The organism is Mucilaginibacter koreensis, from assembly GCF_054783355.1.
In genome coordinates, this window is the sequence record NZ_BAAGQS010000002.1 from 229,983 (window position 1) to 276,692 (window position 46,710).

A 46,710-nucleotide genomic window follows, 5' to 3' on the forward strand; every position below is an offset into this window, starting at 1 on the left:
ATTTGCACTACCGCTATGGATGCCTTGTCATTCTTACAAAGCGGTAACCTGCCCGATTTGGTAATTACCGATTTAAATACCCCCAAACTGAGCGGGCTCGATTTGGTTACACAAATGCAGGTGAGTGATTTTTTCCGGTCTATCCCGGTGATTATACTTTCGGGCGAGGATAGCTCTGAAAAGCGTATTCAGTGTTTAGATACCGGTGCTGATGATTTTATTGTAAAACCTTTCAACCCTGCCGAATTAGAAGCGCGTGTACGTGCGGTATTAAGGAGAATAGGTAAATTAAGCCAAAAAGAAATATGAGTGCAGATACTGCCAATGTAACAACTTCGCAGGTAATTGCTTTAATTAATGTTGATGCCGAAACTACCCGGCTGATTGGTGCTTGTAACCTGGAGGGGCGCCAACTGGTGTCTTTTAAAAACGGGATACAGCTGGTAAATGCCTGGGAAGACGATAAACTTGATATTGCGGCCATTATATCAAAAGATGAAGTATTAGCTTCTTCGGGTATTACCTTGCTGGATACATTGCAGAAGAAAGGATTGAAATCAGTTCCTTTTTTCTTGATTGTAAACCATATGAACCGCGACCTGCGCCGTATGGCTCTCGATGCAGGGGTTGCCGATGTGTTTTTGCAACCGGTATCAGGCAAAAATATTGAAACCCGTGTGAATTTTATGATTCAGCACTGGACGGCTTTAACCGAAGACAAGCACGAAGAAGCAGGGCAGGCCTATAAAATACCGGCCAGCAAGCGTGCTTTTGATATTTTCTTTTCCGGCTTGGCTTTGTTGTTTCTGTCGCCGGTATTTTTGATTATCTATTTGCTGATTAAGCTGGAGTCAAAAGGTCCAGCCTTTTACTATTCGCTGCGGGTGGGTACCGGTTACAAGGTGTTTCGCTTTTACAAATTCCGCTCTATGTATGTGAATGCAGATAAGCGTTTAAAAGATTTGAAGCACCTTAACCAATATGATGTTGACGCAGCTTCAGGCCAGGCAGAGCCAGTAGTAGAAAATAAGCCTTTATTGTGCGACCAGTGTATAGGTCGGGGTCAATGCCAGTTTCCGGTATATGCTGATAACATCAGTTGGTGCGAGAAGGATTATATGTTTAATAAAAAGAATAAAGCAGGTTCAGCCTTCTTTAAAATTAAAAACGATCCGCGCATTACTAAAATTGGCAACTTTATCCGCAACACCAGTATTGATGAACTGCCGCAGTTGTGGAATGTGTTTACCGGCGATATGAGCATTGTAGGTAACCGCCCCTTGCCGCTATACGAAGCAGAAAAACTTACCACTGATAAATACGCGCTGCGCTTTCATGCCCCGGCTGGTATAACCGGCTTGTGGCAGGTTGAAAAGCGTGGTAAAGGCGACATGAGTGAAGAGGAACGCCTAATGCTGGATAACGTATATGCCAAAAATCATAGCCTCAAAAACGATATTAAACTTATTCTAAAGACTATCCCGGCGCTGTTGCAAAAGGAAAATGTGTAATGTTCCTGCAATGCTAAAAAACTAATTCGCGGTTAGTTAAAGGATAAAGGTACACGGTTTTCCACCTTTATCTGTAGCTTTTTGCCAGCTATGCAATAGCTGCTGTCTTTTATGGTGTGAGTATTCCTACAGGCTTGCCAGTTTTAAAAGCTGTTTGCTCGGTGTTGAACTGAACTAATTCTGCAGTAGTTAAAGGTTTTTCAATAAGTTTATTCAAATCGGGCTGGCCGGCATCTACCCAAGCCGAATACCAAAAACTGCCTACCCATAGTACAGCCATCCGCATGCGGCGTTCCACCATGTTATTCAACGAATTTTGATACGCCTTACTATACGCTGCTGAATAATCCTGCACTTTGCGACTGCCATGCTTTACCGTTTCATATCTCTTTTCGGTAGGGTATGTTGCAGCCAAACGGCGCTCGAATCGTAATACAGAATCCACACCTTTGTAAGAGCTACGGCAAATGATAAACGCCTGCCACAATGGGTTTTCAATATAACGGGCCTTTCCGCTATACAAACGGTAGCGCTGGCCAAATAGCTCGGGCAGGCGGCTTTCCCACAGGGCATGAATACCGGTTTGCCCGGTTTGCTGGCCGTTATAATTAGAAGTAGTATGCAAGGGCACACAAGCATCAGCCACATAATGGCCTAAATAAGCCGAAGTGCTCAATATAGCGGTGGTGTCGTGCCGTTTAAAGGCTCCCACCAGCCGGTAGTAGTTTTCCTGAATTACCCAGGGCAGGGTGCCGTACTTCAATAGGGTATCAACCGAATACTTATGCGCGGCATCTTCCCATTTTTGCGGTACGGTATGGAAAGGGTCTTTGCCATAATGGTCGGCATCAAAGTAATGCCTTGGTATCTCGGCCGAGTCTACATACCGGCGTTTATCAGGTGAAACCGCATGCTCAGTAATATAATTAATATTAGCTTTGTAAAAACCGCTCATGGCAGGTGGCAGAATGAACACCGCTAAATGATTGATGCGGTAATGGGCATAAAAACCCCATGAAGCAGTAACCAATATACATAAAATGGCAGTAAACCAGCGCAGCACAAATTTCATGAGAATGAGTGCTTAAACTTAGCGAATAATTGCCTGCTGCTCAATAAAATAAAACAATTTTAAAAACCCGTTTGACATTAAAAAAAACCTTCTTATATTTGCAGTCCGAAAATAAATAAGAATACTTAGCTAAAATGGCAAATCATAAATCATCAATTAAAAGAATCAGAGCTAACGCTGCGAAGCGCTTACGCAACAGATATCAGGCAAAAACCACTCGTAACGCAATTAAGAAGTTAAGAAACACTACTTCTAAAACCGAAGCTACTCCGCTTTTAGCCAAAGTGATTTCAATGCTTGACCGTTTAGCTAAAAAGAACGTGATTCACAAAAACAAAGCTTCAAACAATAAGTCGAAACTGACCAAGTTTGTAAACGGCTTACAATAAGCTTTATTTTAAAATAATAAGAAAGGGATTTTGCTGTATAGCATCATCCCTTTTTTTGTTATGTGCCGATTTTTAAATAGTTTCATCGCATGGAAGCTTATGAAACCAAAATCAGCATTAAAGCCTGGGCTGAGGAAGACCGCCCGCGCGAAAAACTAAATGCCCAGGGCAGGCGCGCCCTGAGCGATGCTGAACTGATTGCCATCCTCATTGGCTCAGGCAGCCGCACCGAGTCGGCTGTGGAACTGAGCAAGCGCATACTGCACCATTATGATAATGACCTGAACAAACTGGGCATGGTATCGGTAGCAGAGCTTTCTAAATTCAAAGGCATCGGCGAAGCCAAAGCTATATCCATTATTGCCGCTTTAGAGTTAGGCCGCCGGCGCGATGAAACAGAAGCCAAAGCGCCCGAAATTATACAGGGCAGCCGCAGTGCCTACCAATGCCTGCGCCGCCATCTGGTAGATTTAAACCATGAAGAGTTTTGGATTTTACTGTTGGGGCGCAACTGTAAGGTGTTGTCCAAAGAACTAATCAGCAAAGGCGGCTTATCAGGTACCGTAGCCGACCCTAAAGTGATTTTCGGCGTGGCGCTGCAGCATCAGGCTTCCTCCATCATATTAGCACACAATCACCCTTCGGGTAACCTGAAACCCAGTCAGCAGGATATTGACTTAACCAAGAAGATATTTAACGCTGGCCGTATACTGGATATTGGGGTGCTGGATCATATCATCATTGCCGGGCAGAGTTATTTTAGCTTTGGCGATGAGGGATTACTGTGAAAAAAATAATTAGTGTCATTGCGAGGTACGAAGCAATCTCGTAGCTGTGCCTCTTCGCCCTATAAACGACGAGCTTGCATCGTTACTCGTAATGACAGGTAAGGCATTTTAATATTCTGCCAATACAATCACTTTATCTGATAACGGCTCGATTCGTTCCCTTCCATTCAAGAAGCCTAAGCCAACTACAAAAGAAAATCCGGCCACTTTGCCGCCCATTTCTTCGATGAGCTCGCTGGTGGCGGTTACAGTACCGCCGGTAGCCAGTAAGTCATCGTGAATGAGAATATGGCTGCCCGGTTCAAAGGCATCGGTATGCAATTCAATGGTGGCCGAACCATATTCCAGTTCATACACCTTTTGTTTAACGGTGTGCGGCAGCTTCCCTGCCTTGCGCACCGGTACAAAGGGCACGCCCAGCTTACCGGCTAAAGAAAGGCCGAATAAAAAGCCCCGGCTTTCTACGCCGGCCACGGCATCAATGCGTATACCTTGTAGTTGCTGTACAAAGGCATCCAATATGTTTTCGCACAAGGCAGGCTCTTTCAGTATAGGGGTAATATCTTTAAATACAATTCCGGGTTTTGGAAAGTCAGGAATATCGCGTATGGCGGCTTTAATTTGTTCGGCTATCATTTAACAGTCAAATATGGTGCAAGTTTACGCAAAATACCGGCATCCAAAATGGCAATATTTTTCAATTCATCTACCGAATCATAATTGCCATGCTCTTTCCGGTACATTACAATAGCATTAGCCTGTTTAAAATTGAGATAGGGGTTATTCTTCAAATCGTCGAAAGTAACGGTATTCACATTGAGCTTTTTGATGCGGCGATTTTTGAGCATGAACTGATTTTTTATTTCTTTATACATGCCATCATCAATGCCAAATACTTCTTTTAATTGATCTTTACGGTGAAAGCCGCCCAAACGCTCACGGTAATGGAGTATCCGCATGGCAAATGCAGGTCCTATACCCCGTATTTTAACGAGTTGAGCAGAATCAGTAGTATTTAAATCCAATATTGTCAATGGCTTATTAGCCGCTCCGGCTGCGCTGTCGGGTAACTGGATGTAAGGTCCAAGCCGGGCATAATCATCGGCCGATAAGGCATACATTTTCTTTACATCCTGCTTGGTTCTAAAGGTGCCCCCTTTGGCCTCATAATGCTGTATGGCAGTAATTTGGTGTGAGGTTAATCCTAACTTTTCCCACTGTGCCGCACTTAAATGATTGGGGTTGAAATGAAATGGGGGAGGTGCTGTGTTATTATCTTCGTCGTCTAAATCATCATCAATTTTGCCATGCTTAAAATTGTTCAATTGGGCTATGGCTTGCTGGTATTGCTTTTCGTCAATTACCTCTTCGGTATGCTGCCATTTATACAGGTATGGCGCGGCTATGGTAATGGCAATTAATACAACCAGTACCACCATACCGTTCCACTGCGATTTGGTGATAGAAAAGTAATTTTTGAATTGTGATTTGATTGAGCCGGGCATCCTGGCTTTAAATATAAAGAAATACTTAATTTTAAGGTCTCTAATTATACCGATACGAATGAAGATTATCACCACTGATGAGTTTGCCAAAGCCACTAAACTGGATAAGCTGCGCATGCCCGGCCTGGCCGCTTTGCTGATGGAGGTAATGAAAATTAACGACGTTAATAAATTATTTGAACAGGCCGAAACCAACCAGGGGATGGATTTTGTGGATGCCATTCTAAAAGGCATCGGTGTTGAAATTGAGTTTGATGAAAGCGAACTGAAAAACCTGCCGGTTAATGGTAGCTTTATTGCCATTGCCAATCATCCGTATGGTGGGGTTGAAGGTTTGGTATTGCTCAAAATATTATGCATGGTAAGGCCTGAAGCTAAACTGATGGCTAACTTCATCCTGAAAAAGATCCCCAACCTGAGTGATTATTTTGTAGCGGTTAACCCGTTCGAAAATATTGAACACTCTTCCAGCATCAGCGGTATCAAAACTACTATGGAGCTGCTGGCTTCAGGTACCCCAATAGGTATTTTTCCGGCCGGTGAGGTATCCACCTACCAGCTGGATAAACAGCAGGTAACTGATCGTATGTGGCACCCTGTTGTAGGTAAACTTATTGCCAAAGCCAAAGTGCCGGTAGTACCTATTTATTTTCACGGGAATAATGGCATTTTGTTTAACCTGCTTAGCCTTATTCATCCCACATTACGCACGGCCAAATTGCCTTCAGAGTTATTTAATAAGCAAGGCCATACCATCAAACTGCGTATAGGGAAGCCCATACAAGTGAAGGATTTGCCCGATGCGAGCAATACCACCAAACTGCTTAATTTTTTGCGTACTAAAACTTACGCCTTAGGCGCAGGGCTTGAAAATCATAAACGGATATTTAACCCGCGTAACCTGTTCCAGATACGTAAAAGCCCCAAAGCGATTGCGCCTGAAACGCCTGCGGTAATATTAGAGCGGGAAATTGCCTCGCTGGAGCCAGGTTATAAAATATGGACGGAGAAGAACTATGAGGTGTATATTACCCCGGCCTCTGTGATCCCGCATACCATTAATGAGATTGGCCGCCTGCGCGAAATTACATTCAGGGAGGTAGGCGAGGGTACCAATAAGCCACTTGATTTGGATGAATATGATATCTATTACCATCACCTGTTTATTTGGGACCACCAAGCCAAAATGATTGTGGGCGCTTACCGCCTGGGGCTGGGCGACGAGATTTTTTACAGCATGGGTAAAAGCGGCTTTTACACCGCGCAGCTGTTCAAAATAAAATCGCAGTTTACCGAAGTATTAAAGACCAGTATCGAACTGGGCCGCTCATGGATACGCAAAGAGTATCAGCAAAAGCCTCTGCCTTTATTCCTGCTATGGAAAGGTATTTTGAAGTATTTGCTGGATCATCCGCGCTATCGCTACCTTATCGGGCCGGTGAGCATCAGCAATACGTTTTCTAATTTCTCCAAATCATTGATTGTAGATTACATTACCCGTCATCATTTCGACCATGAAATGGCGGAGTATGTAAAGCCGCGTAAAGATTTTAAAGTTGATTTCAGCAGTATAGATACCGACCTGCTAATGGCGGGAGAGGATAGCCTGAAAGGATTAGATAACCTGATATCTGAAATTGAAACCCGTAACATAAAATTGCCGGTACTGCTGCGCCAGTACATTGCCCTCAATGCCAAAATCATCTGCTTTAACATTGATCCTAAGTTTGCCGATTGTTTAGACGGCTTTCTGGTACTTGACTTACAGAAAGTGCCCAAGGATATGCTGGAGAAATTAGGTAAAAACTTGTAAAGGCTTTCCATTTCAATGTCTAAAATAACAAACGCTGTAAATGAACAATTTACGGCGTTTGTTATTTTACTTTATAGGAGTATGATCACCAAGTTAACTCTAAACATAAATATTAATTAACAGATAAGGCACTACCAGTAGCTTGTATAACTGAGCACAGATGTTATAGCGCATGTGAGCATTATATATTTGATGCTGATTGGCTGTTCAATATGATATGAGTAAAAGTAATGAGCTTGGCTTTGTTCAACTGCTGCCGAAAGGTTAGAGCAATAGTTCTTTCTGTAAGATTTATTAATTTATGATTAACATCGCTAAAAGTAATAATTAATTATCTTCGTTTTTTTAGGTATATGATTCAGCCCGACGAGCAAAACAATTCTGCAACAGCGATATCAGTTGCTGCCAATGAAAAGCGCCTGCGGGCACTGGTGACGGCAAGCTCGGATGTAATTTATACCTTAAGTGCAGATTGGGATGTGATGTACAAACTGGATGGCCGTGGTTTTTTGAAAAATACCGATAAGCCCATGACGGGTTGGCGTTCGCAGAATGTTTATGCAGGTGATATGGATAGGGTGAATGCAGCTATCGATGAGGCTATCAGGGAGAAAAAAATATTCGAGCTGGAGCATCGGGTTAACCGTGCCGATGGTACACCCGGGTGGACGGTGTCGCGCGCCGTTCCTATATTAGATGATGAAGGAAATATTATTGAATGGTTTGGCACTGCCAGTGATATTACCGCCCGAAAGTTAGCAGAAGAAAAATTGGCTGCCTTCAACGAACAGTTGTTAACAGCGAATGAAGAATTGGCTAAAGCCAATGCCAAAATTGCGCTGGCTGAAGAAAGTTTGCGTATTGCAACTGAGTCAGGCGAATTGGGAACCTGGTACTATGAAAAATCGACTGGCCGCTTTGAAAGCTCAAACAGGTTCAACCAGATATTTGGTTTACCAATTGACACGCAATGTACTTACGAGATAGCATTTAGCCGTATCAGGAAGGATTACCAGGATGATGTTGTAGTTGCAATAGAGGCATCTTTTACTTACGGCACAAACTTCAGCATAGAGTACCCGGTTATTGCTGCGGATGGTAAAGAGACATGGGTGAGATCAGTCGGGAAGATAGTTACGAACGGAGGGGGTAATGCTTACTTAACCGGAGTGTTAGCTGATATAACACAACAGAAGATTGATGATCAGCGTAAAAATGCCTTTATCAGCATGGTAAGTCATGAGCTTAAAACCCCACTAACTTCTACAGTGAGCTATGTACAGGTGGCACAAAAGAAAGCCTTGGGTAGTAACGATACACTTATAGCCGGCATGATGGAGCGGGCTGGAAAGCAGTTAGGAAAGATGACCCGCATGATTAATGGTTTTCTTAATGTTTCGCGTTTAGAGTCTGGCAAAATCCCTATCGATCGTCAGCGCTTTGACTTGGCGCAATTGCTGAAAGAAACTGAGGAAGAATCGATAGCTGCCATCGATACACATCAGGTAGTGTTTGTTCCTGCACAAGAAACCTGGATAGATGCCGATAGGGATAAGATTGGGCAGGTAATTAATAATTTGTTAAGTAATTCTATTAAATACTCGCCCCTTAACTCTACTATCACTATATCCTGTGTAACTATAAGTGACAGGGCTCAGGTTAGTGTGCAGGACGAAGGCATGGGCATGAATAATGACGAGTTACCCAAATTATTTGACCGTTACTACCGCACCAAAGACACCGAAAGGCACCATATTGCCGGCTTTGGTATCGGCCTTTATTTATGCAGCGAGATTATTAAACAGCATGAGGGTAAAATTTGGGCAGAAAGCGAACTACAAAAAGGCAGTACCTTACATTTTACTTTACCTATAGTCAAGTAAAAGGCGTTCCCTAAGAATGAGAATGGAGTATTAACTCCATAAATATCAAATCAAGCCAGCGGTCAAATTTGTAACCTACCTCTTTAAAGTAACCAGCCTGCTCAAAGCCGAAACGGCGGTGCAAATGCAAACTGATCTCGTTCTCGCTGTCAATGCCTGCAATCAGTGCATGCATCCCAGCTTGTTTAGCCAACTCAATAAGTTGTTGAAGCAATAATTTGCTGATACCTAAGCCCCGGCTTTCTTTGTGCACATAAATAGAGTGCTCTACGGTATATCGGTAGCAGGGCCAGGCCCTGAAGCTGCCATAAGTGGCAAAGCCGACCACCCTGCCTGTATGTTCTGCTACCATTAACGGAAAGCCAGCTGCTTTGCGCTCGTTGTACCAGGCAGTGCGCATCTCCAGGGTATGAGGCTGCTCGCTATAAACAGCAGTGGTGGTCAATATAATATCATTATAAATGTCCAGTACTTCAGGTAAGTCATCGGTGGTCATCTCTCTGATGAAAACCTCGGCAGCGCTCATAAATTGTGATTTTGATGTATGAAGCCAAAGGTAAATAAAAAAAGGCCCTGTACTTGTACAGGGCCTTCTCATTGTTATAAAGTGTTCGAGTCTTAGAAGCTGTAACGTAAACCGAACTGCATTTGCCAGCGTGATGCAAAATAGTCAACCGAGTAAGGCAAGCCGGGGTTATTGAAGGTATACTTTGGATAAGTGGTAGACGCGTTGGCAAAAGAAGGTGTTACCGAAGGCGTTAAACCAATGCTTGAAGTAGAGTTGTAAGTGTTAGGAGAGAAGTAATACTGTCCCCATTTCTTATTCAGCAAATTGGTTAAGTTCACAATATCATATGTAAAAGTAATCACCTGTTTGTGTTTCTCACCAAATTTAAAATCTTGGGTAAAGCGGAAATCCAGGTTATTGTTCCATGGGGTATGGGCTGCATTACGTTCAGTAAACTGACCGCGGCGGCTGCTCAGGTATTTATCGGCATCAATAAAGCTATCAAAAGCAGCGGCTTGCTGGGCTGCAGTAGCACCCCCTGTTATGTTATTGAAAAAGTTAACCGTTTCTCCCACTTTCGGGATGTAAGCTAAACTTACCTGCTGGCCCGTTCCATCAATGGCATTAGGGTAGAAGCCGTAAGTAAACGGATTGCCTGATGCCGCACTGAAGAAGAAGGTAAAGTTAGCGGTATATTTTTTGGCTGCATCCCAATTGTGCATGTAATTTACGGTAGCCACAATGCGGTTGCGGATGTCAAAGTTAGAGTTAGCTAATCCCGGGTTATTGGGGTTTAATGCCTGGTTCAACTGCCAGTTGGACTCCATTGAATTACGGATACCGTTGGTTACATCTTTTGAATGACCATAGGTATACGCTACCGATGCATTCAGGCCGCCGGAGTTCATCGGAACGTATTTAGCAATTTGTGCTGTTGCACTGTAACGGTAACCTAAGCTGGTGTTAGACAATAAGTAAGCATTGGTATAAGTAGGATTTACACCTTTGTTTACAAATATAGGTTGTTGTTGCTGTGTATCGTACGGATAATAATTTACCTGGTCGGTAGTATTTACTTGCTGAAATTTAAGATCATGGATGGTTTTTGTGTAGATACCTTCCACCGTAAACTTCCACTGGTCAGGAGTGGTATAATCCAGCGCCAGGCTGCTTCTCCATACCTGTGGCATTTTAAAGTTGTTATCAATCAAATCCACTTGTGTTTTGCCGGCAGCGCTGGTATTAAAGTTTTGCTGGTTTACAAAGTTTAAACCGCCATTGGCCGGCGCCTGTACCGGGTTGGTGCCAGGTACAAACGCTGTAGTTGATGAGCGGTTATCATACGCTCCGTAAGTTACCCCATTGTTGTAGAAGGCGTAACCAAACCAGGCAAAAGGTACACGGCCGGTAAACAAACCACTACCACCACGCAGTACCAAGCTTTGGTCGCCATAAATGTCATAATTGAATGATACACGTGGGTTGAACTCAATATTGTTCAGGTACTTGTTTTTGATGTTTCGGGGCTGTGTATAAGTGAATGTATTGCCATAAAACTGATCAACGGTGGCGTTGGTAGTTTTGTCGCTCAGCGGTTGCTTGTTGGGCACATCTGCATAATCCAAGCGCAAGGCATAAGTTAGCTTAAAGTTATCTGTAAGCTGGAAATCATCCTGTGCATATAAACTCAGCAGGTTTACATTGAACTTTGCCGACGGATTGTTCAATATATAATCGCGGGTGTTGTTGGTATAGTTAAAGTTGGCACGAACGCGGTTAGGGTTGTTGGCAATAAAGTTTTCAATGCTGCTGTAAGCCACACGGCCGTTCCAGGCGTTTACAAAGTTGTAGGTAATGTCATAAAACTCATTGTGTGTACCGAATGTGAAGGTATGCTTGCCTTTTACCCAGGTCAGGTTATCCGTAAATTCGGTAGTTTTCTGGCGCATATCAAAAATGGCAGCTTCGCGGTCAGTACCCATAAAGATGGTGGTACCTGGCGTGCGGCCAGTAATTTCTATCTGGGGCAGGGCAGGGTTTGAATTTGGGTTACGGTAATCATGCACGTTTGAGTAACCAAGCAGCAGGTTATTGCTTAATGAGTTTGAAAAGCGTGTTTTCAACTCGGCTATGGTAGAGCTCGAATTATTATGAGAAGTATAATCAATACCAGCAAAACGGAAGTTGCTTTGATCGCGCTCCAGGTTGGTGGCATCTGATGAAATAGTATTATTGCGGATGGTTAGCTGGTTTTTATCGTTAATGTTCCAGTCTAAACGGTTAAAAAATTTGTTTGAGTTAGAGTGGATGGTGGTATTGTCATAAGTACCCGGATCCAAACCACCTGTGAAGCCTCTGAAAGCGGTAGTTAGGTTAGCAGCATCGGTAGCGCTTAATATTTTGGCCGAGCCAGAAGTGCCTGCTGCGGCAATTACAGGGTCAACACGGCGGTTAAATTCTTCGTTGGTAAAAAAGAATAATTTATTTTTAATGATAGGGAAGCCTACACGTGCACCTACCTGATAGTCATGGAAAGCGCTGGGCTCTTTTGAACCATCGCCACCGGCGGCAGCCGTGGCATTGTTGGGGCCTACCAGGAATGCGCCGCGGCCAAAGCCATAAACAGAGCCTGTTACATCATTGGTACCACTGCGGGTAACAGCATTGATACTGCCGCCCAATACGTTGCCTATTTTAATATCATAAGGCGCTACATATACCTGCACATCCTGTATCGCATCCAGTGATACAGGGCTGGTACGGGTACTGGCACCTACCTGGCCTGAGCTGTTGGTTTGGCCACCTAACGAAGGGCTGAAACCAATCGCATCGTTATTAATAGCGCCATCAAGCGTTACGTTATTGTAACGGAAGTTGGTACCTTGAAAAGAGTTGTTATTACTTTGCGGGGTAACGCGGGTTAAATCCTGCAGGCTGCGGTTGATATTAGGCAGCGTGCGTACCTGCGCCTGGCTGATACGTGTACTGGCACCAGTACGGGTACCACCCGGCGTAGCGCGTACAGTTACTTCTTTAAGCGCGGTAGATTCATCAGTTAATACGAAATTATAAGTAGCATTGCCCAAGCTTAAGGTAAGGCCGGTAAGATCATTGCGTTTATAACCTACAAACGTAGCGCTGATAGTATAAGGGCCACCGGCAGATACGTTGACTATAGTATAGCGGCCTTCAGCATTGGTTTGTGTGCCGTAGCGGGTTCCGGTTCCGGTATTTACTACGCTGATGGTTACACCTGGCATGGTAACGCCTTTATTGTCAGTCACTCTACCTGTTATAGTAGCAGTGGTAATTTGTGCATTGGCGACATAGCCAAGCGAGGTAAGTGCAAAAAGTAATAGGAGAAAGTAGAGCTTTTTCATTTGTGATCTATTTGACCACAAAGGTTCAGCTATAATATTAAGGCAATGTTAACACAAGATTATCTTTAGTGACGTGAGTTAACACGGATTGGCACTCAATTAAACATGAGGTTTTCGCCTGATAAGTGTATACGCTTCCCAGAGTGGACCAGCAAGAATCAGCCGGGTTTTGTTCAGGCTGTTAGGCCGGTTGCCGCTAAATACTAAGGCTACAGTAGAGACAATAAATAAAACCGCACAAACCAGCCATAACTTGGGGCCGCCCAGAGTTTGCCACGCGAGCAATTGTACTACGCCGTAGGCACAAACCAACAAAAAAAACAAAATAAGATAAGATACCATGGGCGACATGCGCAGGTAATAATAAATCATGAACGCCAGCAGGAATGATGCCCAGTTAATATAGCCATTATAAACGCCCATGAAATTGAGGTGCGGAAAGGGAATGGCCCATAATAACCCGAACAAGCTAAATAACATTACTGGAATAGCCAGCAAATGCACCAGGCGTGCGGGTTGCTGCAAAACGGTTTGGTTATATAAAGTATAATAGCTATCTGCTTTAACTTGATGACTGTCTGTTGATTTAGAAGGCGTATTTTGCGATTTTTGAGCGGGCATTGCTATGTTTACGTACGGTAGAAGATATAGACTTAGAAAGTTACCATTGGTTTAATGATAACAATAATGGAACAAAGGTACACTCTTAAAAGTAAAAAGCCCTCTTACTTTTTGGCAAGAGGGCTTACAAATTTACGTTTGTTTACTATTTTGCGAAAGCTACCGAACGGGTTTCGCGGATAACGGTAACTTTAATCTGGCCCGGATAGGTCATTTCGGTTTGGATGCGGTTAGAAATATCAGCCGCTAACACTTCTGATTGAGCATCACTGATTTTCTCACTTTCTACTACTACGCGCAGCTCGCGGCCAGCTTGAATAGCAAAAGTTTTCTCTACACCAGGGTAAGAAAGGGCTAATTCTTCCAGTTCTTTCAAACGCTTGATGTAGCTTTCCACCACCTCGCGGCGTGCACCAGGGCGGGCGCCCGAAATGGCATCACAGGCTTGCACGATAGGGGAGATCATTGAGGTCATCTCTATTTCATCGTGGTGGGCGCCAATGGCGTTACATACCTCTGGGTTCTCTTTATATTTTTCGGCCAGCTGCATACCCAAAATTGCGTGTGGCAGCTCAGGGTTGTCATCAGGTACTTTACCAATATCGTGCAGTAAGCCGGCACGTTTAGCCAGTTTCACGTTCAGGCCCAATTCAGCCGCCATAGTGGCGCAGAAGTTAGCCACTTCGCGTGAGTGCTGCAGCAGGTTTTGTCCGTAAGATGAACGGTAGCGCATACGGCCCACCATCCGGATCAGTTCCGGGTGTAAACCATGTATACCTAAGTCAATTACAGTGCGCTCGCCAATTTCTACAATTTCTTCTTCAATTTGCTTGCGGGTTTTGGCTACCACTTCCTCAATACGAGCCGGGTGAATACGGCCGTCGGTTACCAGGCGGTGCATGGCAAGGCGGGCAATCTCACGTCGAACCGGGTCAAAGCCTGATAAGATGATAGCTTCTGGTGTATCATCCACAATAATCTCAATACCGGTAGCGGCTTCCAGTGCACGGATGTTACGGCCTTCACGACCAATAATACGGCCTTTGATTTCGTCGTTCTCTATGTTAAAGATAGATACCGTGTTCTCGATAGCGCTCTCTGTAGCGGTACGCTGAATGGTTTGGATCACCACCTTTTTAGCTTCTTTGGTAGCAGTAAGCTTGGCTTCGTCCACAATGTCTTTAATCTGCATCATGGCTTTGGTGCGGGCTTCTTCGCGCAGGCTATCAATCAGCTGGTTTTTAGCTTCTTCGGCGCTCAGGCCGGCAATAGCTTCCAGTTGTTGTATGTGTTGTTGTTTTATCTGCTCTACTTCTTCCTGCTTTTTATCGGCTTCTTCTTGCTTTTTAATGGCCAGTTCGGTTTGGCGCTCCAGATTTTTGCGGGTGTTCTCCAGTTCGTTGTCTTTACGGTTTGCGTTTTCCAGCTTGGAATTTAAAGATTGTTCTTTTTGCTTCAGGCTGTTTTCGCGCTGGCTGATGGCGTTGTTACGGGCGTTTACTTCCTGCTCGTGCTCGGCTTTGAGTTGTAAGAAACGTTCTTTGGCTTCTAACGCTTTGTTTTTCTTTAAAATCTCGGCGTTGTTCTCCGCATCTTTTAATATCTTTTTTACTTTGGTTTGTGCTGCTGCTTCTTGCTCTTTAAAAAGCTTGCGCAGTAAGAAGCGGCCGATAACGATGCCTATAATGGCACCTATCAGCAGCCCGATAATGATGTACAATAATGTGGTCATAAATTGGTTATATATAAAAAAACCGCTAACTAAATTTTAAGTGCCTGTATTGTAAAACTGCTGAACAGCGTTACGCCACAGCGCTATGGTTTTGCTATACCCTGCAAGCCAAACAGCATTGTGATGCACTGCTGCATTAAAGCATCAGTTTTTAAATAGTGAAACTTAAAATTTGGCCGCGGCTAAATTTTAATTGCTCTTTTAATTGATAAAGAACGATCCGTTACTTTGAAAAAAACTCCGACAGCAAATCATCCAACTGATATACTTTCTCTGCTATCTCGGTGTCTTCGGCAGTTACCTTACGCTCGTTTTTTAACGAGGTGGTGGCATAATGCAGTACACACATAGATAGGAGATCCTGCTTATCTTTAACCGCATAGTTCTCTTGATATTCCTTAATGCGGTCATTAATGAGCTTGGCTGCCCTGCGTATAATTTCTTCCTCTTCCGTGCTTACTTTTAAAGGGTAAACACGGTCGGCTATGTTTATTTTTATTGAGATTTCTCCCATTTGAGCTTATTCACTTATTTGTATTACTTTTTTAGCAATACAATACACTTGTCAATTTCCCGCACAAATTCGTTAATCTTTTGCTTAATGTCAAGGCTTTTTTCATTTGTTTCTGAAAACGACTTGGCTACTTTCAATACACGAAGCTTTTCTTCCAGCTCTGTGCTCTTATTTTTACTGGCATCCAGCGCCACCATCAATGATTGATTTTCCAGTTTCAGCAGGTCGTTTTCTTCCTGCAGTAAATGGTACATGGCAATCAGCCTTTCGGCTTTGTCGGTTACTTTAGCTAATTGTTCGGCTACTGATGGCATTTTTAAAAGTAAAAATTAAAAAGTCAAAATTCAAAAAACTTGCCCGTTGGTATTCAATCCCTTATTTCCTGATTTCTGCTCCTGCTTCTTTGCCCAGGTTGTAGATCAGTTTCTGCATAATGCCGTCAATATTCTTGTCGGTCAGGGTTTTTTCCTCGTCCTGCAATATAAAGCTTAAGGCGTATGATTTTTTGCCGGCCGGCAGCTTATCACCCTGGTACACATCAAATACACTTACTTCTTTTAACAGCTTACGCTCGGTTTTCTGGGCAATTTGTTTTAATTGCGCAAAGGTAACCGAAGCGTCAATGAGCATTGACAGGTCACGACGCACAGCCGGGAATTTAGATACTTCCTGATAAACGATGATGTTTTTAGCTACCAGTTGCAGCAGCAAGTCGAAATTAAATACCGCATAAAACACTTCCTGACTTACATCGGCCAGTTTTAATGGTGCTGCTGCTACGGCGCCAAACTCTACCAGGTTTTTTGAGCCACGGTAGTTGTATTGCAGGCCATAGCTTAATTCATTGTTCATCACCTCATCGGTGGTAAATTCAGTGATATTTAAACGGTTCAGCAAGCCATCAACAATGGCTTTTAATTGGTAAAAGCTAACCGGAGATGCCTTTTGGTTCCACTGCTCAGTTTGGCCGGCGCCGGTGATGAATACCGACAGGCGGTGCTGTTCAATGTACTTTTCATCGGCGTAGCTGTATATTTTACCAAACTCGTAAAACTTCAAATCAGCATTGCGGCGGTTTACATTGTATGCAATCGCTTCCAGGCCCGAATAAAGCAGGGTTTGGCGCATAATATCCAAATCGCTGCTTAACGGGTTCAGGATTTTTACTGCATGATCCAGATTGGTAGCATAGCGGTTGCTGGTAAGCGAATTGCACAGGATTTCGTTAAAGCCGTTGGCTGATAGCATGTCGGCAATAGCATTCTGCACTGTGTCCTTCTCGGGGCGTACTGAGTTATTTAGGGAAGCGCGGATTTGGGTAGGGATATGGATATTATTATATCCGTATATACGCAGTACTTCTTCAATCACATCTACCTCGCGGGTTACGTCTACCCGGTAAGGCGGCACTTTCAGGCTTAGGCCTTGCTCGGTTTCGTTCACCACCTCAATATCCAGCGCCTCAATAATGGCTTTAATTTCAGCGTGCGGGATGTCAGCACCAATCAGGCGCAAAGTATTGCGATAACTCAGCTCCACTTCAAACGGTTGAACCGGGGCAGGGTAGATATCTGAGATCTCAGAACTGATAGTACCTCCGGCCAGTTGCTGTATCAATAATGCCGCACGCTTTAAGGCATATACGGTCATATCCGGATCGGTACCCCGCTCAAAACGGAAAGAGGCATCGGTTTTCAAACCAAAACGCTTAGACGTTTTACGTACCGAAACGGAATTGAAATAGGCGCTTTCCAAAAATACATTCGTGGTGCTTTCTGTAACGCCCGAGTCGGCACCGCCAAACACACCGGCAATGCACATGGGAGCTTCGGCATTGCAAATCATCAGGTCGTCTGCATCCAACTTACGTTCTACGCCATCCAAGGTGATGAACTTAGTGCCTGCCAGGCCGGTTTTCACTATTACTTTGCTGCCGGTAATGGCATCGGCGTTAAACGCATGCAGGGGCTGGCCTAGCTCGTGTAATACATAGTTGGTTACGTCTACTACATTATTGATGGCGCGTACACCAATGACAGCCAGTTTTTCCTTGAGCCATTTGGGTGATTCGGCTACTTGTACACCAGAAATGGTTACGCTGGAATAACGCGGACAAGCCTGTGCGTTCTCTACCTCAACCGGAATGGTTAAGTTTTGGTTGGATACGCTGAATGCTGAAACATCCGGACGGGTAACCTGCATTTTCAGGTAAGCGGCAATATCACGCGCTGTACCCAGGTGCGAGGCTGCATCAGCCCGGTTGGGAGTCAAGCCAATCTCAAACAGGTAGTCATCATTGAGCTTAAAATACTCTTTTGCCAGCGTGCCTATCTGTGCTTCGCTATCCAGTACCATAATACCGGCATGTGACTCGCCTAGGCCAATCTCATCTTCGGCACAGATCATACCCTCAGATACCTCGCCGCGTATTTTTGATTTGTTGATTTTAAAGGGTTCGCCCTGCAGGGGGTGTACGGTGGTGCCTACAGTAGCCACTACTACTTTTTGGCCGGCAGCCACATTGGGTGCGCCGCATACAATCTGCAATTCTTCGGGGCCGCCCACATCTACTTTGGTTACCCGCAGGCGATCGGCATTGGGGTGTTGTTCCGCCTGCTTTACGTAGCCGATAACCAAACCTTCCAGTCCGCCCGGAATAGCTTGTACTTTCTCCAGCGTTTCTACTTCCAAACCGATGCCGGTCAGGATTTGAGAAATTTCTTCGGGAGTTTTATCTGTATGGATGAATTCTTTGAGCCAGTTATAAGAAATTTTCATTTGTGCGAATGATAATCAGGCAAAGATAGCTTTTTTTGAGGGGAGTGCGGAAGCCGGATGTTGTAAAGTGCTTGGCGAAGCTTAACAGGTACAATTGTATTGTAGTTTAATGAGTTAAAAATATTAATGTAAGTTACAGGCCAATGTTGCACTGTGCAGTTTCAGCAGGTTTTGTTTTTATCAATACTATATTTTAATTTTCCTCATCATGAAATTTAAAATCCTAACCTTATCAGTTGTTTTATTAGGCTTTGGCCTTGCAGCTTACAGTAAGCCTTTACTGGCTAAAACAACAACCGCAAATTTATTTGATAAGTCTGCTATCATCGCAGATGGTTTATATAAATTTAAGGGAAACCTAAATGGCAAAATACCTGTGTTTATATGGCTTCTGATTAAAGATAGTATAATTAAAGGTGAGGTTACCTACTTAAGAACCGCTAAGCATATCCCAATCAAACTTGTGGGCACTATAGTTAAAGACCAGGGGCCGGTGATTTATGAGTTTGACCCGGGCGGACATGTTACAGGCATATATGAAGGTAAGCTTAATGCCAGTACATTTACCGGTACATGGTACAATCCAAATTCGAACAAAGAACTAAAATATATGCTGAACCATAGTGACAGCACATTAGCAGCTCCTAACACGGCTTTTCATCCGGTAAATATGACAGGTCAATACCAATATTTCTTTGGCAAAGCTGGTGCTGGTGGTAGCGGTAGTATTTCGATATTAACTATAAAAGCAAAAGTAGCTAAGGTAGAGGTTAACTGTGTTACTGCTGCACCAGCTTTCAATTTAGCGGATGTAGAACCATTTACTGCACCTGTGGCCAATAACACGATTATTTATAAAATGAAAGATGCAGATTGTAAATTCAAAATCAGGGTATTCGAGAATTTTGTTGTTATTACACCCCTCACAGATGATTTAATGCAATGTGGTTTTGGTATGAATGCTACTATAGAAGGTGTTTATTTTAAGACCAGCGACAAAGCAAATTTTAATACCGAGCGATAGGTGTTAGTTAGCTTATAGTTAACAAGCCGGTTCTTTTTGTTATTATAATCTTTACACGGTTGTTAGGTAATAGGTTATAATCGAGATAAATATCATAAATTTATTATGCATGCATAGTATTTTTAATTTATATTTTGTTTATTTGCTTTAACCAATTATACACCTATGAATTTTGATATGACCGAAGCGCCTGCCACAGGCTTTGATTTTGCTATGGGCGAAAACCAGCAGATGGTAGCTCAAATGGTAAAAGATTTTGCCGAGCGGCACATCCGTCCGCATGTAATGGAGTGGGATGAAGCCCAAACCTTCCCGGTGGAACTTTTTAAGCAATTGGGCGAGCTGGGCCTGATGGGCGTACTGGTACCCGAAGTTTACGGCGGTGCCGGTTTTGGTTATGCCGAATATGTAACGGTGATTCAGGAAGTAGCGCGGGTATGCGGCTCTATCGGCTTATCGGTAGCGGCACATAATTCGTTATGTACCGGTCATATCCTAACTTTTGGCAACGAAGAGCAAAAGCAACGCTGGCTGCCCAAACTGGCTACTGCCGAATGGCTGGGCGCCTGGGGCCTTACCGAAGCCAACACCGGTTCTGATGCCCTGGGGATGAATACCACCGCCGTACTGGATGGCGATGAATATGTGGTGAATGGTTCTAAAAACTGGATTACTCATGGAAAATCGGGCGATGTGGCCGTGGTAATGGTGCGAACCGGCGAAAAAGGCGATTCGCGCGGTATTTCGGCTTTGGTGATTGAGAAAGGTACACCAGGTTTCACCAGCGGCAAAAAGGAAAGTAAACTGGGCATGCGTGCTTCAGAAACCACCGAATTGATCTTCAACAATTGCCGCGTGCCTAAAGCTAACTTGCTGGGTGCCGAAGGCGAAGGTTTTAAGCAGGCTATGAAGATATTAGACGGCGGGCGTATTTCTATAGCTGCCTTATCCTTGGGTATTGCCAAAGGCGCTTATGATGCCGCTGTAAAATATGCCAAAGAGCGCCACCAGTTTGGGCAACCCATTGCCGGCTTTCAGTCCATCGCTTTCAAACTGGCCGATATGGCTACAGAAATAGAAGCTGCTGAATTGTTGATTATGCAAGCCGCCGACTTGAAGAACCGCCACCAGCCGGTAACCCGGCAATCGGCCATGGCTAAATATTATGCCTCAGAAGTAGCCGTGCGCTGCGCCAACGAAGCGGTGCAAATTTTTGGCGGTTATGGTTATACCAAAGACTTTCCGGTAGAGAAGTATTACCGTGATGCTAAATTGTGCACTATAGGTGAGGGTACATCAGAGATACAAAAAATAGTAATCAGCCGGGAGATATTAAAAGGATAGCAAGGTGCTGGTCAATAGAGCCTCCTATCTCTATATTGGTGATTTACTTTTATCAGGTAAAAAAGTAAATCACCAATTATTTTAAATGAAACCCTAAATCAGATAGGAATAAATTAACACTACCTTAAACGATCCGCTGACCTTACCAAACGCTCATCATTCTTAATTGAACGAATCGCCACAAACATCAGTAAAATGCTGATTGGGGTTAAGAACAAGCCTATCCCGTAATTATTGGTGTGGATAGCGGCACCGGGCACCGCATCTTTTACCGTTTGAGCTACCCAAAAGCTATATCCTAATATAACAAGCAATGTGCTGTAACACAAAGCCAGTTGCTGTTTGCGGTTTTTATATAAAAATATAACACCTATAGGCAACAGGGCAATAATGGCGGTTACTATTGTAAGTGCTAAAAAAGTTTGTGTATGTATTTGTGCGCCGCCTGCATCCTGATAGATACCGGTTACGCGTATGTTTACCGGTATAACGCCGGCATAAACGGTATGTACAATAGGGAACAGGTAAAGGGCTGCAATAAGCAGGCCGGCAAACAGCAGGTATATGCTTTGTATACGTTGTATCATGGTAATTTAATTATCGCAGCCAAAGATAAAATGTTTGCTGTAATTCTAAATGGGCATCTTACCACGTTTATTACCTTTGCACTGTGCAAACTCTTCAACGTTATTTTTTAGAAATTGCTTATGATGGCACCCGCTACCATGGCTGGCAAATACAACCTAATGCCATAACCGTACAGCAGAAACTAAACGAGGCCTTGGCTATATTGCTGCGCCAGCCGGTAGAAACCACAGGTGCAGGCCGTACGGACACCGGGGTGCACGCCCGGCAGTTGTTTGTACATTTTGAGCCCCCCCAGCCCCCTGAAGGGGGAGTAGATGTTTTTAAAAGCTCCCCCTTCAGAGCGCTGGGGGGGCTCAACGCCCTGTTGCCACCTGATATTGCAGTAAAACGAATTATTGAAGTAGCTTCTGATGCACATGCACGGTTTGATGCCACCCAACGCTCGTATGAGTACCATATGCATTTTAGTAAAGATCCGTTTAAAACCCATTCCTCCTGGTTGCTGCGCGACAGGCCGGAGGTGGACCTGATGAACCGGGCAGCGGCTATACTGATGGAATATACTGATTTTAGTTGCTTCAGTAAATCCAACACCCAGGTGATGACCAATAACTGTAAGATTACTCGTGCGGAGTGGGTAACACAGCCTGATGGCAGCTTGGTCTTTCATATTACGGCCGACCGTTTTTTGCGTAATATGGTAAGGGCTATTGTAGGGACATTGATGATGGCAGGTCGCCGTGAAATTAAACCCGAGGGTGTGCGGGCTATCATTGAGAGTAAAAACCGCAGTAATGCCGGTACCTCAGTGCCCGCCTGCGGATTGTATTTAACGGAGGTGAAGTATCCTTACATTGAGTCTTAATAATCCTGTTTAAAGGAGAATAGGGGGATAATTCATAGTAATCATTGTCGTTTCGACCGTGGGGCGAAATCTTCTGGTTTGCTAAACTTGTATCGCCTTCTCTATTCTAATTTTGATATCATAAATATAAACCGGGGGATTCCTTTAAACATCAGGGCGCTTCTTTTTATATCTTTGCTTTTTTAGCAAACACACCCCATTAGCAGGGGTTATAACAGGCGCATGGCAGAAGTTACCGGAAAAGCAATTGATTGGAAATTATTGGGCAGAATAATGCATTATGTACGGCCCTACAACAAAACATTTGTAATTGCTGCATTCCTTACCATTTTTTTGGCGGTCATCTCACTCTCGCAACCCATATTGATTGAGCGTACGCTGGATAAATACATACTTACCAATAATTATAATGGCTTGGTATTGATGGTGGGATTGATGGTTGTTCTGTTGGCTATACAAACGCTCGCCCAATATTATCAAACCTTTATGACCAATGCCTTGGGGCAGTCGGTTATCCGCGATTTACGTATTGATGTATTTCGCCACATTACCAGCCTTCGTTTAAAATATTTTGACCGTACACCTATTGGGATGCTGATTACCCGTACCGTGTCAGATTTGGAAACCATTGCCGATATTTTTTCAGAAGGATTGATCTCCATAGCCGGAGATTTGCTGCTAGTTCTATCCATCATAATTTATATGCTGGTTCAGGATTGGAAGCTAACACTTATTACGTTAGCACCTATCCCCTTTTTGCTGGTGGCTACCTATATTTTTAAGGAAGCTATCAAATCTTCTTTTCAGGATGTGCGTACCCATGTAGCACAGCTGAATACTTTTTTGCAGGAGCACATTTCAGGCATCAGCATTATTCAGTACTTCGCCCGCGAAGACCAGGAGATGCGCAAGTTCAAAGAAGTGAACTTAAAATACCGCGATGCCAATATCCGCTCCAACTGGTATTACTCTATCTTTTTCCCGGTGGTTGAAATTTTTTCGGCCATGTCTATCGGGCTGCTGGTATGGTATGGCTGTAAGCGTATTTTGAGCGATCATGAAATTTCGGCCATTACGGCATCTAAAAAAGGGATAACACCGGGTACTGTTGTGGCGTTTATTACGCTGCTTAACTTACTGTTCAGGCCGATCCGTCAACTGGCAGATAAATTTAATACCCTGCAAATGGGTATGGTGGGTGCTGACCGTATTTTTAAAGTACTGGACACTGATGAGAAAGCGCCCAATACTGGAAAAATTACCGGTGTAAGTTTACGTGGCGAAATCGATTTCAATCATGTCTGGTTTGCTTACAATGATGATAACTGGGTGCTGAAGGACATGAGTTTCCATGTGAAGCCCGGTGAAACCCTGGCCCTGGTGGGCGCGACCGGTGCAGGCAAATCATCCACCATTAATATACTGAATCGTTTTTACGAGGTAGGAAAGGGCACTGTCAAGGTAGACGGTGTGTCCATTGATCAGTATGAACTGGGTTTCCTGCGCTCGCAAATTGCTACCGTAATACAGGATGTATTCCTGTTCTCTGATACTATTGCCAACAATATCAGTTTAAACAATCCGGCCATTACCATGGAGCAGATTGTGGCCGCCGCCAAAAGTGTAGGTGCGCATGAGTTTATTATGCGTTTACCCGGAAGTTATGAGTACAATGTAATGGAGCGCGGCTCTACACTTTCGGCCGGGCAGGCGCAATTGATCTCATTCGTTCGTGCGCTGGTTTACAACCCGGCTATTTTGGTACTGGATGAAGCTACCTCATCAGTAGACACGGAAACTGAAATTTTAATACAGGAAGCCATCAACAAACTGATGCAAGGCCGCACAGCCATAGTGATTGCCCACCGTTTATCCACCATTCAAAGCGCCGACAAAATTATCGTGCTCGATCATGGTGAAATTAAAGAAGTAGGCAGCCATCAGGAACTCTTAAAAATAGAAGACGGCTATTACCGCAAACTGTACGACTTGCAGTTTAATTCGGCCGGAATATCGAGATAGAGTAAAGAGTCAAGAAACAAGAGCCAAGAATCAAGACTAACTTCTCCTTAAACGGAACTTCTTGATTCTTGGCTCTTATTTCTTGACTCTATCTTATGGTTGCACTTTTCCTTCCCGCATGCCTGGTTCATCGGGCGGAGTTTTAATTGGATTTACCGGTTCTTCTTCAGTTTCATGCTGTTTAGCCACATTGCCAAAATCGGCCTGCTCATCATGATATTCTTTATCTTCCGGACGAATGACTGCCTTGCCGCCATTATCCTCCGGCCTGTCGCTTGGTGTATCCGAAGGTGAAGGTTTATTATGTTCGTTTGCTGGATTTGTCATGATGGATTAACAAGGTAAGGGTGTGAATTGTTCAGGTGGTTATTTGAGGTTTGGATTTTATGAGGCCCGGGTTGTCAGTTACGAGTGTCAGTGGATGTTACTTTCTTTTTTCCGCAAAAAGAAAGTAACCAAAGAAAAACTCGTGGCTGCGTCTTTTTCTTTGAGGTGTGCAGTGCGTGGGCGACCGGTAGTAGTGGCTGAAAAAGCCAAGGCCACATGGGGAGGGTATGGGTGTGCAGTGGTTACAGTGGTCTGAATAAGAATTTACAAGATTCGAGAATGAGCAGAATGCTTTGCGGCTTTTTGTTATCACCCACGTCATTGCGAGGTACGAAGCAATCTTTCACCACTTGACTAAGACAGGATGCATAGAGATTGCTTCGTACCTCGCAATGACGTGGTGGTAGTATGTTTGGTACCAGTTATTTCTTGATTCTTGGCTCTTTACTCTTGATTCTTTTCCTCTTGTCAGCCCCTCAGCTTTGGGCGAAAGGCGGGCAGCACTTGGTGGGTGGTGTAATGGCAAGAGGCCTTTTAGTGTTTGAACTACCAGTAAACAAAGCACAAGCCGCACATCCGCAAACACTAAACAGCCTGTGGTGCCGCCCGCCTTTGCAGCTAAGGCCCTGTGCGGTAAAAAGCCTAAGCGGGCTGCACTTGATTTTTTGGTTCTTTTGTATAAAGACAAAAGAACAACAACGGAAATACAGTACAAACCAACAAAGCGGATAGCAGCAAAAAATCAAAACCTCACACTCATACCCCCATAAAAATTTCGCAAAGGAGCAGCGTTGTAATACCGGTTGCCTACCGCATTTAAATCGTTACCCAAGCTGTACCGCTCATTCAGCAGGTTGTCAGCGCCTGCATATACATCTAAAAAGCTTTTAGTACTCAGCTGAAACTGCCAGCCGGCTTTGGCTTGCAGTAAATGGTAAGAGCTGGCATAAACCGTATTGGCATCGTTAAGTGGAATGCGGGAGGTGGCATTATACTGTAAAAAGGCATACAACCGGTGTGGAAAAAGGATATGTACACTGCTAACCGAAACCTGCCGGGGTACACCAGTGAGGCGATTGCCCGAGTAATTGGTACCGGCTACCTGGTAGTTATTAAAATTGAACTTGCTTAATGCGTAACTCTGGTTAATTTGCAGTCCACGAATAAATTGATTTCCGTTTTGGCGAATAATCCACCAGTTTAAACTCGCTTCCAAGCCGGGCTGACGTGTGCCGCCTGCATTTAGATAGTACTCGGTTTCATCGGGGTGTAGGCGGCGCACGATGGCGTTTTGCAGGCGGTAGTAAAAAGCTGATACATCCAGCAGTAAACTTTCATTGCGGTTACGCAAACGAAAACCGGTTTCGTAATTCCAGCCGTTTTCGGCCTGCAAATTAGTATTAATAATGTTGTCAGTAGGGCGTATTTCGGCCAATGCCGGAGGCGAATATCCACGGCTTACCGAGGCGCGCCACACAAAGTTACCTGTAAATTGGTAGGAGAGTGCAATTCTAGGCATTAGCTGCGCTGATAAACTACGCCTCGAAAAATCTGATTGATTTAGCGGATAAATCTTTCTGAAATCGAAACGGTAAAAATTGAGGCTCAACGCTGTTTCTACATGCAGGCGTTTGTATAGTTCGGCTGTGTAGCGTATAAAGAAAAAGTGCTGGTTGTTATGAATATCATCTTTGGCTTGCGCCGTGTCTCTTGTGCCGCCCCGGTTCCCGTAATTATTAATGTGAGAGTTGGTTTGCTGCCACTCTATACCTGCGTTGGCCTGCCAGCTAAAGTTTTTCAATGGCTGCGCGGTGAAAGTGAAGTAACTGCGCAGCCCATAAGTGCCTTCATAACGCTGTTCGTAATTGGTAATAAAAGGATTGCTGAAATCTACATATGAGCCATAAACAGCTGTCGTGTTCTTGAGTTGGTCGGTAAGATAAGCTTCGTTTACAGCGCCACCATACGTCATTTTGGTGCTAATACGGATTTGCTGCTGTATAGCGCCCGGCAGGGTAGCAGTGGGGTAGCGGGCAGCACGCGGGTTGGCCTGGTATTGGGCCAAGGTTAAGCCGCCGGGCGTTTGGTAACTCAAATCAGAATAAAAACCTAAAATGCGCAGTTGATTTCTGCGGGTGTAATTAAAACGGTCAACCGCCTGCACGTAATGGCGCTGCATATAACTGTGATCGCGGTAGCCGTCATAGGTTTGATAAGCCTGGCTGATGTTAAGTTGATTGCGTTGCCATTGGTGTTGCACAGAAGCGTTTTCATGCAGTAAGCCGTAGCTACCGGCATTAATACCAAAACGGGCATAGCTGCCGGTAGCTTGCCGGTTAACCGGACTGACCAGCACTACACCGCCTGAGTTGGCGCCAAACAAACTGCCATCGGGCCCTTTCAGTACTTCGATACCCTGGATGCTGTTAAAATCCAAAGCGTTTAGATAAGTGTTCCCGCCGGCATCGGTAAGGGGTAAATCATCAAAGTAAACTTTAATATTACGTATACCAAAAGGCGAGCGCAGCAAACTACCGCGGATGGAGAGGCGGTAACTGCCTGGAGTACGTTCTTCCATGCGTACACCCGGTAACGTATTCATGGCCGGTACCAGCGAGGCCGGAGACTGTAATTGCAGCTGTTCTGTGCTTAATGTGCTAACCGATGCAGGCACATAAAGGGCCGGCTGGTTAGATAAATATCCCCTGATGATCACCTGCTTTAAGGTATCGGTTGGTGCAGTGTTAACAGATTTGGGTTGAGCTTGCGCAGTGATGCAAAACGCAATTAATAATATTGACAGAGATTTGAAAAGCATAAATATTGCTGCTGCAACGCAGCAGCAATATTACTACAATTTATTACAGGCAATGTTGTGTTATTTTGCAGCACTTACACGCCAGATGGTGTTGCCCGAGTCGTCTGCTACTAATAAAGAACCGTCTTTGGTTGTTGCTAAATTAACCGGCCTGCCGTGCACTTCCTGCTTGGCGCTATCGGCTAAAAATCCGGTCAAAAAATCCTGCGGCTTGCCGCTGGGTTTGCCATTACTAAAAGGTACAAACACCACTTTATAACCTGATAGTACCGAGCGGTTCCATGAGCCATGCTGGCCAATAAATGCCCCATCCTGATAAGGTTTTGGGAAAGCTTTATTGGTGCTGAAGATTAAACCAAGTGAAGCTGTATGTGCACCCAAAGATACATCGGGCACAATAGCTTTTTGTACCAGGTCTGGGCGTTGCTTTTGCTTGTTGTCTTTTACAATGCGCGGGTCAATATGCTGGCCCCAGTAGCTGTAAGGCCAGCCGTAAAAGCCGCCTTGCTGTACGCTGGTCAGGTAATCAGGTACCAGGTTGTCGCCCAATTCGTCACGTTCGTTTACAGCAGTCCATAAGGTGTTTGTGCCGGGGTAAAAATCTAGGCCTACTGGGTTTCGCAGGCCGCTGGCATACACTTGTTCGTTTTTACCATCCAGGTCAATCATCAGAATGTTGGCCCTGCGTATTTCGTTCTCTATGCCGTGTTCAGCCGCATTACTGCCCGAACCTACCGTTACAAAAATATGCTTACCATCAGGACTTAAATGCAGGTTGCGCGTCCAGTGGTTATTGTAGCCACCTGCAGGTAAGCTGAGTATAGGCGTACCTGCAGTGCTGATTTTGGTTTGCCCTGTGGTGTAAGGGTAGCGCAAAATACCATCGGTATTGGCTACATAAAAGTAGTTGCCCACCACCAGCATCCCAAAGGGCTGGTTCAAGCCGCTTAAAAATACCGTTTTCATGTCCGGCATACCATCGCCGTTGGTATCACGAAACAGGAGGATGTTGTTCGGACTTTTGCCTACATTTTCTGAGTGAGCCGCACCAGTAACTTTAGCGCCCACTTTTTTTACTACACCTTTTTGCTCGGTAGTAGCCTGCGATACAAAAATATCTCCGTTAGGGGCAACATAAACATTACGCGGATTATCCAGGTTGCCGGCAAACTTAGTTACCGTAAAACCGGCAGGTGCTGTTGGCTTAACGCCCTCAGGCCATCCAATAAGTTTACTATAATTACTTACTGATTTAGTAGCATAGGGTGCAGGCAAATTTACCTCTCGGTTGGTGCTGTCAGTCAGGGTATCGGCTTTCGAGGCGTCGGGTTTAGGTTGGGTACAGGCTGCCTGCAATAAAATTGCGGCTAAGGCCGTAGTGTATAATGTGTATCTCATAGTTAAGGAGCTGATGTGCAGCGCCTTTTTCTTAACTATAAAATTAAATTATTTGTTTGAACGATTACCTATAGTGGAATATCAATACTTAATAAATTTATCCATCTGCTCATCCGTAAACTTTACAGTATCGGCTTGAAACAGGTTGCCCTCAGCATCCAGTTCCTGGCGGATGCCGGAGATATGGATTTTTAAGGCCATCACATGCAAGTTCATATAATTACAAATGCCGGTAAAATGCTCTATCCCACGGATGTTACCGTACTTGCCCGATGATAAGCCTACCAGCGCCGCTTTCTTTTCATAAAAGCTCTGCGGAAAGTCGCAGCAGTCAATAAACGTTTTCAATACGCCCGGAAAACTGCCATTATATTCGGGAATGATGAACAAAAATTTTTCGGTTTCGGTTACCAGTTGCTGTATGGGGGCAAAGGCCTCGCTGCGCTTGCCGTAGAGGTCGGTTTGCAATAAATTGGCAGGTAAATCAGTTAAGCTAAACAGGGTAGCGGGCTGGCTTTTTTCAGCTAACCTGCGCTGGTAATATTGAGCCAGTTTAAGCGTGGCACTGCCGGGCCGGTTAGTAGCTGCAACTATGGTAATTTTGGTCATTATTGTTTATAAGTTGGTAAAAGCTGTGAATTACGCAATTGTTTTAATTCGTATCTTTATACCCGGTTAATACCTTGGCGAAAGTAAAAATTTTAGGTTTACTTTGCTAAAAGCGAAATCATTGTGTGGTAAATTTTTGAGAATAGAGAATGAGTAAAATAATTGCGTTGGCTAACCAAAAAGGCGGTGTAGGAAAAACAACCTCATCAATAAACCTGGCTGCAAGTTTGGCCGTGCTTGAATATAAAACCCTGCTGGTCGATGCCGATCCGCAGGCCAATTCTACCTCCGGTATTGGGTTTGATCCCCGTACCATTAAGAACAGTATTTACGAGTGCATCATTAACCAGATTGACCCTAACGAGGCCATACAGAAAACGGAAACGCCTAACCTGGATTTGCTGCCTGCACATATTGACCTGGTAGGTGCCGAAATTGAGATGATCAATCTTACCGACCGCGAGTACAAAATGCGCGGTGTATTGGATAAGGTAAAGGACCGTTACGATTTTATCATCATTGACTGTTCTCCATCATTAGGCTTAATTACTATTAACGCCTTAACTGCGGCTAATTCGGTAATTATACCAGTGCAGTGTGAATACTTCGCGTTGGAGGGCTTAGGTAAGCTGTTGAATACCATTAAGATTGTGCAGAACCGCTTAAACCCTCAACTGGATATTGAAGGTATTTTATTAACGATGTATGACGTGCGCCTGCGCCTGTCAAACCAAGTGGTAGAAGAGGTGCGTACCCACTTTGAGGATTTGGTGTTTGATACCATTATTCAGCGTAACACCCGTTTAAGTGAGGCACCAAGCTTTGGTGTATCGGTAATTATGCACGATGCTACTTGTAAGGGAGCCATCAATTACCTGAACCTTGCGCGCGAGATTGTAAGAAAAAATAACATGGTGCGCGAAAGCAGCGAGCAAAACACCGTAACTGTATAGTAAGCCCCGATGAGTGTAGAAAAGAAAAGAGGATTAGGAAAAGGCTTAAGCGCCCTGCTGGATGATTCGGCCACATTAATGCCGTCATCTAAAGGCAATCATCATTCGCAAGGGAATTCTCCGGTGAGTGAAGCAGGTAACTTGGGTTCGGTAAATGAGATCAAAATTGATGAGATTGAAGTAAACCCTTACCAGCCCCGTACTGATTTTGATGCCGAAGCATTGCAGGAACTCGCCGAATCTATTAAGCTGCAAGGCCTGATACAGCCGATTACAGTACGTAGGGTAAATGCACACAGCTATCAGCTTATTTCGGGCGAACGCCGCCTGCGTGCGTCAAAAATGGCTGGTTTAAAGCAAATACCTGCTTACGTACGCACCGCCAATGACCAGCAGATGCTGGAAATGGCGCTGATAGAAAACATACAACGTGAAAACCTGAATGCTATTGAAGTGGCCCTCAGCTTCCAGCGTATGCTGGATGAGTGTAATTTAAAGCAGGAAGAGTTAGGCGAGCGCGTGAGCAAGAACCGCTCAACGGTTACCAATTACCTGCGTCTGTTAAAATTGCCGCCGGCCATTCAGGCTTCCATCCGTGATGGCAACATCAGCATGGGGCATGCGCGTGCGCTCATTACCATTGATAGCCCGGATACTCAATTGCATTTGCATCAGCTTATTTTGCAACAAGGTTTATCGGTGCGTAAGGTAGAGGAGATGGTGCGTAATTTGAATTCGCAGCCGGCCGCTAATAAAAAGCAAAATCAACCGTTACAGTTATCGCATCATATCCGTAAAATTCAGGATGACTTGGCCTCAAAGTTCAGTACCCAGGTGAAGCTGAAGATGGGCAATGAAGGTAAAGGCAGTATCGAGATTCCTTTCCTGTCTGAAGATGACCTGAACCGGATATTAGAAATGCTGGACTGGTAGCCATGTATAAACTCATTTTTACTTTTGTTGTCCTTTTAATAAGTACTGCTGTATTTGCCCAGCAACCCGATACGGCTAAGACCAATAAAACCGACTTGCAAAACCGCAGGCAGGATTCCATTACTTCAAAACCTTTTGTACCCAAAGTAAAAAAGGAAAAAGTATATCACCCGGATAGTACGCACCTGCCGCATACGGCCGTTATGCGCTCATTGAAAGTACCGGGTTGGGGACAGGTATATAACCACCAATGGTGGAAAGTGCCGTTGATTTATGGTGGTTTAGGCGCTTTGGCTTACTTTGCTGTTGATAATTATAACACCTACAAATCGCTTACCAACGAAGCCAAAGCCCGCCGCGGTGATGCCGGTTATAGCCGCAGTCCAGAATGGGCCAACGTGCCCGGAACTTCGGATGCCTTTTTAACTTATGCCAATGGTTATTCGCGTAACTATCAGCTTTCTATATTAGGCTTTGCGGCCGTTTGGGGCGTGAATATTATAGACGCGTATATTCAGGCTAAATTTCAGCATTCTTACTCGATGGATAATAACCTGGGTATGAAGATTACGCCCGGCATAATTACGCAGCCCCTATACGCTTCTAATAATATTGGTACCTTTACGCCTGTTTTAAAAGTTACCTTTACGCTAAAATGAAAATTGCAATACTGGGCTATGGCAAAATGGGCAAAATTATTGAAAGCATTGCTCTTGGCCGTCAGCACGAAATCGTACTTAAAATTGATCGTGATAATGCACATGAGCTTACGTCTGCCAACCTGCAGCAGGCTGATGTGGCTATAGAATTCAGCACCCCGCAAACTGCGCTCACTAACATTAAGGCCTGCCATGAGGCCGGTATACCAGTTGTAGTTGGCACTACCGGTTGGTACGAACATCTGCCAGAAGTTCAGCAATGGTATACAGATAACCGTACGGGCTTAATGTATGGTACCAATTACAGTGTAGGCGTAAACATCTTCTTTCATGTAAACAAGTTGCTGGCTAAACTGATGAGTAATTACCCGTATTATGATGTGCAGGTAGATGAAATTCATCATACTCAAAAGTTAGATTCGCCCAGCGGGACGGCCATCACTATTGCAGAAGGTATTTTAGAAGGTATTCAAGCTAAAAAAAGCTGGATCAATATATTAAATACCGGTACGCAGGCAGATGAACCGGTTTCAGTTCCTGCCGACCAACTGTTAATCGAATCGCACCGGATTGAAAGTGTCCCGGGTACCCATACCGTAGTTTATGACTCGGAGGTGGACAGCCTTGAGTTTAAGCATACCGCCCACAACCGCAACGGTTTTGCTTTAGGCGCGGTGTTGGCCGCCGAGTGGCTGCAACACAAAAAGGGTTGTTTCCCGGTAACAGATATGTTTGAATTTGGCGCTTAGAAAGCGTAATTATAAGTTTAGCAATGAACTGGAAATTTTGGACAAAGCGGGATAAAACCGTCCCGAAAAAAAAGAAAAGCACTGCCCGTGAGTGGACAGATGCTATCATATTTGCCGTTATAGCAGCTACGCTGATTCGTACGTTGTTTATTGAGGCTTACACCATACCTACACCATCTATGGAGCGTTCGTTGCTTGTAGGCGACTTTCTGTTTGTAAGCAAGGTAAATTACGGCGCACGTATGCCTATTACACCTGTAGCTTTTCCGTTTGCGCACCACACTATGCCGGTGTTAGGCACCAAAGCTTATTGGGATGGCGTTAAACTGCCTTATTACCGTTTACCCGGTTTAAGTGAGGTAAAAAGAGGTGATGTAGTTGTATTCAATTACCCTATGGAAGCTGATTCACCATATTACCGGCCGGTAGATAAGCGTGAAAATTACATTAAACGCTGCCAGGGCGGGCCGGGTGATACCCTGAGCATTCGTGATGCCCAAGTATATGTAAACGGTAAAGCCAACGGAAGCTCCCCGGGCGAGCAGATGGATTACAATGTAACCACTACTCAACAAGTTACCATTACCAATGAGCAGTTTCAGCAGGCTTTGCAGGATTTGCAGATTACCCAATACAATCCGGGCATTTACACCATGACCAAGCAGTCGGCCAAATCATTAAGTGCTTTCCCGGGTTTGATGGTGCAGCCACGTATATCTCCACGTGATACGGCAGATGTTAACGGCGGCGCTGTATTCCCGAATAACAATCCTTATTATTCGGGTAAATTCAGTAATTCACGTTATATCAATTGGAATGCAGATAACTACGGGCCAATCCTTATTCCTAAAAAAGGATGGACGGTAACTTTAAATGATACCAACTTACCTGTATATGAGCGTGCAATAACGGTTTATGAAGGTAACCAACTGGAAAGACGTGGTAACGATATATATATTAACGGCCAAAAGACCAACCGCTATACCTTTAAAATGAATTATTACTGGATGATGGGGGATAACCGCCATGATTCGGCCGATTCTCGTTACTGGGGTTTTGTTCCTGAAGATCACATTGTAGGTAAGGCCCTGTTCATATGGATGAGTTGGGATGATAACGCTACCTTCCTGCATAAAATACGCTGGAGCCGGTTGTTTAACGGTATCAAATCTTACTAAAAACAAAGAAGCCGCATTTTACAAAATGTGGCTTCTTTGTTTTTAGTATTCGGAATGTTATTAACTATAAACGACTGATCCCAAATTTATCAGCCAATTCATTAAGGTCGGCTACTACTGCATCTACTAAAGGGATGCCATTAGTTTTGCGTTCTCGTTCAGCCTGAAGTTCCGGTTCGCCGGGAATGACAACCTGTTGTTCGGTGTCAATAGTTTGAGCGGTTTTAAAACGCTCAATCCAATTATCAATGTGCGCTTTAAAATCATCAGCAGGCCTGAAGCCGTCTATACGCATAGCGCCCACAAAGTGGCCAATACCCTGACCGGGAGCATTAGGTGCGGGATCTAAAAATGCTACAAACGGCGGTACCCAGGGGCCATAGTTAGCGCCCGGCAACACACCGCTCAGTAAATCTACAATTGCAGCCAGCCCAAAGCCTTTATGACTGCCTTGCTCTTTATAACTTCCTAAAGGCAGCAAAGCTCCCCCATTTTTTAACCCATGCGGATCGGTAGTGCTATGGCCTTCGGCATCTTGTATCCAACCTTGAGGCACTTGCTGCCCCGCGCGCTGGGCAATTTCTAATTTACCGTTGGCTGCAGCCGAGGTAGCCATATCTACTACCACCGGTGGGTATTGGCCTGCCGGGAAGGCATAACAAATAGGGTTGGTACCCAGCAAGCGTTCAGTTGAGTAAGTTGGCGCTACCAGCGGACTGGCGTTGGTCATGGCTATGCCAATCATATCCTGCTCAACCGCTTTTAGCGCATGGTAACCTGCAATACCAAAATGATTGGAGTTGCGTACGGCTACCCAGCCTGAGCCGTACTGTGCCGCTTTTTGCATAGCTACCTGCATAGCAAAAGGCGCAACCACTAAACCCAAACCTGCATCGCCGTCTACAGTGGCAGTAGTAGGTGTTTCGTGTACTACTTTAATATTAGGTGTGGCATTGATGCGCTGCTTTTCCCATAAACGTACATACCCAATCAGGCGGGCTACGCCATGCGAGTCCACACCCCGTAAATCAGCCTGCAATAATACATCGGTAGCTAACTGCGCGTGTTCGGTGCTGCAACCTATGGATAAAAATATTTGTTGAGTGAATTGGCGGAGGTTAGACGCTGAGACAAGCATAGAAAAAAATTTATGTTGTCATTGCAAGTTACGAAGCAATCCCGTAGCTATGCTTACGCGATATATTTACGACGGGATTGCTTCGTACCTCGCAATGACAAATTATAAAGAGATTTACTCGGTTAACAAAGTAAATTCAAAATCCAATGGTTCGAAATTACGGATCAGTTCGTCAACAAAGGTTCGTCCCCATTTCACATAGGAAAGACCAAAGTTTTCGGTACGTTCCTGCAAGCTGTTTTTCGGAAAAAGTTCGGCCTTGATTTGTTCGATTTGGTTCAACCGGATTTCGAAATTCTTCTTTTCTGCTTTCACCAGTTTCTTCTCCAAATTATGAATTGCATGTTTTAAACGTGCCTGTATGGCCTCTGTAGATGCAATTAAGGTATTATCAACTTCGCTGGCGTGCGCTTTTACGCGCTCAAACAGTTGTGCAAAATCCTGCCACTCTGTATCAAGTGATAAATTACGATCGCTGTGCTTTTTTACCCAGTTGTTTTTAATTTCATCAGCCGGTTTAAATAGTTCTGCAGCTGAAAGGTTCATGCCCTTTATTTTTGCAGCGGTACTTTTTGGAATCAACAGTGCTGAATTGCGCAGTATCAGGATAGGGAAATCAACCTGATAACGGTCGAAATTTGATTTCAGTTCCATCCAATACACTACTTCGGCACCACCACCAACATAGGCAATGTTCGGCAATATACATTCCTGGTATAAAGGCCGCATTACCACATTCGGACTAAAGCGCTCTGGATGGATATTGATTTCCTGCCGGAGTTCTTCTTTTGAAAAGCTGATGTCGGTATTCAATACCTGGTAACGGCCGTTCTCATAAACCAGGCGTTCACGCAGTGCATCTTTTAAATAAAAGAAATTGATTTCACGTGGGTTTACTTGTATATGTACGCCTGCTTTTTGTAACTGCTCGTTTGTAGCCGTAATGTTTTTATAGCTGTTCTGCTCAATAATATCTGCAGTAATAATAGGGGCAAAGTGCTGTTTTAAACGTTTATCATCCGCATCTATAATTACCAGCCCATGGTGGCCGAACAAAGCATGAACCAGGTACCGGGTGGCATCAGCCAGCTTGTCAAATTTAGTATAAGCTGTTTCTACCATTTGTGCCAGTTCGGCTGCATGACCCTGAATGCCCAACACTCCTTTGTACTGGTTAATGGCCTGCCGCATGGTATCGGGGTTGATACGCCCGGTAGCACCCGAAGCCTCGTACCACCAATGCACTTTTTTACCACCGATATGGGTGTAATTGATTTCGGCAAAATCATGGTCTTCTGATGCCATCCAATATACAGGAACGAAGTTTTTATCTGGGAAAGCTGCTTTCAGCTGGCTGCACAACTTGATAGCTGTTGCAATTTTGTACAAAAAGTACAGAGGACCGGTGAAGATATTGAGCTGGTGACCGGTAGTTATGGTATATGTATCATCAGCCCTTAACAATTCTATTTGCTGCTGAACAAGGTCTACACTTTCGGATTGCACCGATGTGTACTGCCCGCTAAGTACATCGGCCAGTAATTGCCGGTTGGCGGTTACTTTCTTGTGTTCCAGTAATTCGGTAAAACCTTTAAGGGTGGGGCGGTGGCTATAAAAAGGACGAAGGGCGGGTACATCATCCAGATATTCGCTTATAGTTGACGAAAAATATCCGGTTTCTTTATAGCTGATACAGGTAGCTTCCATGTAAATCAAAAGTAGTGGCATTCTGTGAAATGCACACTACTTTTGAATGTTATTTTACAATTTGTCCATAAAGGTCGAAGTCTTCAGCGTAATCAACCTTTACGTTTACAAAGCTGCCAATGGTGGCGTATTGTTGTGAGGCATTAATTAATACCTCATTATCTACTTCTGGTGAGTCAAACTCGGTACGGCCGGTAAAATAGCCATTATCTAATTTATCGATGAGTACTTTATAGGTTTGACCTACTTTCTCCTGGTTTTTTTCAAATGAGATACCTTGCTGAATTTCCATAATGGTATCAGCGCGTTCCTGTTTTACATCTTCAGGCACGTCGTCTACCAATGAGTATGCATGCGTTTTTTCTTCGTGCGAATAAGTGAAACAGCCCAGGCGGTCGAAACGGGTGTCTTCTACCCACTGTGCCATTTCCTCAAAGTCCTGTTGCGTTTCACCGGGGTAACCGGTAATCAGCGTAGTGCGCAGGGCAATGTTTGGCACTTTATCACGAATGTTGTTTACCACATCAATGGTTTTCTGCTTGGTAATACCGCGGCGCATAGATTTCAGCATGTTATCGGTAATGTGCTGCAAAGGCATGTCGAGGTATTTACAGATATTATCGCGCTCATTCATGGCATCCAGTATTTCCATCGGGAAACCGGATGGGTAAGCGTACTGCAGGCGAATCCATTCTACACCATTTACGTCGCTTAAGCGGCGCAACAGTTCATCTAAATTACGCTTGCCATATAAATCTAAACCATAATAGGTAAGATCCTGCGCAATCAGAATCAGTTCTTTGGTGCCATTTTTTACCAGGTTCTCCGCATTTTTTACCAGCTGCTCCATCGGCGTACTCATGTGCTTACCACGCATTAGCGGGATGGCACAAAAAGAGCAGGGGCGGTTACAGCCTTCAGCAATTTTAAAGTAAGCAAAGTGGGATGGAGTGGTGAGCAAGCGCTCGCCTAATAACTCATATTTATAGTTAGCACCGATGGTTTGCAGTACATCTTGCAAGTCGTTAGTGCCAAAATAAGCATCCACATTTGGTATTTCGGCCTGTAATTCGGGCTTGTAACGTTCAGACAGGCAACCGGTAACAATAACTTTGCCTACTTTGCCTTGTTCCTTCAGTTCACTGTACTGCAAAATGGTATCGATTGATTCTTGTTTGGCGTTATCAATAAAACCGCAGGTATTGATTACCACAATATCGTTTTTCCCAACTTTATCTGCCTCATGCACCACATCAAACTGGTTTCCCTTTAGCTGACCCATCAATACTTCTGAGTCGTAAATATTCTTGGAACAGCCCAAGGTCACTACGTTAACTCTTGGCTTTTTTGGTTGCACCATTAAGGGTTTTGCTAATTCTTTCGTCCTCATCTATCGCTTACTTCACTACGTCATTGCTTCATTCATAGCAAAAACGATTTTATATTATTTCTTAAATAAACTATCTACAAAGGCTTTGCGGTCAAACAACTGTAAGTCATTCATGCCTTCGCCTACGCCAATGTATTTTACCGGTATTTTAAACTGGTCGGATATGCCAATCACTACACCTCCTTTGGCTGTGCCGTCCAGCTTGGTTAGTGCCAGCGCATTTACATCTGTAGCCTGGGTAAATTGTTTACATTGCTCAATAGCATTTTGGCCGGTAGAAGCATCCAATACCAACAGTATTTCGTGAGGCGCATTAGGGATCACCTTTTGCATCACGTTTTTAATTTTGGTCAGCTCATTCATCAGCCCCACTTTATTATGCAAACGGCCTGCAGTATCAATAATAACTACATCCTCGTTATTGGATACTGCTGAACGCAAGGTGTCATAAGCTACCGAAGCGGGGTCTGAACCCATAGGCTGGGCTACCACGCGTACATCCACACGCTTACCCCAAAGCTGTATCTGGTCAACCGCTGCAGCGCGGAAGGTATCGGCAGCACCTAATACTACTTTATTACCGGCTTGCTTCAACTGATGAGCCAGCTTGCCAATGGTAGTGGTTTTACCTACACCATTCACACCCACCACCATAATTACATAAGGCTTGTGATTGCCATATTCAAAATTATTAAAGTCGTTGCTGTTGTTTTCGGCCAGCAGTTGTTGTATCTCATCGCGCAGCAGGTTGTTTAATTCACCTGTGCCCACATACTTATCGCGCGATACGCGGGCTTGTATGCGGTCAATAATTTTCAGGGTAGTGCTTACACCTACATCCGAAGTTACCAGCACTTCTTCCAGGTCATCCAGTACATCATCATCAACAGTTGATTTACCGGCTACCGCTTTGGTAAGCTTGGAGAAAAAACTGTCCTTGGTTTTTTCCAAACCGGTATCAAGGGCTTCCTGCTGTTGCGGAGTGTTGTCCTTCTTTTTAAAAAAATCAAATAGTCCCATGTGTGATTGAAGTACAAATATCTGAAAGTAGGGTGAAACTTAGCGAATTACAGCTGAAATATGATGCGCTAATAACAAAAAAGCCCTCTCGTGATGTACAAGACGGCTTTAATACTTTTAATAACGGGTAAAATTATGCTTTACCGTTAATCGCATCCTTTACGTGATCGTTGTGAACGATAACTTCTTTGAAAGAATAAGCGCCGGTTTTAGGTGATTTCACCATGGTAACTACTTTAGAGTATTCTTTACCTTTACCGGTTTTCAGGGTTGCAACTACTTTCTTTGCCATTTCTTTTAATGATTTAAGTTAGTGAGTGAAAGCGTGATTGAGTAATAAGGGGAAGTAGTTAAATAACTACTCACTCAATCAACCAAATCAACCAATAACCAATTACTTAATTTCTTTATGAACGGTTACTTTACGCAATACCGGGTTGAATTTTTTCAATTCTAACCTTTCAGTAGTATTTTTTTTGTTCTTGGTGGTAATGTAACGTGACATGCCGGGCATACCGCTCTCTTTGTGCTCGGTGCACTCTAAAATTACCTGAACTCTGTTACCTTTTTTTGCCATAATATTTTTATGTTGTGAGTTGTCAGTTGTGAATGGTGTTTAGCTCGCAGTGCTTCACAGCACAAGGGGTAGCTTAACTGCCTTCAAACAGTCAATCTCTATTAAATGTATCCTTTTTTTACAAATTTATTGATACAAGCGGTGATACCATTTTTGCTAATGGTTTTCACAGCTGAAGTAGATACTTTTAAAGTAATCCACTTATCTTCCTCGGGGATATAAAACTTCTTAAGCTTTAAGTTAGGATAGAACTTGCGCTTGGTCTTTACGTTTGAGTTAGAAACGTTATGGCCATTCATCGCGCTTTTACCAGTTAAATCACAAATTCTTGACATGACAACTATCTTTTTATTTTGACTGCTCTTTTCAAAAAGAGTTTGCAAATATCAGCATTAATCGGCAAATATTCAAGAATCATTTCAAAAAAAATATAATAAACAAATATATTGCAGCCGTATTAATATACAAGGCATGTCACTGGTCAAGACAAGTAAGGTCAGTTGATAATTTATGCTTAACTAAATCGATTTATCTGTATATTTCGCAACCAAATTATACCTACTTTCATGAAAATTACTTCTTTAGAGCAATACCAACAGGTATATCAGCAAAGCGTTGAACAGCCCGAGCAGTTTTGGAAAGGCATTGCCAATAACTTTTCCTGGCATAAAAAATGGGATAAAGTGTTGGAATGGGATTTTAAAAATCCTGATATCAAATGGTTTCAAGGCGCTAAGCTGAATATCACTGAAAACTGCCTTGACCGCCATCTGAATACCATCGGCGATAAGCCTGCCATTATCTGGGAACCTAATGACCCTGCCGAGGATCACCGTGTACTTACTTATAAGCAGTTGCATGATAAAGTTTGCCAGTTTGCCAACGTGTTAAAAAACAACGACGTTAAACGAGGCGACCGCATTTGTATTTATATGCCTATGGTACCGGAGCTGGCTATTGCCGTATTGGCTTGTGCCCGCATAGGTGCGGTGCATTCGGTAATATTCGGTGGCTTTTCAGCGCAATCGATTGCTGATCGTATTCAGGATGCACAATGTAATGTAGTTATTACTGCTGATGGCGGTTTTCGCGGAGCAAAAGATATCCCGTTAAAATCGGTTATTGATGATGCGCTGGTACAGTGCCCATCAGTTAAAAGGGTAATTGTACTCACTCGTAGCCACACCCCGGTGAGCATGATTAAAGGCCGCGATGTGTGGTGGGAGGACGAAATTAAAAAAGTAGAAACTCAGGGTAATCCTGAATGTCCTTCTGAGGAAATGGATGCCGAGGATATGCTGTTTATTCTGTATACCTCCGGCTCCACCGGTAAGCCTAAAGGTGTGGTGCATACCTGCGGTGGCTATATGGTATATACCGGCTACACCTTTGCTAATGCCTTTCAGTATGAGCCCGGCGAAATATACTTCTGTACAGCAGACATCGGTTGGATTACCGGGCACTCTTATATTGTATACGGGCCGCTATCGCAAGGCGCTACCACATTGATGTTTGAAGGTGTACCTACCTGGCCGGATGCCGGGCGCTTGTGGGATATTGTAGAAAAATATAAAGTAAATATATTATATACTGCGCCAACTGCTATCCGTTCGTTGATGAGCTTTGGCTTGGATTTAGTAAAAAACAAAGACTTAAGTTCGTTAACCAAGTTGGGTTCGGTGGGCGAACCATTGAATGAGGAAGCCTGGCACTGGTTTGATAATAACGTGGGCCACAATGAATGTCCTATTGTAGATACCTGGTGGCAAACCGAAACGGGTGGTTTCATGATCTCGCCCATTGCCAATGTAACGCCGTTGAAGCCGGGTTATGCCTCATTGCCGCTGCCGGGCGTACAACCGGTGCTGGTGGATGAGAATGGTAAGGAGATTGAAGGTAACGAAGTGAGCGGTAACTTATGTATCAAGTTTCCGTGGCCAGGTATATTGCGTACCACCTACGGCGACCATAAACGCTTTAAAGACACGTATTTTTCTACTTATGAGGGCATGTATTTTACCGGCGATGGCGCACTGCGCGATAAAGACGGCTATTACCGCATTACTGGCCGGGTAGATGATGTGCTGAATGTATCGGGCCACCGTATAGGTACTGCCGAGGTAGAAAATGCCATTAATATGCACAGCAGCGTGGTAGAGTCGGCTGTGGTGGGTTACCCGCACGATATTAAAGGACAGGGCGTGTATGCATTTGTGGTAAGCCCGAATAAGCATGGTGATGATGAGCTTACCCGCAAAGATATATTAATGACAGTGAGCCGCATTATCGGCCCGATTGCCAAGCCAGATAAAATTCAGTTTGTAAGCGGGTTGCCGAAGACCCGTTCGGGAAAAATTATGCGTCGCATACTGCGTAAGATAGCTGAAGGCGATACCGCTAACCTGGGCGATACTTCAACCTTGCTGGATCCGGGCGTGGTAGATGAGATTAAAGACGGCGCTTTGTAATACTAAAACACCAAATGTGTTGATAGTTGTTATACTCTTATATCTATAAGCTACTAAAAACAATACATTATGGACAAGTTAGAATTAAAAGGCAGCTGGAATGAGCTGAAAGGAAAAGTGAAACAAGCTTACGGCGATTTAACCGACGACGATCTGAAGCACGAAGAAGGTAAAGACGATGAATTGTACGGCCGCCTGCAGCAAAAAACGGGCAAAACCCGCGAAGATTTAATAGACTGGCTGAAAAGCCTGTAGACATAAAGCCCGGCAGTACCGGGCTTTATGTTTACTTAAAAATTTTATTGAGGTGGAGCGCGAGTCCATCGAGGATAATGGAGCTTAAACTTTCTTCTTTCTGCGCTTTCTGGTGCAGGTAATAAAAACCGTCTTTTAAGGCGTAAAGCTCTGCGCTTTGTGCTATAGGGTCAACAATAATATATTCTTGAACACCAAACCGCTCATAAATATCTTTCTTTTGGCGCAGATCGTAATAGGCGTTAGACGGGGAAAGTATCTCCAAAACCATATCTGGAGCGCCCATGATGTATTTTTTAATAATGGATTTTCTATTTTCAGAAACGTAGACTAAATCAGGCTGAAATATATTCCCCTCGTCAAAATGAACATCAATAGGAGCAAACATAGTAACTCCGTTATTATTTTTATTTTCGAGATAAGAGGACAGCTGTATAAAAATTCGACCAAGTATAAGCTGATGATCAGTTAAAGGTGATGGCGACATAACTAAATCATAATTAATCAACTGAAATGGCGCACCCTCTTCCAGCAATTCATAATCTGCTACTGTGTACTTCTTTTTTTCAGTGGTTAACATATATCAAATATAACTAATTTCGCGCCAACAATAAACAGCGTATCATCATTGCTTTGTTTCGGGCAGTGATTTTTTGGCGCTAACTTACTGTTAACAACACATAATTATGGCAAAGCAAAAACCAACTATACTGGTAGTAAATGATGATGGTATTACCGCTCCCGGCATTAAGGCGCTGATGGAAACCATGCAGGAAATTGGCAGAGTAGTAGTGGTAGCGCCGGATAGTCCGCAATCGGGCATGGGGCATGCCATTACGATAGGCAAACCACTCAGGTTAGACAAAGTAGATTTATACGAGGGTTTCGAAACCTACCGCTGTTCAGGCACGCCGGTAGATTGTGTGAAACTGGCTGTTAATATCATATTTAAAGGGAAAAAGCCTGATTTATGTGTATCAGGCATTAATCATGGCTTGAATAATTCTATCAATATTTTGTACTCCGGCACCATGTCGGCCGCGGTAGAAGGTGCCATCGAAAGTATTCCGTCTATTGGGTTCTCATTGGATGACTATACCCTGCAGGCCGATTTTAGCAATTGCCTGAAATACGTAAAGGAAATTGCCCTGCAAGTACTGGCGCATCCTATGCCAACGGCCACATTGCTGAATGTGAATTTTCCGAAAGGCAATGATTTGAAAGGTATCAAAGTTTGCCGCCAGGCACAAGCCAAATGGGCAGAAGAGTTTGATAAACGAACAGACCCGCACGGGCGGCCATACTATTGGCTCACCGGTGAGTTTCAATTAAATGACCAGGGCGAAGATACTGATGTTTGGGCTTTACAGCATAACTACGTATCGGTAGTACCGGTACAGTTTGATATGACTTCACACCATGCCATACCGGTACTTAATAGCTGGAAGTTTAACTTATAAATTTATTCTTTCAAAGCTGATAAGGTAAGATCATTACCCATTGGCCCGCCTGTCATTTTATAAATAATAGGGAAAGCCGGGTTATTGATGATCCATAGCTTGGTTTTGCCGTTAGCGGTGGTGGCGTATATTAAATCAAGCGCCTTATCATTAAGGCTATAGGTTTCTGTGTCGGTAGCCACAGTAAAGGTTTGCTTGTTCAGGTCGAATGTTTTATTTGTGATTAAACTGTTAAAGCTGTCTTTTGATAATACGGCCAACGTTTCATCGTCTTTCAACTTAGTTGTGGCTTCCATATCCGGTTCGCGCAGAGCCATCTTGGTGCCGCTTTGCATGCCTTTAGCCGTAAACAGATAAGTGCCGCTGCCAAAGCCGGGCAGCGACCACTGCATGGTTACCGGGTCTGTAATGCTGGTTAATGTTAAGGTAAGCGGTACATCCTGCCCCAAATTACGCACATGAGCATTGTAAGTAATTACAGAGCCGTTTTTTAATTGCGGCACATATTTTTGCGCCTTTGCTGCGGTAAACAGGCAAATTATAGTGAATAATAATGCGATTCTTTTCATGAGATGAATTAATTATGGTGTTAAAAATACTATAAATAAAATGCGGTAGTATAATAACTTTGAAAACTTATGCAAAAAGGAAATCAACTCCTTCTGGGGCTGCTTGTGGGTATGATTCTACCTGTTATTTCGTGGTTTGTGGTAGCTGATAAATGGAGTGCTGTTCCTTATTTGGGTAAGCCCGGCGTACCGTATTTATTTGCAGCAACATTAAATTTACTGCTGCTGAGATTAAGCTACAAAAAGGGAGCCGACCAGACCGGTAACGGTATTATGCTGGCTACTTTCATTTTTGTATTGGCCGCATTTATTCTAAAAATTAAGCATTAAGCGTATGAAGTATTACCTCATAGCCGGCGAAGCTTCCGGTGATTTGCATGGTGCTAACTTAATGAAAGCATTGAAGGAGCGTGATGCTGATGCCGAGTTCCGCTTTTTGGGAGGCGATTTGATGCTGGGGCAGGGCGGCCAATTGGTGAAGCACTACCGTGAGATGGCTTACATGGGCATTGTTGAAGTAATAGCTCATTTACCGGCCATCTTAAGGAACATGAAGCAAACCAAAGCTGATTTGCTTCAATGGCAGCCGGATGTTTTAATACTGATTGATTTTCCGGGCTTTAATCTAAAAATAGCCGAATTTGCTAAACAGCACCATATACAAACAGATTTTTATATCTCTCCAAAAGTTTGGGCCTGGAACCAGAAGCGGGTTTTTAAAATTAAACGGGTAGTTGACCATCTGTTTTGCATTTTACCTTTTGAGGTGAATTTCTATAAGCAATGGGATATGAAGGTAGATTATGTAGGCAACCCATTACTGGATGCCATAGTTGATTTTCAACCTGATGCTGATTTTTTAAAGAAACACAGTTTGACAGGTAAGAAACTCGTGGCCTTGCTGCCAGGCAGCCGCAAGCAGGAAATAAGTAAGTTGTTACCGGTAATGGAAGAGGTGGCCGGCCGGTTTACTGATTATCAATTTGTAATTGCCGGAGCCCCGGCTTTCGAAGCAGAGTATTACTATCAATATTTGAAAAATACCAATTTGCCGGTACTCTTTGGCGCCACATATGATCTGTTAACTCATGCAGAAGCAGCCATTGTAGCTTCGGGAACAGCTACTTTAGAAACGGCTTTATTTAGAACACCACAGGTGGTAGTGTATAAAACCAGTGCAGTTACAGCGGGCCTGGCACGGCTGGTACTCAAAATCAAATACATTTCATTAGTTAACCTGATTATGGACCAATTGTTGGTGCGTGAACTGATACAACAGGATTGCAATGCCGAAAAAGTTGCGGATGAATTGAATAATTTATTGAACAATGCTCAGTACCGGCACCAGATGTTAAGCAATTACACCCGCTTGCAACAAGTAATGGGAGAGGCAGGTGCATCGGCCCGAACGGCAGACTTAATTATTGAATACGCTAAAGGTAAAAAGCAAATAGCCCGGTAAGTAAAAAAGGCTTTGCCTCAACGGCAAAGCCTTATGTTTTCATAGGTGATGTTTAGTACTATATAGGTAGATGTAGATGTATGCTTATGCTATAGACAATTGGGTAATGTTAGCTTCAGGATTGATAGTACCGATAATATTGTATTGCACTTTTCTAATCGCTTTTAAATCAGCTTCAAGCAAGGCTTTTAATTCTTTATCAATACGGTTAGCTAAACTTACAATTGCTGCGGTAGTTTGTACAGTGTTCATAATTCAATGCTTTAGGTTGTAATTATTCTTCAGTTGTTTTGGGCTTGTCAATATGGTCAGTCTCGGTCAGGTTGTCTTTCCTGCGCTTGGCTTCCTCATATAAACGTTCTGCTTGCTCTTTTTCTCTCGAATCAGATGGCGCTTCCGGGTCTTGCGGATTTTGCCATTGTTTTTCTTCTTCGTTAGCAGGATGTTCGTTTGATAAACTCATATCTGTTGTCATCTGTAACTGTTAGAGCCAATGTTGTGCCAAAGTATATATACCAAGGGAGTGTCTTTGCAAATGCTTGTATTACAGAGAGAAAAATTAAGTGAAGTATAGCATGAGTTAAGCTACAATGTTCGGTGTAGCTGTACATAGATACTAAAAGCAGACAATTAGATGTAAGTAAAAGTCAAAAGTAAAAAGTCAAAATTCAAAAACAGCATTCACGAGTATGAGTTGCCAACT

46 protein-coding genes (1 of these 46 cut by a window edge) are annotated in these 46,710 nt (G+C 43.9%); 20 read left to right on the forward strand and 26 right to left on the reverse strand.

From position 1 onward, the window contains the following. Both ACYVNW_RS17640 and ACYVNW_RS17645 read left to right on the forward strand, forming a co-directional pair. On the forward strand, positions 1-309 hold the 3' portion of the coding sequence (locus ACYVNW_RS17640; protein WP_460681237.1) for a response regulator transcription factor. The gene continues 105 nt to the left of window position 1, outside the view; only the last 309 of its 414 coding nucleotides appear in the window; the start codon falls outside the window, past its left edge; its stop codon occupies positions 307-309. Further along, the gene (locus ACYVNW_RS17645) at positions 306-1,511 is read left to right on the forward strand and encodes a sugar transferase (RefSeq protein ID WP_460681238.1); all 1,206 of its coding nucleotides are present in this window, start codon (positions 306-308) and stop codon (positions 1,509-1,511) included. Before ACYVNW_RS17640 ends, ACYVNW_RS17645 begins: the two co-directional genes overlap by 4 nt. A gap of 109 nt (positions 1,512-1,620) precedes the next feature. Here the strand turns inward: ACYVNW_RS17645 and ACYVNW_RS17650 are convergent, their stop codons facing one another. After that, positions 1,621-2,583 carry a zinc dependent phospholipase C family protein gene (locus ACYVNW_RS17650; RefSeq protein ID WP_460681239.1) on the reverse strand — a complete coding sequence of 321 codons (963 nt, stop codon included), beginning with the start codon at positions 2,581-2,583 and terminating at the stop codon, positions 1,621-1,623. Between the two features lie 134 nt (positions 2,584-2,717). Between ACYVNW_RS17650 and rpsT the strand changes: the two genes are divergently transcribed. Together rpsT and radC are read left to right on the forward strand one after the other, a co-directional pair. Then, complete coding sequence (gene rpsT, locus ACYVNW_RS17655; protein WP_460681240.1) at positions 2,718-2,972, forward strand: 30S ribosomal protein S20; 255 nt, start codon at positions 2,718-2,720, stop codon at positions 2,970-2,972. 89 nt (positions 2,973-3,061) lie between these two features. Further along, a complete protein-coding gene (gene radC, locus ACYVNW_RS17660; RefSeq protein WP_460681241.1) occupies positions 3,062-3,760 on the forward strand; it encodes a RadC family protein in 699 nt (232 codons plus the stop codon). A 108-nt stretch (positions 3,761-3,868) separates the two neighbouring features. Here the strand turns inward: radC and ACYVNW_RS17665 are convergent, their stop codons facing one another. Next, complete coding sequence (locus ACYVNW_RS17665) at positions 3,869-4,396, reverse strand: adenine phosphoribosyltransferase (RefSeq protein WP_460681242.1); 528 nt, start codon at positions 4,394-4,396, stop codon at positions 3,869-3,871. After that, a complete protein-coding gene (locus tag ACYVNW_RS17670; RefSeq protein ID WP_460681243.1) occupies positions 4,393-5,265 on the reverse strand; it encodes a helix-hairpin-helix domain-containing protein in 873 nt (290 codons plus the stop codon). The genes ACYVNW_RS17665 and ACYVNW_RS17670 overlap by 4 nt, the downstream gene beginning before the upstream one ends. A 58-nt stretch (positions 5,266-5,323) precedes the next feature. On the opposite strand from ACYVNW_RS17670, the gene ACYVNW_RS17675 reads away from it, so the two are divergent. Together ACYVNW_RS17675 and ACYVNW_RS17680 are read left to right on the forward strand one after the other, a co-directional pair. Next, on the forward strand, positions 5,324-7,078 hold the full coding sequence (locus tag ACYVNW_RS17675) for a lysophospholipid acyltransferase family protein (protein WP_460681244.1): 1,755 nt from the start codon (positions 5,324-5,326) through the stop codon (positions 7,076-7,078). Between the two features lie 353 nt (positions 7,079-7,431). Further along, the gene (locus tag ACYVNW_RS17680; RefSeq protein ID WP_460681245.1) at positions 7,432-8,961 is read left to right on the forward strand and encodes an ATP-binding protein; all 1,530 of its coding nucleotides are present in this window, start codon (positions 7,432-7,434) and stop codon (positions 8,959-8,961) included. A gap of 10 nt (positions 8,962-8,971) precedes the next feature. Here ACYVNW_RS17680 and ACYVNW_RS17685 read toward each other — a convergent pair whose 3' ends face one another. From ACYVNW_RS17685 to pheT, 7 genes are all read right to left on the reverse strand, one after another. Continuing rightward, positions 8,972-9,487 carry a GNAT family N-acetyltransferase gene (locus ACYVNW_RS17685; RefSeq protein WP_460681246.1) on the reverse strand — a complete coding sequence of 172 codons (516 nt, stop codon included), beginning with the start codon at positions 9,485-9,487 and terminating at the stop codon, positions 8,972-8,974. Between the two features lie 92 nt (positions 9,488-9,579). After that, positions 9,580-12,849, reverse strand: coding sequence for a TonB-dependent receptor (locus ACYVNW_RS17690; protein ID WP_460681247.1), 3,270 nt, complete (start codon positions 12,847-12,849; stop codon positions 9,580-9,582). A 99-nt stretch (positions 12,850-12,948) separates the two neighbouring features. Then, positions 12,949-13,470 carry a DUF962 domain-containing protein gene (locus ACYVNW_RS17695; protein WP_460681248.1) on the reverse strand — a complete coding sequence of 174 codons (522 nt, stop codon included), beginning with the start codon at positions 13,468-13,470 and terminating at the stop codon, positions 12,949-12,951. A gap of 145 nt (positions 13,471-13,615) precedes the next feature. Continuing rightward, positions 13,616-15,202 (reverse strand): ribonuclease Y, encoded by a 1,587-nt coding sequence (gene rny, locus ACYVNW_RS17700; RefSeq protein ID WP_460681249.1) that lies wholly within the window; start codon positions 15,200-15,202, stop codon positions 13,616-13,618. Between the two features lie 223 nt (positions 15,203-15,425). Further along, entirely contained in the window at positions 15,426-15,716 is a 291-nt protein-coding gene (locus ACYVNW_RS17705; protein ID WP_460681250.1) for a cell division protein ZapA, read from the reverse strand. Between the two features lie 23 nt (positions 15,717-15,739). Then, positions 15,740-16,030, reverse strand: coding sequence for a hypothetical protein (locus ACYVNW_RS17710; protein WP_460681251.1), 291 nt, complete (start codon positions 16,028-16,030; stop codon positions 15,740-15,742). A gap of 61 nt (positions 16,031-16,091) precedes the next feature. After that, positions 16,092-18,494, reverse strand: a complete 2,403-nt coding sequence (pheT, locus tag ACYVNW_RS17715) for a phenylalanine--tRNA ligase subunit beta (protein WP_460681252.1) — start codon at positions 18,492-18,494, stop codon at positions 16,092-16,094. A 208-nt stretch (positions 18,495-18,702) separates the two neighbouring features. On the opposite strand from pheT, the gene ACYVNW_RS17720 reads away from it, so the two are divergent. Both ACYVNW_RS17720 and ACYVNW_RS17725 read left to right on the forward strand, forming a co-directional pair. After that, entirely contained in the window at positions 18,703-19,518 is an 816-nt protein-coding gene (locus tag ACYVNW_RS17720) for a hypothetical protein (protein ID WP_460681253.1), read from the forward strand. A 165-nt stretch (positions 19,519-19,683) separates the two neighbouring features. Next, positions 19,684-20,862: an acyl-CoA dehydrogenase gene (locus tag ACYVNW_RS17725; RefSeq protein ID WP_460681254.1), complete on the forward strand. Its 1,179-nt coding sequence runs from the start codon at positions 19,684-19,686 to the stop codon at positions 20,860-20,862. A gap of 119 nt (positions 20,863-20,981) precedes the next feature. On the opposite strand, the gene ACYVNW_RS17730 is transcribed toward ACYVNW_RS17725, so the two are convergent. Beyond that, on the reverse strand, positions 20,982-21,449 hold the full coding sequence (locus ACYVNW_RS17730) for a DUF4293 domain-containing protein (RefSeq protein WP_460681255.1): 468 nt from the start codon (positions 21,447-21,449) through the stop codon (positions 20,982-20,984). Positions 21,450-21,532: 83 nt separating this feature from the next. Between ACYVNW_RS17730 and truA the strand changes: the two genes are divergently transcribed. Both truA and ACYVNW_RS17740 read left to right on the forward strand, forming a co-directional pair. Continuing rightward, a complete protein-coding gene (gene truA, locus ACYVNW_RS17735) occupies positions 21,533-22,315 on the forward strand; it encodes a tRNA pseudouridine(38-40) synthase TruA (protein ID WP_460681256.1) in 783 nt (260 codons plus the stop codon). A 222-nt stretch (positions 22,316-22,537) separates the two neighbouring features. Further along, positions 22,538-24,337, forward strand: a complete 1,800-nt coding sequence (locus tag ACYVNW_RS17740) for an ABC transporter ATP-binding protein (RefSeq protein ID WP_460681257.1) — start codon at positions 22,538-22,540, stop codon at positions 24,335-24,337. Between the two features lie 93 nt (positions 24,338-24,430). Here the strand turns inward: ACYVNW_RS17740 and ACYVNW_RS17745 are convergent, their stop codons facing one another. The 4 genes from ACYVNW_RS17745 to ACYVNW_RS17760 form a co-directional block, all read right to left on the reverse strand. Then, the gene (locus tag ACYVNW_RS17745; RefSeq protein WP_460681258.1) at positions 24,431-24,664 is read right to left on the reverse strand and encodes a hypothetical protein; all 234 of its coding nucleotides are present in this window, start codon (positions 24,662-24,664) and stop codon (positions 24,431-24,433) included. Between the two features lie 742 nt (positions 24,665-25,406). Further along, entirely contained in the window at positions 25,407-27,482 is a 2,076-nt protein-coding gene (locus tag ACYVNW_RS17750; RefSeq protein ID WP_460681259.1) for a TonB-dependent receptor, read from the reverse strand. A 60-nt stretch (positions 27,483-27,542) separates the two neighbouring features. Next, positions 27,543-28,880, reverse strand: coding sequence for a PQQ-dependent sugar dehydrogenase (locus tag ACYVNW_RS17755; RefSeq protein WP_460681260.1), 1,338 nt, complete (start codon positions 28,878-28,880; stop codon positions 27,543-27,545). Between the two features lie 81 nt (positions 28,881-28,961). Beyond that, positions 28,962-29,489, reverse strand: coding sequence for an NADPH-dependent FMN reductase (locus ACYVNW_RS17760; RefSeq protein ID WP_460681261.1), 528 nt, complete (start codon positions 29,487-29,489; stop codon positions 28,962-28,964). 149 nt (positions 29,490-29,638) lie between these two features. On the opposite strand from ACYVNW_RS17760, the gene ACYVNW_RS17765 reads away from it, so the two are divergent. Genes ACYVNW_RS17765 through lepB form a run of 5 tightly spaced genes read left to right on the forward strand, consistent with a single transcriptional unit; the run spans position 29,639 to position 33,961 of the window. Continuing rightward, a complete protein-coding gene (locus tag ACYVNW_RS17765; protein WP_460681262.1) occupies positions 29,639-30,442 on the forward strand; it encodes a ParA family protein in 804 nt (267 codons plus the stop codon). Positions 30,443-30,451: 9 nt separating this feature from the next. Then, positions 30,452-31,375, forward strand: a complete 924-nt coding sequence (locus ACYVNW_RS17770; protein WP_460681263.1) for a ParB/RepB/Spo0J family partition protein — start codon at positions 30,452-30,454, stop codon at positions 31,373-31,375. A gap of 2 nt (positions 31,376-31,377) precedes the next feature. Then, the gene (locus ACYVNW_RS17775; RefSeq protein ID WP_460681264.1) at positions 31,378-32,034 is read left to right on the forward strand and encodes a DUF5683 domain-containing protein; all 657 of its coding nucleotides are present in this window, start codon (positions 31,378-31,380) and stop codon (positions 32,032-32,034) included. Further along, positions 32,031-32,783 carry a 4-hydroxy-tetrahydrodipicolinate reductase gene (gene dapB, locus ACYVNW_RS17780; protein WP_460681265.1) on the forward strand — a complete coding sequence of 251 codons (753 nt, stop codon included), beginning with the start codon at positions 32,031-32,033 and terminating at the stop codon, positions 32,781-32,783. The genes ACYVNW_RS17775 and dapB overlap by 4 nt, the downstream gene beginning before the upstream one ends. Before the next feature lie 23 nt (positions 32,784-32,806). Beyond that, positions 32,807-33,961, forward strand: a complete 1,155-nt coding sequence (gene lepB / locus ACYVNW_RS17785; protein ID WP_460681266.1) for a signal peptidase I — start codon at positions 32,807-32,809, stop codon at positions 33,959-33,961. 64 nt (positions 33,962-34,025) lie between these two features. Here lepB and ACYVNW_RS17790 read toward each other — a convergent pair whose 3' ends face one another. From ACYVNW_RS17790 to rpmB, 7 genes are all read right to left on the reverse strand, one after another. Continuing rightward, on the reverse strand, positions 34,026-35,099 hold the full coding sequence (locus tag ACYVNW_RS17790) for an Ldh family oxidoreductase (RefSeq protein WP_460681267.1): 1,074 nt from the start codon (positions 35,097-35,099) through the stop codon (positions 34,026-34,028). Between the two features lie 114 nt (positions 35,100-35,213). Next, positions 35,214-36,806 (reverse strand): bacillithiol biosynthesis cysteine-adding enzyme BshC, encoded by a 1,593-nt coding sequence (gene bshC, locus ACYVNW_RS17795; protein ID WP_460681268.1) that lies wholly within the window; start codon positions 36,804-36,806, stop codon positions 35,214-35,216. A gap of 49 nt (positions 36,807-36,855) precedes the next feature. Next, positions 36,856-38,166: a 30S ribosomal protein S12 methylthiotransferase RimO gene (rimO, locus tag ACYVNW_RS17800; protein ID WP_460681269.1), complete on the reverse strand. Its 1,311-nt coding sequence runs from the start codon at positions 38,164-38,166 to the stop codon at positions 36,856-36,858. Between the two features lie 84 nt (positions 38,167-38,250). Next, on the reverse strand, positions 38,251-39,216 hold the full coding sequence (gene ftsY / locus ACYVNW_RS17805) for a signal recognition particle-docking protein FtsY (RefSeq protein ID WP_460681270.1): 966 nt from the start codon (positions 39,214-39,216) through the stop codon (positions 38,251-38,253). A 133-nt stretch (positions 39,217-39,349) separates the two neighbouring features. Next, entirely contained in the window at positions 39,350-39,508 is a 159-nt protein-coding gene (locus tag ACYVNW_RS17810; protein WP_460681271.1) for a DUF4295 domain-containing protein, read from the reverse strand. Between the two features lie 102 nt (positions 39,509-39,610). Next, positions 39,611-39,793 carry a 50S ribosomal protein L33 gene (rpmG, locus tag ACYVNW_RS17815; RefSeq protein ID WP_074490316.1) on the reverse strand — a complete coding sequence of 61 codons (183 nt, stop codon included), beginning with the start codon at positions 39,791-39,793 and terminating at the stop codon, positions 39,611-39,613. A gap of 101 nt (positions 39,794-39,894) precedes the next feature. After that, entirely contained in the window at positions 39,895-40,128 is a 234-nt protein-coding gene (gene rpmB / locus ACYVNW_RS17820) for a 50S ribosomal protein L28 (RefSeq protein WP_169605628.1), read from the reverse strand. Positions 40,129-40,359: 231 nt separating this feature from the next. Here rpmB and acs point away from each other — a divergent pair, with 231 nt between their 5' ends. Both acs and ACYVNW_RS17830 read left to right on the forward strand, forming a co-directional pair. Next, positions 40,360-42,261 (forward strand): acetate--CoA ligase, encoded by a 1,902-nt coding sequence (gene acs, locus ACYVNW_RS17825; protein ID WP_460681272.1) that lies wholly within the window; start codon positions 40,360-40,362, stop codon positions 42,259-42,261. Between the two features lie 69 nt (positions 42,262-42,330). Then, positions 42,331-42,516 (forward strand): CsbD family protein, encoded by a 186-nt coding sequence (locus tag ACYVNW_RS17830; protein WP_460681273.1) that lies wholly within the window; start codon positions 42,331-42,333, stop codon positions 42,514-42,516. 31 nt (positions 42,517-42,547) lie between these two features. Here the strand turns inward: ACYVNW_RS17830 and ACYVNW_RS17835 are convergent, their stop codons facing one another. Beyond that, the gene (locus tag ACYVNW_RS17835) at positions 42,548-43,096 is read right to left on the reverse strand and encodes a Uma2 family endonuclease (protein ID WP_460681274.1); all 549 of its coding nucleotides are present in this window, start codon (positions 43,094-43,096) and stop codon (positions 42,548-42,550) included. 106 nt (positions 43,097-43,202) lie between these two features. Here ACYVNW_RS17835 and surE point away from each other — a divergent pair, with 106 nt between their 5' ends. After that, positions 43,203-43,976, forward strand: a complete 774-nt coding sequence (gene surE / locus ACYVNW_RS17840; RefSeq protein WP_460681275.1) for a 5'/3'-nucleotidase SurE — start codon at positions 43,203-43,205, stop codon at positions 43,974-43,976. A gap of 2 nt (positions 43,977-43,978) precedes the next feature. On the opposite strand, the gene ACYVNW_RS17845 is transcribed toward surE, so the two are convergent. Further along, a complete protein-coding gene (locus ACYVNW_RS17845) occupies positions 43,979-44,545 on the reverse strand; it encodes a hypothetical protein (protein WP_460681276.1) in 567 nt (188 codons plus the stop codon). A 69-nt stretch (positions 44,546-44,614) separates the two neighbouring features. On the opposite strand from ACYVNW_RS17845, the gene ACYVNW_RS17850 reads away from it, so the two are divergent. Both ACYVNW_RS17850 and lpxB read left to right on the forward strand, forming a co-directional pair. Continuing rightward, on the forward strand, positions 44,615-44,875 hold the full coding sequence (locus ACYVNW_RS17850) for a hypothetical protein (RefSeq protein ID WP_460681277.1): 261 nt from the start codon (positions 44,615-44,617) through the stop codon (positions 44,873-44,875). Positions 44,876-44,879: 4 nt separating this feature from the next. After that, the gene (gene lpxB, locus ACYVNW_RS17855; RefSeq protein ID WP_460681278.1) at positions 44,880-46,007 is read left to right on the forward strand and encodes a lipid-A-disaccharide synthase; all 1,128 of its coding nucleotides are present in this window, start codon (positions 44,880-44,882) and stop codon (positions 46,005-46,007) included. 84 nt (positions 46,008-46,091) lie between these two features. Here the strand turns inward: lpxB and ACYVNW_RS17860 are convergent, their stop codons facing one another. Both ACYVNW_RS17860 and ACYVNW_RS17865 read right to left on the reverse strand, forming a co-directional pair. Continuing rightward, positions 46,092-46,259: a hypothetical protein gene (locus ACYVNW_RS17860; RefSeq protein WP_460681279.1), complete on the reverse strand. Its 168-nt coding sequence runs from the start codon at positions 46,257-46,259 to the stop codon at positions 46,092-46,094. A gap of 22 nt (positions 46,260-46,281) precedes the next feature. After that, on the reverse strand, positions 46,282-46,470 hold the full coding sequence (locus ACYVNW_RS17865; RefSeq protein ID WP_460681280.1) for a hypothetical protein: 189 nt from the start codon (positions 46,468-46,470) through the stop codon (positions 46,282-46,284). Positions 46,471-46,710: the final 240 nt, after the last annotated feature.

Coding starts and splice junctions, on each gene's coding strand:
- ACYVNW_RS17645 (WP_460681238.1), top strand. CDS start 306: ATGAGTGCAGATACTGCCAATGTAACAACTTCGCAGGTAATTGCTTTA.
- ACYVNW_RS17650 (WP_460681239.1), bottom strand. CDS start 2,583: ATGAAATTTGTGCTGCGCTGGTTTACTGCCATTTTATGTATATTGGTT.
- rpsT (WP_460681240.1), top strand. CDS start 2,718: ATGGCAAATCATAAATCATCAATTAAAAGAATCAGAGCTAACGCTGCG.
- radC (WP_460681241.1), top strand. CDS start 3,062: ATGGAAGCTTATGAAACCAAAATCAGCATTAAAGCCTGGGCTGAGGAA.
- ACYVNW_RS17665 (WP_460681242.1), bottom strand. CDS start 4,396: ATGATAGCCGAACAAATTAAAGCCGCCATACGCGATATTCCTGACTTT.
- ACYVNW_RS17670 (WP_460681243.1), bottom strand. CDS start 5,265: ATGCCCGGCTCAATCAAATCACAATTCAAAAATTACTTTTCTATCACC.
- ACYVNW_RS17675 (WP_460681244.1), top strand. CDS start 5,324: ATGAAGATTATCACCACTGATGAGTTTGCCAAAGCCACTAAACTGGAT.
- ACYVNW_RS17680 (WP_460681245.1), top strand. CDS start 7,432: ATGATTCAGCCCGACGAGCAAAACAATTCTGCAACAGCGATATCAGTT.
- ACYVNW_RS17685 (WP_460681246.1), bottom strand. CDS start 9,487: ATGAGCGCTGCCGAGGTTTTCATCAGAGAGATGACCACCGATGACTTA.
- ACYVNW_RS17690 (WP_460681247.1), bottom strand. CDS start 12,849: ATGAAAAAGCTCTACTTTCTCCTATTACTTTTTGCACTTACCTCGCTT.
- ACYVNW_RS17695 (WP_460681248.1), bottom strand. CDS start 13,470: ATGCCCGCTCAAAAATCGCAAAATACGCCTTCTAAATCAACAGACAGT.
- rny (WP_460681249.1), bottom strand. CDS start 15,202: ATGACCACATTATTGTACATCATTATCGGGCTGCTGATAGGTGCCATT.
- ACYVNW_RS17705 (WP_460681250.1), bottom strand. CDS start 15,716: ATGGGAGAAATCTCAATAAAAATAAACATAGCCGACCGTGTTTACCCT.
- ACYVNW_RS17710 (WP_460681251.1), bottom strand. CDS start 16,030: ATGCCATCAGTAGCCGAACAATTAGCTAAAGTAACCGACAAAGCCGAA.
- pheT (WP_460681252.1), bottom strand. CDS start 18,494: ATGAAAATTTCTTATAACTGGCTCAAAGAATTCATCCATACAGATAAA.
- ACYVNW_RS17720 (WP_460681253.1), top strand. CDS start 18,703: ATGAAATTTAAAATCCTAACCTTATCAGTTGTTTTATTAGGCTTTGGC.
- ACYVNW_RS17725 (WP_460681254.1), top strand. CDS start 19,684: ATGAATTTTGATATGACCGAAGCGCCTGCCACAGGCTTTGATTTTGCT.
- ACYVNW_RS17730 (WP_460681255.1), bottom strand. CDS start 21,449: ATGATACAACGTATACAAAGCATATACCTGCTGTTTGCCGGCCTGCTT.
- ACYVNW_RS17740 (WP_460681257.1), top strand. CDS start 22,538: ATGGCAGAAGTTACCGGAAAAGCAATTGATTGGAAATTATTGGGCAGA.
- ACYVNW_RS17745 (WP_460681258.1), bottom strand. CDS start 24,664: ATGACAAATCCAGCAAACGAACATAATAAACCTTCACCTTCGGATACA.
- ACYVNW_RS17750 (WP_460681259.1), bottom strand. CDS start 27,482: ATGCTTTTCAAATCTCTGTCAATATTATTAATTGCGTTTTGCATCACT.
- ACYVNW_RS17755 (WP_460681260.1), bottom strand. CDS start 28,880: ATGAGATACACATTATACACTACGGCCTTAGCCGCAATTTTATTGCAG.
- ACYVNW_RS17760 (WP_460681261.1), bottom strand. CDS start 29,489: ATGACCAAAATTACCATAGTTGCAGCTACTAACCGGCCCGGCAGTGCC.
- ACYVNW_RS17765 (WP_460681262.1), top strand. CDS start 29,639: ATGAGTAAAATAATTGCGTTGGCTAACCAAAAAGGCGGTGTAGGAAAA.
- ACYVNW_RS17770 (WP_460681263.1), top strand. CDS start 30,452: ATGAGTGTAGAAAAGAAAAGAGGATTAGGAAAAGGCTTAAGCGCCCTG.
- ACYVNW_RS17775 (WP_460681264.1), top strand. CDS start 31,378: ATGTATAAACTCATTTTTACTTTTGTTGTCCTTTTAATAAGTACTGCT.
- dapB (WP_460681265.1), top strand. CDS start 32,031: ATGAAAATTGCAATACTGGGCTATGGCAAAATGGGCAAAATTATTGAA.
- lepB (WP_460681266.1), top strand. CDS start 32,807: ATGAACTGGAAATTTTGGACAAAGCGGGATAAAACCGTCCCGAAAAAA.
- ACYVNW_RS17790 (WP_460681267.1), bottom strand. CDS start 35,099: ATGCTTGTCTCAGCGTCTAACCTCCGCCAATTCACTCAACAAATATTT.
- bshC (WP_460681268.1), bottom strand. CDS start 36,806: ATGGAAGCTACCTGTATCAGCTATAAAGAAACCGGATATTTTTCGTCA.
- rimO (WP_460681269.1), bottom strand. CDS start 38,166: ATGGTGCAACCAAAAAAGCCAAGAGTTAACGTAGTGACCTTGGGCTGT.
- ftsY (WP_460681270.1), bottom strand. CDS start 39,216: ATGGGACTATTTGATTTTTTTAAAAAGAAGGACAACACTCCGCAACAG.
- ACYVNW_RS17810 (WP_460681271.1), bottom strand. CDS start 39,508: ATGGCAAAGAAAGTAGTTGCAACCCTGAAAACCGGTAAAGGTAAAGAA.
- rpmG (WP_074490316.1), bottom strand. CDS start 39,793: ATGGCAAAAAAAGGTAACAGAGTTCAGGTAATTTTAGAGTGCACCGAG.
- rpmB (WP_169605628.1), bottom strand. CDS start 40,128: ATGTCAAGAATTTGTGATTTAACTGGTAAAAGCGCGATGAATGGCCAT.
- acs (WP_460681272.1), top strand. CDS start 40,360: ATGAAAATTACTTCTTTAGAGCAATACCAACAGGTATATCAGCAAAGC.
- ACYVNW_RS17830 (WP_460681273.1), top strand. CDS start 42,331: ATGGACAAGTTAGAATTAAAAGGCAGCTGGAATGAGCTGAAAGGAAAA.
- ACYVNW_RS17835 (WP_460681274.1), bottom strand. CDS start 43,096: ATGTTAACCACTGAAAAAAAGAAGTACACAGTAGCAGATTATGAATTG.
- surE (WP_460681275.1), top strand. CDS start 43,203: ATGGCAAAGCAAAAACCAACTATACTGGTAGTAAATGATGATGGTATT.
- ACYVNW_RS17845 (WP_460681276.1), bottom strand. CDS start 44,545: ATGAAAAGAATCGCATTATTATTCACTATAATTTGCCTGTTTACCGCA.
- ACYVNW_RS17850 (WP_460681277.1), top strand. CDS start 44,615: ATGCAAAAAGGAAATCAACTCCTTCTGGGGCTGCTTGTGGGTATGATT.
- lpxB (WP_460681278.1), top strand. CDS start 44,880: ATGAAGTATTACCTCATAGCCGGCGAAGCTTCCGGTGATTTGCATGGT.
- ACYVNW_RS17860 (WP_460681279.1), bottom strand. CDS start 46,259: ATGAACACTGTACAAACTACCGCAGCAATTGTAAGTTTAGCTAACCGT.
- ACYVNW_RS17865 (WP_460681280.1), bottom strand. CDS start 46,470: ATGAGTTTATCAAACGAACATCCTGCTAACGAAGAAGAAAAACAATGG.